Annotated in this window: 44 protein-coding genes, 1 tRNA gene and 1 pseudogene (2 of these 46 cut by a window edge); 28 read left to right on the forward strand and 18 right to left on the reverse strand. The window is 35.3% G+C overall.

Annotated features, from left to right (window positions below; genetic code table 11):
* On the forward strand, positions 1-446 hold the 3' portion of the coding sequence (locus GWR14_RS21660; RefSeq protein WP_163411238.1) for a class I SAM-dependent methyltransferase. 184 nt of this gene lie to the left of the window's left edge; the window shows 446 of its 630 coding nt (coding positions 185-630); its start codon lies beyond the left edge, outside the window; the stop codon is at positions 444-446.
* Positions 443-1,252: pseudogene (locus tag GWR14_RS21665) on the forward strand (AraC family transcriptional regulator). Before GWR14_RS21660 ends, GWR14_RS21665 begins: the two are co-directional and overlap by 4 nt.
* Positions 1,253-1,573: 321 nt before the next feature.
* Here GWR14_RS21665 and GWR14_RS21670 read toward each other — a convergent pair.
* From GWR14_RS21670 to GWR14_RS21685, 4 genes are read right to left on the reverse strand one after another with little or no spacing between them, the layout of a single operon-like run.
* The gene (locus GWR14_RS21670) at positions 1,574-2,119 is read right to left on the reverse strand and encodes a hypothetical protein (RefSeq protein WP_163411239.1); all 546 of its coding nucleotides are present in this window, start codon (positions 2,117-2,119) and stop codon (positions 1,574-1,576) included.
* Positions 2,061-3,098, reverse strand: a complete 1,038-nt coding sequence (locus GWR14_RS21675; protein WP_163411240.1) for a JAB-like toxin 1 domain-containing protein — start codon at positions 3,096-3,098, stop codon at positions 2,061-2,063. Before GWR14_RS21675 ends, GWR14_RS21670 begins: the two co-directional genes overlap by 59 nt.
* A 5-nt stretch (positions 3,099-3,103) precedes the next feature.
* Positions 3,104-4,144: a hypothetical protein gene (locus GWR14_RS21680; RefSeq protein ID WP_246236365.1), complete on the reverse strand. Its 1,041-nt coding sequence runs from the start codon at positions 4,142-4,144 to the stop codon at positions 3,104-3,106.
* 2 nt (positions 4,145-4,146) lie between these two features.
* A complete protein-coding gene (locus GWR14_RS21685; RefSeq protein WP_163411241.1) occupies positions 4,147-5,523 on the reverse strand; it encodes a hypothetical protein in 1,377 nt (458 codons plus the stop codon).
* A gap of 91 nt (positions 5,524-5,614) precedes the next feature.
* Between GWR14_RS21685 and GWR14_RS21690 the strand changes: the two genes are divergently transcribed.
* Positions 5,615-5,842 (forward strand): helix-turn-helix domain-containing protein, encoded by a 228-nt coding sequence (locus GWR14_RS21690; RefSeq protein WP_163411242.1) that lies wholly within the window; start codon positions 5,615-5,617, stop codon positions 5,840-5,842.
* Positions 5,843-6,277: 435 nt separating this feature from the next.
* Here the strand turns inward: GWR14_RS21690 and GWR14_RS21695 are convergent, their stop codons facing one another.
* Positions 6,278-6,595, reverse strand: coding sequence for a hypothetical protein (locus tag GWR14_RS21695; RefSeq protein WP_163411243.1), 318 nt, complete (start codon positions 6,593-6,595; stop codon positions 6,278-6,280).
* Positions 6,596-7,214: 619 nt separating this feature from the next.
* On the opposite strand from GWR14_RS21695, the gene GWR14_RS21700 reads away from it, so the two are divergent.
* The 4 genes from GWR14_RS21700 (at position 7,215) to GWR14_RS21715 (ending at position 14,279) form a co-directional block, all read left to right on the forward strand.
* The gene (locus tag GWR14_RS21700; RefSeq protein WP_163411244.1) at positions 7,215-10,238 is read left to right on the forward strand and encodes a SusC/RagA family TonB-linked outer membrane protein; all 3,024 of its coding nucleotides are present in this window, start codon (positions 7,215-7,217) and stop codon (positions 10,236-10,238) included.
* Between the two features lie 18 nt (positions 10,239-10,256).
* On the forward strand, positions 10,257-11,654 hold the full coding sequence (locus GWR14_RS21705; protein ID WP_163411245.1) for a RagB/SusD family nutrient uptake outer membrane protein: 1,398 nt from the start codon (positions 10,257-10,259) through the stop codon (positions 11,652-11,654).
* Positions 11,655-11,664: 10 nt separating this feature from the next.
* Positions 11,665-13,368, forward strand: coding sequence for a TolB family protein (locus GWR14_RS21710; protein ID WP_163411246.1), 1,704 nt, complete (start codon positions 11,665-11,667; stop codon positions 13,366-13,368).
* A 98-nt stretch (positions 13,369-13,466) separates the two neighbouring features.
* Complete coding sequence (locus GWR14_RS21715; protein WP_163411247.1) at positions 13,467-14,279, forward strand: alpha/beta hydrolase family protein; 813 nt, start codon at positions 13,467-13,469, stop codon at positions 14,277-14,279.
* A gap of 27 nt (positions 14,280-14,306) precedes the next feature.
* Here the strand turns inward: GWR14_RS21715 and GWR14_RS21720 are convergent, their stop codons facing one another.
* Positions 14,307-14,567 carry a DUF6520 family protein gene (locus GWR14_RS21720; protein WP_223150989.1) on the reverse strand — a complete coding sequence of 87 codons (261 nt, stop codon included), beginning with the start codon at positions 14,565-14,567 and terminating at the stop codon, positions 14,307-14,309.
* 91 nt (positions 14,568-14,658) lie between these two features.
* Complete coding sequence (locus GWR14_RS21725) at positions 14,659-16,146, reverse strand: DoxX family protein (RefSeq protein ID WP_163411249.1); 1,488 nt, start codon at positions 16,144-16,146, stop codon at positions 14,659-14,661.
* A gap of 1,369 nt (positions 16,147-17,515) precedes the next feature.
* On the opposite strand from GWR14_RS21725, the gene GWR14_RS21730 reads away from it, so the two are divergent.
* Both GWR14_RS21730 and GWR14_RS21735 read left to right on the forward strand, forming a co-directional pair.
* Positions 17,516-17,926 (forward strand): DUF3408 domain-containing protein, encoded by a 411-nt coding sequence (locus GWR14_RS21730; protein ID WP_163411250.1) that lies wholly within the window; start codon positions 17,516-17,518, stop codon positions 17,924-17,926.
* A 411-nt stretch (positions 17,927-18,337) separates the two neighbouring features.
* Positions 18,338-18,814: a hypothetical protein gene (locus GWR14_RS21735; protein ID WP_163411251.1), complete on the forward strand. Its 477-nt coding sequence runs from the start codon at positions 18,338-18,340 to the stop codon at positions 18,812-18,814.
* A 6-nt stretch (positions 18,815-18,820) separates the two neighbouring features.
* Here GWR14_RS21735 and GWR14_RS21740 read toward each other — a convergent pair whose 3' ends face one another.
* Both GWR14_RS21740 and GWR14_RS21745 read right to left on the reverse strand, forming a co-directional pair.
* The gene (locus GWR14_RS21740; protein ID WP_163411252.1) at positions 18,821-19,135 is read right to left on the reverse strand and encodes a DUF6922 domain-containing protein; all 315 of its coding nucleotides are present in this window, start codon (positions 19,133-19,135) and stop codon (positions 18,821-18,823) included.
* Between the two features lie 40 nt (positions 19,136-19,175).
* Positions 19,176-19,859, reverse strand: coding sequence for a nucleotidyl transferase AbiEii/AbiGii toxin family protein (locus tag GWR14_RS21745; RefSeq protein WP_163411253.1), 684 nt, complete (start codon positions 19,857-19,859; stop codon positions 19,176-19,178).
* Between the two features lie 212 nt (positions 19,860-20,071).
* On the opposite strand from GWR14_RS21745, the gene mobA reads away from it, so the two are divergent.
* The 4 genes from mobA to GWR14_RS21765 all read left to right on the forward strand — a co-directional run bounded on the left by mobA (position 20,072) and on the right by GWR14_RS21765 (position 23,726).
* Positions 20,072-20,509 (forward strand): conjugal transfer protein MobA, encoded by a 438-nt coding sequence (gene mobA, locus GWR14_RS21750; protein WP_163411254.1) that lies wholly within the window; start codon positions 20,072-20,074, stop codon positions 20,507-20,509.
* 18 nt (positions 20,510-20,527) lie between these two features.
* A complete protein-coding gene (gene mobB, locus GWR14_RS21755) occupies positions 20,528-21,784 on the forward strand; it encodes a conjugal transfer protein MobB (protein ID WP_163411255.1) in 1,257 nt (418 codons plus the stop codon).
* 279 nt (positions 21,785-22,063) lie between these two features.
* The gene (locus GWR14_RS21760) at positions 22,064-22,234 is read left to right on the forward strand and encodes a hypothetical protein (protein ID WP_163411256.1); all 171 of its coding nucleotides are present in this window, start codon (positions 22,064-22,066) and stop codon (positions 22,232-22,234) included.
* Positions 22,203-23,726: a recombinase family protein gene (locus tag GWR14_RS21765; RefSeq protein ID WP_163411257.1), complete on the forward strand. Its 1,524-nt coding sequence runs from the start codon at positions 22,203-22,205 to the stop codon at positions 23,724-23,726. The genes GWR14_RS21760 and GWR14_RS21765 overlap by 32 nt, the downstream gene beginning before the upstream one ends.
* Here GWR14_RS21765 and GWR14_RS21770 read toward each other — a convergent pair.
* Positions 23,717-23,791: transfer RNA gene (locus tag GWR14_RS21770), tRNA-Val, on the reverse strand. The two genes, GWR14_RS21765 and GWR14_RS21770, sit on opposite strands and share 10 nt — an antisense overlap.
* Positions 23,792-24,057: 266 nt before the next feature.
* Between GWR14_RS21770 and GWR14_RS21775 the strand changes: the two genes are divergently transcribed.
* The 6 genes from GWR14_RS21775 to pheT all read left to right on the forward strand — a co-directional run bounded on the left by GWR14_RS21775 (position 24,058) and on the right by pheT (position 35,460).
* Positions 24,058-25,848 (forward strand): ABC transporter ATP-binding protein, encoded by a 1,791-nt coding sequence (locus GWR14_RS21775; protein WP_163411258.1) that lies wholly within the window; start codon positions 24,058-24,060, stop codon positions 25,846-25,848.
* Between the two features lie 558 nt (positions 25,849-26,406).
* On the forward strand, positions 26,407-27,465 hold the full coding sequence (locus GWR14_RS21780; RefSeq protein WP_163411259.1) for an efflux RND transporter periplasmic adaptor subunit: 1,059 nt from the start codon (positions 26,407-26,409) through the stop codon (positions 27,463-27,465).
* A gap of 72 nt (positions 27,466-27,537) precedes the next feature.
* Complete coding sequence (locus GWR14_RS21785) at positions 27,538-30,636, forward strand: efflux RND transporter permease subunit (RefSeq protein ID WP_163411260.1); 3,099 nt, start codon at positions 27,538-27,540, stop codon at positions 30,634-30,636.
* A gap of 60 nt (positions 30,637-30,696) precedes the next feature.
* The gene (locus tag GWR14_RS21790) at positions 30,697-32,007 is read left to right on the forward strand and encodes a TolC family protein (RefSeq protein ID WP_163411261.1); all 1,311 of its coding nucleotides are present in this window, start codon (positions 30,697-30,699) and stop codon (positions 32,005-32,007) included.
* Positions 32,008-32,033: 26 nt separating this feature from the next.
* On the forward strand, positions 32,034-32,897 hold the full coding sequence (locus tag GWR14_RS21795; protein WP_163411262.1) for a bestrophin family protein: 864 nt from the start codon (positions 32,034-32,036) through the stop codon (positions 32,895-32,897).
* A 142-nt stretch (positions 32,898-33,039) separates the two neighbouring features.
* Complete coding sequence (gene pheT / locus GWR14_RS21800; protein ID WP_163411263.1) at positions 33,040-35,460, forward strand: phenylalanine--tRNA ligase subunit beta; 2,421 nt, start codon at positions 33,040-33,042, stop codon at positions 35,458-35,460.
* Between the two features lie 53 nt (positions 35,461-35,513).
* Here the strand turns inward: pheT and GWR14_RS21805 are convergent, their stop codons facing one another.
* Positions 35,514-36,395: a DUF808 domain-containing protein gene (locus tag GWR14_RS21805; RefSeq protein WP_163411264.1), complete on the reverse strand. Its 882-nt coding sequence runs from the start codon at positions 36,393-36,395 to the stop codon at positions 35,514-35,516.
* 556 nt (positions 36,396-36,951) lie between these two features.
* Here GWR14_RS21805 and GWR14_RS21810 point away from each other — a divergent pair.
* Positions 36,952-39,564: a T9SS type A sorting domain-containing protein gene (locus GWR14_RS21810; RefSeq protein WP_163411265.1), complete on the forward strand. Its 2,613-nt coding sequence runs from the start codon at positions 36,952-36,954 to the stop codon at positions 39,562-39,564.
* Between the two features lie 68 nt (positions 39,565-39,632).
* Here the strand turns inward: GWR14_RS21810 and clpB are convergent, their stop codons facing one another.
* On the reverse strand, positions 39,633-42,236 hold the full coding sequence (gene clpB, locus GWR14_RS21815; RefSeq protein ID WP_163411266.1) for an ATP-dependent chaperone ClpB: 2,604 nt from the start codon (positions 42,234-42,236) through the stop codon (positions 39,633-39,635).
* Between the two features lie 202 nt (positions 42,237-42,438).
* Here clpB and ytxJ point away from each other — a divergent pair, with 202 nt between their 5' ends.
* From ytxJ to GWR14_RS21855, 8 genes are all read left to right on the forward strand, one after another.
* Entirely contained in the window at positions 42,439-42,828 is a 390-nt protein-coding gene (ytxJ, locus tag GWR14_RS21820; RefSeq protein WP_163411267.1) for a bacillithiol system redox-active protein YtxJ, read from the forward strand.
* Positions 42,829-42,990: 162 nt separating this feature from the next.
* Positions 42,991-44,658 (forward strand): OstA-like protein, encoded by a 1,668-nt coding sequence (locus GWR14_RS21825; protein ID WP_163411268.1) that lies wholly within the window; start codon positions 42,991-42,993, stop codon positions 44,656-44,658.
* A 102-nt stretch (positions 44,659-44,760) separates the two neighbouring features.
* The gene (locus GWR14_RS21830) at positions 44,761-45,957 is read left to right on the forward strand and encodes an aspartate aminotransferase family protein (protein WP_163411269.1); all 1,197 of its coding nucleotides are present in this window, start codon (positions 44,761-44,763) and stop codon (positions 45,955-45,957) included.
* Between the two features lie 273 nt (positions 45,958-46,230).
* The gene (locus tag GWR14_RS21835; RefSeq protein WP_163411270.1) at positions 46,231-47,625 is read left to right on the forward strand and encodes a tetratricopeptide repeat protein; all 1,395 of its coding nucleotides are present in this window, start codon (positions 46,231-46,233) and stop codon (positions 47,623-47,625) included.
* A 2-nt stretch (positions 47,626-47,627) separates the two neighbouring features.
* The gene (locus GWR14_RS21840) at positions 47,628-48,377 is read left to right on the forward strand and encodes a shikimate dehydrogenase family protein (protein ID WP_163411271.1); all 750 of its coding nucleotides are present in this window, start codon (positions 47,628-47,630) and stop codon (positions 48,375-48,377) included.
* A gap of 208 nt (positions 48,378-48,585) precedes the next feature.
* On the forward strand, positions 48,586-49,197 hold the full coding sequence (locus GWR14_RS21845; RefSeq protein WP_246236366.1) for a lipid A phosphoethanolamine transferase: 612 nt from the start codon (positions 48,586-48,588) through the stop codon (positions 49,195-49,197).
* Positions 49,198-49,456: 259 nt separating this feature from the next.
* Positions 49,457-51,445 (forward strand): DUF349 domain-containing protein, encoded by a 1,989-nt coding sequence (locus GWR14_RS21850; protein ID WP_163411272.1) that lies wholly within the window; start codon positions 49,457-49,459, stop codon positions 51,443-51,445.
* 179 nt (positions 51,446-51,624) lie between these two features.
* Positions 51,625-52,041, forward strand: a complete 417-nt coding sequence (locus tag GWR14_RS21855; protein ID WP_163411273.1) for an OsmC family protein — start codon at positions 51,625-51,627, stop codon at positions 52,039-52,041.
* A gap of 70 nt (positions 52,042-52,111) precedes the next feature.
* Here GWR14_RS21855 and GWR14_RS21860 read toward each other — a convergent pair whose 3' ends face one another.
* The 6 genes from GWR14_RS21860 to recN form a co-directional block, all read right to left on the reverse strand.
* Positions 52,112-52,831 (reverse strand): response regulator transcription factor, encoded by a 720-nt coding sequence (locus GWR14_RS21860; RefSeq protein ID WP_163411274.1) that lies wholly within the window; start codon positions 52,829-52,831, stop codon positions 52,112-52,114.
* A 3-nt stretch (positions 52,832-52,834) separates the two neighbouring features.
* The gene (locus tag GWR14_RS21865) at positions 52,835-54,421 is read right to left on the reverse strand and encodes a sensor histidine kinase (protein ID WP_163411275.1); all 1,587 of its coding nucleotides are present in this window, start codon (positions 54,419-54,421) and stop codon (positions 52,835-52,837) included.
* 59 nt (positions 54,422-54,480) lie between these two features.
* Positions 54,481-55,077: a dephospho-CoA kinase gene (coaE, locus tag GWR14_RS21870; protein WP_163411276.1), complete on the reverse strand. Its 597-nt coding sequence runs from the start codon at positions 55,075-55,077 to the stop codon at positions 54,481-54,483.
* A 1-nt stretch (position 55,078) separates the two neighbouring features.
* The gene (locus tag GWR14_RS21875; RefSeq protein ID WP_163411277.1) at positions 55,079-56,077 is read right to left on the reverse strand and encodes a glycosyltransferase; all 999 of its coding nucleotides are present in this window, start codon (positions 56,075-56,077) and stop codon (positions 55,079-55,081) included.
* A gap of 123 nt (positions 56,078-56,200) precedes the next feature.
* Positions 56,201-57,391 (reverse strand): enoyl-ACP reductase FabV, encoded by a 1,191-nt coding sequence (gene fabV, locus GWR14_RS21880; RefSeq protein WP_163411278.1) that lies wholly within the window; start codon positions 57,389-57,391, stop codon positions 56,201-56,203.
* 105 nt (positions 57,392-57,496) lie between these two features.
* Positions 57,497-57,671 carry the 3' portion of a DNA repair protein RecN gene (gene recN / locus GWR14_RS21885; protein WP_163411279.1) on the reverse strand. It continues 1,478 nt past the right edge of the window, so 175 of the gene's 1,653 nt are visible here — the last part of the coding sequence; its start codon lies off the right edge, out of view; the stop codon is at positions 57,497-57,499.

The raw sequence follows: 57,671 nt of genomic DNA on the forward strand, positions 1-57,671 counted from the left end.
TGGATTTGGGTTACCAAGATATTTCCGTTCTTGATATTTCAGCTTCAGCTATTGAAAAAGCAAAATTGCGACTTGGTGAGAAATCATATAAGGTAAAGTGGATTGTTACTGACATAACTTTATTCAAGCCAACAGAACAATATGATTTTTGGCACGATAGGGCAGCCTTTCATTTTCTAACCTCAGAAACCGATATTTCAACTTATTTAGAGACAGCACGGCAAGCTATCAGTTCCAGTGGGATTATGGTTATTGGTACTTTTTCTGAACAAGGACCAAAAAAATGTAGTGGTATTGAAATCAAACAATATTCAGAAAACTCCATGAAAGAGCAACTGAAAAATATTTTTGAGAAAATCAATTGTATCACCATTGATCACAAAACACCTTTTGATACTATACAAAATTTTGTGTTTTGCAGTTTTAAAAAGTTAGAGCTATCATGACATCCACTGTTAAAATAAAAGACAAGAGTGGAACTTCATCTTTACTAAAAGTTGCCCCATTTCGGAAAGAAATTAGAAAAACAGAGCCACACAAGCATAACAGTTATTTTGAGATTATCTACCTATCTGAAGGAGCAGGTAGGCATGTTATTGATTATAAAGACTATGTCATACAACCGCCCTTGGTCTTTTTTGTGCGGAAAGAACAGGTGCATCATTGGGACATTACAAGCAACCCCAAAGGATATGTTCTGATTTTAAAAAAAGCGTTTGTAACCGAAAGCCTTGAGTATGAACTAAAACAACTTATCTCTAAAGCCAGTGAGCATACTGTTTTGCCACTGAGCAAACATGGAAAGATTGAAAAACTTTTTGCTTTACTGGTTGGCGAAGATAATTTTACCGTGATTGAGGGTTTACTGAAAGCTTTACTTGTACTATTATTGGAGGAACCCCCAACTTTGAAAGTTTTTGTTCCAGTATTGAATGACATTTTTTTGTCTTACAAAGACCTGCTTAGTCATAGTTCTCAATTGCAAAATAATTGTGGCTCATTATGCCCATTTGCTTAATATAAGCCCACAAAATTTGAATTTTATTTGCAGAAAAAAGCCAATCAAACGGCAAGTGTTATTTTGGCCGAGCATATCATTAGTGAGGCTAAAAGCAAATCAATTAGTGAAATTGCCTATGAACTGGGTTTTAAATATCCACAACATTTTTCTAGATTATTTAAACAAAGAGTTGGTTATACTCCAAATGAATACAGAAGTTTATTAATGCAGAAACACAAGTTTCTAAATTAGGAAACTTGCGTTTTTTGATTTTTAGTATTCATTGTAAATTTGTCCTTTAATATTTTCATATATTGCCTTTTAATCTAATATTAAGCTGGTTGTTGGTATGATACTTACACTGCTTAAGAGAATATATCGAACACCTAATACCAATTTTAATTTTTTTCAAAGTTTGTAAAGCATTGAAATCAAGAGTATTTATCGATTCTGGTTAGACTAACAATCATAAGAATGAAAAAGCAGAATAAAAATCAATGAGCCGATTAAAGCTAAAGGTAAAAGAATTTATAGAATCGATTATATTTATTAATGCTTATATGTTTAATATTGTCATTGGTTATTTAACTCTGTCAGTTTATTATTAAATATATGATATGTAATAAAATTGATATGTAGGGCAACTGGAGGATGATTTTTATCAACTTTATATGAAGTCTTTAAAACATTTTCTATTTTTATATTATTCCTCATAAATAAAAATTCATCAATATCACCAAAAAGAAATATTACTTTATCAGAATAGTTAATATACCCTTTTAATTTTTTATTACTATCGTGTTTTAAAATTTTACTATCGAGATAAGTTAAGTGAGTTGCTGAAACGGTATAATCATTTTCTTTATTTTTTTTAAAATCTAAATAAATACAATCCGATTTATTGCTAAACAATTTTTCGTGTAGCTGTAGTTTAGCTAACAACTCAAAAACAATATCATTTTTTATAATATGTGTTGAATTTAATGCTTTTAAATCCTCATATTTTAGCTCTTGTGATTTACAACTTATAAAGAAGAAAATAAATAGTAAAAGTAGTAACTTACTTTTTGATAATACCTTTGCTATTGTATGGAATATATTTTTTTGTAGTAGTTTCATATACATTAAATTTTACATTTTTTGATTTATAATATTGCTCTGTCCATCTTGCCAAAGCATCATCTCCTTTTCTATAGGTTGTTGAATTTTTATTAAAACCTGAAGGTCCAACGTATCCAGGATAACTTCCAGCAGGGTGGCTATGTGTATGAGTAATTGATGTTGCTGTACCTTGAAGTAAACTTTTATAAAGAATGTCTGCACTTCCAGCCTCTCTGGTAGTATTATGCTCTGTTGAAATAAAACTTTTGCTATTAACATCAACTTTACCCCATTCTACATTTGTATTAACGGCTAAAAATTCAAATAAATTTTTTGATTGAGAGTTATTATCTGTTTTCATAAAATCATAAGCAATACCATTTGCATCAGTCCCTTCTTTAACGTTTCCTAATACTCCTTTTTTTACTTCAACACTATCACCATTATCTACTTCACCACTATTATTAACATCTTTTTTTGCTCCTGCATCATCCACTGCAAAAAGTCTATCTACTTTTTCATCTGTCCTTTTAATTAATTCTATATTACCATCAGCATCCACACCATAATCGTCTTCTAATAATCCTGTTGGATCCTTGTAAAATATAGGATTATTAAGTCCATACCTATATGGTGTCCAATCTGGGTATTCTTCACTCAATGGATCAGGTGACATCCAGCGTCCAGCAGTATCACCAATTGGTTGTGCATCTACATTTAATGTGTCAACAACTATTCTTCCTACAATTTCCTTTTTATCAACGTGCCAACGCATCGTACCGATTGTTACAATACTATCAAGATCGTGAACCTCCAAATATTTTCCTTTGCTTAATGTTGCAACTGGTGCTTTACTTCCATATTTAATGAATGGGTTTCCTGCCTGAATATTTTTCTCTCTTCTCTCTTTTTCTTCTTTAGAAAGTTTTTCTTTTTTCTGTGCAGATATTGTTCCAATTGTGAACAAAAGAAAAATTAAAAAATAGTAGTTCCTCATAAGAATTAATTTTTGTTAAAAGTATTCATTTTTTTGTTTTCATATTTACTGCGTTCTTCTTTTAAAGAAATTAACCAGTTAAAATACATATCTTCAGGCATATTTCTATATCCGATTTCGTGTATATGTGCATATTCTTTTTCCAAGCTTTTAAATTCAGAATCACGTTTTTCTTTGTCTTGTATTTTTTCGATTTGAGTGGAATGTGTTTCGGCTCTTAAAATTAATGCAGTCGCAAAATTTGGATAAGCTTTTATTGCTGTTTCACAGCATCTCAAGATGAAAGTTCCGTCATTATTTGGGAATTTAACATTGTAATTATCTGCTAAATCAATCAAAACAAGAGCAATACTTTCTTTGTTGTTTAGTGCTTTCATATATACACCATTAGTAATTGCATCAATGTGTACAAATCCTGAAGCCATAATCCAAGCATCAATGGGGAAAATTCCGCTTGTGAGTTCTGTATTGTACCAGCCATATTTTATACTTCTATGCTTGATATAAATGTGGTTGGGTGCAAGTGCCAAATTAGCTTCAACGCCCAGTTCTTCTGCTAAAATTTTGTATAAGTAAGGTAAAGAATGACAATTACCCTTGTGTGTTTTTAGTAACTTTGAAACAAAAAGATTTTCATGAGTATTATGCCCAAAAATATCATTGAAATCATATCCAAATGGTTTATACGTATAAATTTTTCCATTAATATTTATTGGAATTGTATCGTGCATTACTTCAAAAACAGAAGCCCATTTATTTACCGTTTCTTTGTCTCTTTCAACGTAAGCTAAAAATCTGTCTTTAATCAATGATTTACTTAAATTGTTTAATAATTTGATTTGTTTATTTACTGTAAGTGTATCCAGACTACCATCTAAATAAGCATTTTCTACCGAGAAAACAGCTTTCTTGAAACTATAATTACTCTCATTCTCAATCATACTATTCAGTAATATAAAACTATCTTCAAATAGTCTTTCTTTATTTTGAGCAATGACACAAAATTTTGAAATCAATAGAAGAATTAAAAGTATATTTTTTGTCATTATTAGTTTTTAAGTTTTATGATAGTTCCTTTAAATTGTTTAGCAAGTTTTTCACTTTCTTCTTTATTCTTTGTTTCTTTTAATGAGCCCAGCCATTTTTCATAAGCATCTGCGGACATAAGCTGAAACCCCAAATCATCAACTATCTTATATTGTGCGTGCATTTGTTGTAGAATTTCAATCGATTTTGGATAGTTTAATATCTTATTTCTTCCGTCTTGGGTTTGTGTATTTATTCCCAGTTTTTTAAAAACATATTTTAACCGTGCTTCATTATAGTTTGCTTTAACTATATTAGCATTGATGCTCGTTGGATATAATTCGAGTGCTTTATTAATTACCTTATCAACAAATCCATCATACCCGAACTTGTGTAGATAACCACTCGCTAAATCAGTATAAAATTGTGAAAGCATTTGTTGCTTAGTTAAGTTCTGCATATAAATTTTATTCTGGATCGCTTCAGCAGTTATAAATCCATTGTTTAAAATAAAGGATGAAACGGTGAGCATTCCGTTTGTCAGTTCTAAGTTATACCATTTACCTTTTTCATCCTGAAACTTGATATAAGAATGATTCGGTGATAGGGATAAATATGCTTCTGCCCCAATTGCTTCAGCTAGTGTTAAGTAAAGCAGTGGCATTGAGTGGCACTGTCCACTATTGGTTTTTAGAAGTTTTGTAACAAACATTTTCGACCAGTCATTTCTACCCCAATAGTCTTCAAAATCATATTTGATTGGAAAATGTTTTTCTTTAAATCCTTTAACCTGCATAGGTTGAGTAAAGAACTCAAACAGCATAAAGTTTTTAGCTGTGTTGTTATTCATATCAAAATTTCTCTCTTTTATTTTAGCCAAAATAAAATCCGCAGATTGTTTTATGGTTTTGTCAAATTCTGCTTTATCAAGTTTATTTTCAAAGTAGGCATTTTCAATATCAAAATTAACATCTTTTATGGAGTAGCTTTCGATGTCCAGTCTTAGCATTTTTTCATAAACATTTACGTACTCCTTTGTTCCCTCAATATTTGAATGAGAAGGAAGGTCATAATTAATTTCTGAAATCAGCTCTTGAATATCAGCTTTAGCCTCGTTCATGGCGTTCTCGCGAAGCTTCTCCTGCTGTTCAACCTCATTCATTATATTTTGGTTCTGTCGCTGTTGGAAGCTTTGTTCTTCCGATGGGTAAAGTTGCGCAGGAGTTGCGTTCTTTTTATTTGAAGTTGTGCCTGGCTGTATTGTATAGTTGGGTATTTGTGAAGTGGTTGGCGTTGGCAATACCGGAAGGTTTGGAATTACAGGATTCTGTCCGTATGTAAAAACGGAAAACAGCAGGGAACCGATGCCAAATAAAAGCCTATAATTATATGCCAACATTTTTTTATTAATTTTTTGATAAAGATATTCCTTTTTCAATATAGGACAATAACTCCTATACATATTATTCTGATAGCTCCCAATTTTGCGTGTGCGAAAAACAGTAGATACAAAATACCTTTTACGATTCGGAGCTAACCTAAAATTCATTAGGGAGAGCAAGAATATTACGCAGGCTCAGGTAGCTATTGACTGCGACTGTGATGTTTCGGTTATCAGCAGGATCGAGCGTGGAGCTGTAAATACTTCGCTGTCAAATATAAAATTAATTTCTAAGGCATTGGGGATTAAGACCAAAGATTTATTCGATTTTGAGTAAGAATTTTTTTATGACTGTCACCAGTTGCAAATTAAAACTACTGTTATTTAAGTATCATTTACTTTAATATTTACGTTTAATTAACCCAACCAGAATCAAGTTCTTTTAAAGATTGCCAGGAGGCAAAATAGCAGAACAAATCTTGCCTACGGTCACTTCCTGTAACCTCAACTAAGCAATAAAAAATAATGATTAGTTAAAAATAATAGTTGATTAAAGTGTAAAACTAAATTCGTTTGGTTTTATGCAAAGTTTCACAACTTTTTCCTAAAATGTCTTTAGAATTGTATGCGTTTCAAGAGTTATAAAAAAGCACATACCTTCTATTTTTTTTCTTCTATTTAAAAGGATGTGTTTCACCGGTGGAGGGATAACTCACATTTAGGTAAGATGTTTAGGCATCTTAGTATGTTATCTACTTTTAATTACAGCCATTTAGGTAGACAGTTTTTTATATGCTTTTCTGACAAGTTGCCCTTTAGTTTCTTTATTAAACTTTAAATTTTTATCTTCTTCCTCAACCAATTTGAAGAAATCAGATAATGAAATTTCCAAAAAATCACAGATTGCAAAAAGTTTGCTACATGTTACATTATGATTACTAGTATATCTTTCTAGTCCTAAATTTTTTCCAATCTCTGCAAAATAATCATTATTCTCACTTAAAATAGCTTTATGGCGATCCTTATAAAGCTTCTTTATGACTGTAGAAATAGAGTTAGTGAGTTCTTCAATTTTTATCTGTTTTTTCATATAAACAAAATGAGCAATAAAAAAACATCTTAACAATTACACATGTGTAAATTATTTTTATATATTTGTACTATTAAATATGTTTTATTTAATGTAATTTTGCGATAACTTCATTAAAAATATTTGAAGCATTCGCTTTGAATCTCGCCTTCAAAAACTGGTACTTTTTAAATGGGAACGAGAAGATAAGTGCAAATGCTCACGTCATTTATGGCGTGGGCTCACACTTATTGTTCCCGGTATACCAGTACCATGAAGGCAATAAGCTGAGAACAACCCACGCCTCCTTTTTAGGAATTACTACCCTCACCTTAAATTCATAGCGTACTTCTCCCCTTTGTAGTTTCGTAAAAGTTATTGTCTAACCAATAAACCTTACGTGCTTATGAATTAAAAAAGATTAAAGCCTTATTTAATAATGCCTGTGCTGTCTTATTTTTCATTTTGAGTTAGTCATTATACAGTCACAGGCTATTAAAAACAGGCGGAATCAGTCGCGGTTTCAGCATGCTTCCTACTTGATACCGGACAAAAAAAAGCCCTCTACCCACTGTTTGCGACAAGTGTAGAGAACCAGAATTAAAAAAACTTTCGTTTTAATTTAACCTTATCCAATATTATGAAAAATTTTTCATTTTGCAAGGGTCGGGAGGTTCTTTGGTACACGTTTATTTCAACGTTGTACTTAACCTCTCCTGTTATCTTTGCTACTACCACCCTTAAATACTCCATCACACAACAACAGCAAACCATAACCGGAACTATTACAGATGTTGTTGGTGTATTGCCCGGAGTTACAATTACCGTAAAAGGAACAACTGTATCGACCATTTCCGACCGAACAGGTAAATATTCTATTAATGCGGTTACTACCGATATTCTTGTTTTCTCTTTTATTGGTTTTAAAACTATGGAAATTACTGTAGGCGCACAATCTTCTATAAACTTAGTAATGAATGAAGATGCGACTGCGCTTCAGGAAGTCACTATAAATGCTGGTTACTATTCCGTTAAAGACAAAGACCGAACAGGAAGTATTGGACGGATTACGTCAAAAGATATTGACAAGCAGCCCGTTAATGATGTACTTTCAGCTATGCAGGGCAAGTTAAATGGTGTTGATATCGTTTCCACCACAGGCTTGCCTGGAGGTGGCTACCAAGTGCGTATAAGAGGCCAGAGCAGTATATCCGCAGGTAATGAACCCTTGTATGTAGTTGATGGAGTGCCATTCGATTCCGGTAGCTTAGGAAGCAGGGATGTCTCTGGCGGTATACTGCCAGGAGGGAATATCAATCCTTTAAATACAATAGATCCTTCTCTGATAGCTTCTATAGAAGTACTAAAAGACGCGGATGCAACCGCAATTTACGGATCCCGTGGCGCAAATGGCGTAATATTAATCACGACCAAACGAGGGCGTGCAGGCAAAACAAAATTCTCGGTTGAAGCCTTTACCACATTAATTTCGACCACGCTCATGCTAAAGCTTTTAAATACAGACCAGTATCTTGAAATGCGACGCGAGGCTTTTGCAAATGATGGCATAACTGAGATTCCGGCCTGGGAATACGATGTCAATGGAACTTGGGATCAAAACCGATATACCGACTGGCAGAAAGAACTTGTAGGCAATACTGCCTACAACAACACAGTAAGGCTGTCAGCGACAGGGGGAAGCGAATCAACCCGCTTTATTCTTGGAGGAACCTTTATGAAAGAAACAACTGTGTTTCCCGGAGACTTTAACTATAAAAAAACAACAGCGTACGCTAATATTACCCATCATTCGCCAGACGAGAAGTTAAGCATACAATTCTCTGCCAACTATGGGCAGGATCAAAACTTCCTTCCTTCTTCAGACCTTTCCCGCATAGCACGCATACTGCCCCCAAATGCCCCTGAATTATATGACGAAAATGGGCAGCTAAACTGGGAAGGCAGCACTTGGACCAATCCGCTCGCTGCGCTAAACAGCAACTATCACAACCAAACCCACAACCTTATGGCAAATACAGTGATAAGCTATGTTGTCATGCAGGGTCTTGAACTAAAAACAAACTTAGGATACAATCGTTCAGAACTAACTGAAATACAGGTCAGCCCAAATACAATATATGATCCCGCTTTTGGACTTACGCCCGCCTCATCCAATGCTACCCGCAACCAAAACATCAGGAATTCATGGATTGTGGAACCCCAGCTTGATTATAAGCATGATTTTTCATGGGGAAGCTTAAACCTGACCTTGGGCAGTACTTTTCAGGAGAAGGAAAGCGACCAGTTGACGCTGAGTGCCAATGGCTTTGCCAACAACTACCTAATTACAAATTTTAGTGCTGCCACTACCGTGAGGTTTATAAATGAGCAGACAACGCAGTACCGTTATCAGGCAGGCTATGCACGGGTCAATTTTAATTTACGTAGTAAATACATTGTAAACTTCACCGGACGCAGGGACGGTTCCAGTCGCTTTGGGCCGGACAATCGCTTTGCAAATTTTGGAGCAATAGGTGCTGCCTGGCTTTTTTCAAAAGAAAAATTCAGTAATGCCCTGACATGGCTGCACTTTGGTAAACTCAGGGCAAGTTATGGAATCACAGGCAATGATCAAATTGGAGATTACCAATACCTCAATACCTATTCCATCACAGACGGCGGTTACAACGGAAACATTGGCCTGACACCTTCACGCCTTTTTAACCCCGGCTTTGCATGGGAAAAAAACAAGAAGGTTGAAGTTGCCCTTGAAGCAGAATTTTGGAAAGGAGCAGTTAACCTTGAGGCAGCTTATTACAACAACAGATCAAACAATCAGCTGTTAGGAATCCCTTTGCCGGGAACCACAGGTTTCAGCTCAATTAACGCGAATCTTAACGCAACAGTAGAAAATTCAGGATGGGAAATAAGAATCGGCATAAATAATATCCAAAATGACAGATTCAAATGGAACACTTCCCTTCAATTTACGGTGCCTAGAAACAGGCTTGTCGCCTTCGAAGGACTCGAAAATTCTTCATATGCCAACCAATTGGTCATTGGGCAGCCATTGTCTATTTATAAGCTGTATCAGGTCAAAGGTGTAAATACCGAAACCGGGCTATTTAATTTTAGCGATTACAACGGCGATAATGCCATTACCGTTGCAGACAGGCAATTTGTTGCAGATCTAACACCTAAATTTTATGGATCGCTAAGCAATACGCTCCAATATAAAAATTGGAGTCTTGATGCAACTTTTCAGTTTATGAAAAAAAAGGGACTCAATGAATTTTATACTACCGAGCCTCCCGGAACAATGCTTAACCAGCCTCAAACTTCTTTAGACCGATGGCAGAATCCCGGTGATAATGCATCAATGCAGATTTATACGACTGGATGGAACTTTGATGCCTATACTGCCTATTCCCAATTTACACAAAGCAGCGGTGTAATCTCAGACGCATCATTCATACGGATGAAAACTCTGGCGCTGTCATACAAGCTTCCTCTTAAAGAAAAAGGGATTGCCGGCTGTACCTTATTTGCGCAGGGACAGAACCTTTTAACCTTCACAAAATTTAAAGGCGGTGACCCTGAACAAGCACCTGGATTCCTCGCCCCGGTGAGAAGAATATCTTTTGGGGTCAGGATGGAATTATAACAGTTTAAAATTACAATTATGAAAAATACTTTAAAAAATATTGTCAAAGGTTCTACTGTAGCCTTGATGATTTTACTTATTTATCTTCCTATAGGCTGTGAGAGTTTTGTAGAGGCAGATGATCCTAAAGGCCAATTGCCGCAAGCCACTATATTTGAAAATGAAGAAACCGCAACTGCAGCGGTCACAACCCTATATGGCAGGCTTCGTGACGATGTATTGCTTACCGGAAACTTATATGGATTAAATGCGCTAATGGGTTTTTATTCCGATGAATTCGATTATTATGCCACCCCCGGCCAGCCTGTGGCAACTTTTTATAATCACAATATTATAGCTTCAAACGACATCATCAAGACAGTATGGAATGGAACATATAGCGTAATTTATATGAGCAATTCGGCACTTGAAGGCTTGGAAGCTTCTGAAAATCTTTCCGCAACCACAAAAAGCCAATTAAAAGGAGAAGCGCTATTTGTAAGGTCGCTATGCCATTTCTACCTCGTTGAGCTCTTCGGAGATGTACCCTATATCCAAACAACAGATTATACTGCTAACCAGCATGTAGCGCGGATGAGCTCAGAACAGGTGTATATAAATCTTGTGCAAGATCTTATTGAGGCGAAAACATTACTTGCTGAAGACTATGTATCTGGAGAACGTATCCGGGCTAACACATTTGCCGTTTCAGCACTACTGGCAAGGGTTTATCTGTGCATGGGTCATTGGGAGGACGCACAAAATGAGAGTTCAACAGTAATCAATGCCCCAATGTACCAGCTTGAAGCCAATCTAGCAAATGAATTTTTAAAGGAAAGCACATCGGCAATCTTCCAATTAAAGCCAAAAAATGCTGGCCAAAATACACAAGAGGCTCTCACCTTTTTATTCGTGACAGGACCACCGCCACTTATGGCCCTAAATTATGGACTGGAAGAAGCCTTCGAAACGAATGATCTAAGGAGGCAGCAATGGGTTGTAGAAATATCAGATGGCAATCAGTCATGGTATGCTCCTTATAAATACCGCCAATCAGCAAATACCGGCACATCACAGGAGTATTCAATAGTTTTAAGGCTTGCAGAACAATATTTAATTCGTGCTGAAGCGCGCGTCAATCTTGGCGATCTCAGCGGTGCGCGGGAAGACATAAATCAGATAAGGCACCGTGCAGGACTATCGGATACACAAGCCGTTTCAGTGGCTGAAATACTTCAATCCGTATTGCAAGAAAGGAGAGTTGAGCTTTTCTCAGAGTATGGACAGCGGTGGTTTGATCTCAAGCGTTTCGGACAGGCTCAGGAAGTTTTGTCCCCAATTAAGCCTAATTGGAGACCAACAGATGTTCTGCTTCCTGTTCCAGAAACTGAATTATTAATGAATCCCAACCTGGCACCTCAAAATCCAGGATACTAAACAAGGCAAAATGAAAATTTTATATTATTTAGGTATAATGCGTGGATTATACTTTCAAATGTTATTAATTGTTACGGGTTGTTGCATAATACAGCAACCTGTACTTGCGCAAGATAAAACGCTGAAAAAAAGGTATACCCGCGAACTGGATTCATTATGGAGCAAGAATGTCTATATCAACGCGCTTAGTAATGACGGACAATGGATTGCATTCGAGGAAGCATATCATAAAAAGCAAAGCACGCTCTACTTGAGAAATACACGGGGAACAACAATCCTAAAATTAGCTACGTCGGGTATTTTTAATTTTTCTAATAACAATAAATGGTTTGCTTATACAACGCCTGACAATAAGCTTAAGGTAATTGATCTAAGCAATCTTCACGAAGAAGTTTATAATGATATACAATCATTTAGTTTTTCTTACAGTGGTAATTTTATTGCTGCAAATGCTGTTAAGCCTGATATTTCGGCTTCGCTTCTTGTTATTGATCTCATACACAATAACAGCCGTAGTTTTTCTAATGCAGGCGACTGTGTTTGGCACCCAACCGCAGATCTGTTAGCTGCTCAGTTCATCGATGAAAAATCGGGTGAGTCAGTACTAATTGATGCTGTTGAGCAACAATATAAACTTATCTATAAATCTGAGAATAGTGTTTGCTCTGATTTAAAATGGACTGGATCCGGAAATATTATGACTTTTTTAGAGACTGCAGGACACCAGCATAAAATCCATATTTATGATGTTGCAAAGGAAAAGCATAAGATGCTGGATAACGATGTTCTAAATAAACATTCCTTAAATGCCGTTATAGGCAACAGGGGACTTTCCATTTCAGACGATGGAAATAATGTTTTCTTTTACAGAAAATCCAGCCGTGAGGTTCCTGATATGGAAGCAATGGAAACATGGGATACTGACGAACCTTGGATTTATCCACAAATGAAAGATTACAAGAAGAATGAACTGCCTTTCCTGCTTACAGCATGGGATGTACAGAGTGATCGGATTCTCGAAATTGCCGACAAAGAGACCCCAAGCGTACTTTTTAACCCTAATCATCCGTATTGCTTAGTTTTCAATAAATTAGTGTATGAGCCTCAATACAAACAGTTTTTAGAAGCAGATATCTATAGCATAAATAATAAGTCCGGCAAAAAACAACTGATTATAAAAAAACAAAGTATACAGCCGGAATTTGTTTCATTATCGCCTAAAGGAAACTATGTAGCCTATTTTAATGACAGTAATTGGTGGATATTTAATGTAAAGACTGGAGAATCCGAGAACGTGACCAGCAAGCTTAAAGAGGCTTTCCGGGATGTTAAAGGAAGCTGGACCAATGAGAATATACCATTTGGAAGTCCTGGCTGGTCAGAGGATGAAAACCTCATTTTGTATGACCAGTACGATATATGGCTAATGGATCCAACAGGGATGCAATACCAAAAAATTACATCTGGAAGGACCAACAAAATTAAATTCAGAATCAACAGAGACAGCAGAAGAAATGATCTAAAGTATTTAAGCCACTTCTCCAAGAACACAGGAATCAGCTTTGATCTGGATAAAGGCATTTTGCTGGATATGACAGGGGAAGACTTTAGCAGTGGTTTTGCCTTTTTTAAGAAAAAAACAGGAGTAAAAGAACTGTGTTTTGCTCCGATAAAGGTCGATGAACCTCTTAATCTCTTAACAAAAATATTTTGATATTTAAGGCCTACAGGTACAATTTGCCTCCCTCTATTCATGTTTTAGAATTAAATAATAAGCTTTCAAAAATTTTATATCAAATTAATGCTGCGCTATTGGATTACGATTTAGGCCAGGATCAGGTAGTACATTATCCTGGTCAGGATGGTGATATGCAGAGGGGAGTGCTAATTTATCCTGCAAATTTCCAAACAGGGAGAAAATACCCCATGATCGTATATATTTATGAACAAACTGCTGAATTCGTTAATTCATATAATTCGCCGACGCAATATTCCTATACTGGTTTTAACATCTTAAACTTTGTGACAAAAGATTATTTTGTTTTATTGCCTGATATCGTATACCGTCAACAGAATCCCGGTTATTCGGCATTACAATCGGTAAGGGCAGCAGTCAGCGAGGTATTAAAAAATAAATCGGTAGACAAAAATAGAATCGGGCTGATAGGTCATTCCTTTGGAGGATACGAAACAGCCTATATCACTACCCAAAGCAATATTTTTGCCGCCGCCGTAGCTGGAGCGCCGGTAACGGATTTGGTCAGTTGGTATCACGATGTCGCATGGGATTGGAAAAGAGATCAGATGTGGAGAATCGAAAGCCAGCAATATAGGATGGGGGCTTCCTTTTATGATCTAAAAGAACAGTACAATAAAAATTCTCCTTTATATAATGTTCAGCAGCTAAATACACCGCTTTTACTCTGGGCTGGCAAGGAAGACTACAATGTCAACTGGTCACAAAGTATTTACATGCATATGGCAATGAAGCGGCTTCATAAAAAGGGTAAATTATTGCTTTTCAAAAATGAGGGACATAATATAATGAACCCAGACAATCAGGAGCTTTTATCCAAAGAAATAGAAGAATGGTTTGATACTTTTTGTAAAAAGGGTATGGAATGATATATTATCATTCCATACCCTGAAAAACTACAAGCCTTGATGGAATAACATCGCAGCACAGCTTGTGCCATTGTTCACCGACCATACCTGATTGCCAAGGTAGGTACAGGGAGTGGCACTGATGTTGTTACAGTCTTTTGGAGCTGGTCTACACTGACCTGCCTGAAAAATGTAACCTGTAACAAAAGCTTCTTTCTCTGAAGCTTTACTCTCAGAGGCAAAGGCGAGACCTATTGCCATCATAAAAACCCCAACGGGTAATCCGAATTTAAAAAATTTACTTTTCATAATTCTAAAATTTTAAAGTTAACGGCCTACTTTTTTCTACAGGTGTTCGGCCTTATTCCTGAAACTACGTAGTATCTCTTAAAATATTTCATTACTTAATACGGTAAATCCATAGTTTGTCTTGTGCAAGTGCTAAGACTAAATTTTTATAGACTTTAAATTCCTGTAGTTTTACGTCACGCTGGTGGTAGAGATAAAAGCTTTTTAAATATGCTTTTTCCTTAAAATTGTATACATCAATTATGCTGGCTGAGCGCAGAACTTTCTCATCCTCGTATTTACCCAGCCTATCACTATGTACATATAATAAATCCCCATACGCTGAAGTATGTTTGTTAATCACGACAGTGTTTACTCTTAATTTGTACTGATCTTTATTTTTGTAATGGGCAACATCTAATTGTGCCCTGCCAATAGTATCAATTGTTTTACCGATAGAGAAAGAATGAAATTGCGCATCAGCCACAATATATTGGTTGCGGTAATAATATACATATACGATACTGCCTTTCTCATTATTTGTCAATACTCCATCTGTATCGAATTTTCCATCAATCTGCCGCTTAAGGATTGTATCATTTAGCCTGAGATTTAAAGAATCTGCCTGACTTGTGACCAAACCCAAAATATTTTCTCCAGTCTTGCCACTGTTTGTTGCAATAGCTATTTTGAAAGGATCTAAAACTGAAAATTGTGTAAAATATGCATTTTCTATTGAAAAAATTCTTGCATTCCAATTACTTACTGAACCTTTAAATAATACAGGAACTGTACCGTCTCCAAGAAAAAAATAAGGTGGACTGACATATATTCTTACCCTTTTATAAGGAAGGTCGGTTTTATCTATTGATATCCGATTCTCATGTACATTCCTGTTTTTTATATTTATTGACTTAACATAAAGCGGTGCTAAATAATTGCCCAAGTAAACAGTATTTTCATCTGCACCGGCAATGTAAAAGGAGTTAGATTCTAATGGATATTCGCCTACTTTTTCCAAAGCATGTGGAATATACTTCCTAATGAATGCGTTATTTCTTTTAATTTCCGTGTCCGAGAGCATAAATAGAAAAGCAACGACACCAATACTAAAAAAGAAAGTCAACATAAGAGCACTGGCGATAACAGCGGGTTTTGAAATTAGGGATACCTTTGGTATCCCACCGGCCGATATCAGGATACCCGCTGCCGCCAGGACCATGAAAACTGCATTAAAAAAGAAATGTTCCTTCCATCCCATTTTCTCCAGAATACCTCCGCAGGAACAGGGAACAGAGGAACTGTAATTTAAAATAATATAGATATATGCGGTAAACATAACCATCAAACTAAAGGCTGCAAAAAGACCAATTAATCTCCATCTTTTAAAAACAATAAGTAGTGCAATAAATAATTCAAGAATCGGTACCATCCATGCAATGTATCCGGCAAAAGCACTTAATAAAGGTGACTGTCCCAATTGCACGCGGAAGTCCTCAAAGTCAAGCAATTTACTTACAGCCGCATATACAAAAAGCAAGATATAAAGCATACAGATTATGTCGGTTATAGTGTTCTTAAGAGATATTGATGTTTTCATGTCATTGCTTTTAACGTTTACAGTGTTTTTTACAATTGGACCTAAGGCATAGCAAACCAGCCGAACATATGGGCTTTTTATTGTGTAATAATCACTGTATAAATATTTTATAGAGCAAAATTAAAACAGAACTGTCAAAGAATTGTTACCAAAAACGATCCAAAATTTGTAAAAAACGATCCATTTTGCTTTTGGCTAAATTTCATTGTAATGCAACTGAGGATTATAGTGTAAAGTTCTGTGAAATAAATAATTAACCCTTATCAATTCAGGATAATCTTATGCCAAAAACGGATTAAAAATGCCATTAGTGACTATAGTTGAATAACAAACTTTCAAATTCTAATGTTTTGCTTATGAATGCACATACAAATAGCAGAATATAAATCCGGGCAAATCTGTGAATCATAGTTGACGTGACGTATTGGCATACCAATTCACCCTATCTATACTGCTAAAAATTAGCTAATATTCACATCTTTAGTGTTTTGCAAAAGCTAAATTAAAACAATATTGTGGAAGGATTGTTAACAAAACCGAGCCAAAATTTATAAAAACCGAGCCATTTTACAGGCCTTCTAAAAAAGCTAAAACGCATAAAAAGGCTAGCAAATACAGGCCTTATGGCGAAAAACCAATAGTTTTTCCCTTGATACCTAAAAATAACCGTAGAAATATGGAGTATAAAAAACGTCGTAAACCTGAAAGGATGTTTAATATGATATCGATACTAAAAAATCAGGTGAACTTATAAGAAGGAAGCTAACACTGAAAACATTCGAAACAACTAATTAAAAAACGACTTTGGAGTTTTTTTCAAGCCCCTGCAAGGGCAAGTGGTTTTGAGCTGCGGAAAGTATTTCAAGCAGCTCAGAACACAACTTGCATTTTCTCTCGAAAATAGTATTACCGATGGTTTTTAATTGAAAGGGCTTGAAGCCCTTTTTTTTATGTTAACTGAAAAAAGCATCTGCTCCTATTACAAATTTCGGCAAGGGTATTTTGAATAATAACTTTTTACAAGCAGTCCAATGAGTGCCTAATACTGTCTTCGAGCGCCATATTTTTAGAGTCTGGCCATATTTCCTGTTATTTGTCCGAACAGAGGAACGTACAAACGGTGATACGTGGCTCCCAATGCCAAAAAAGACAAATAACAGCACACACAACAAAAAAGGCATCAACTACAACCATACAGCACCAAAGACGATTGGTTGCGCAGTAGATAAGACAGGCGTTTGACTGTATTCATTTTTATGTAGCTGAACCTCTTTCAACAGAACAGGAGCTACGGATAAAAACAGGTGCAATTATACGGTACTATTTAAAAGCAAACGGAAAATTGACAAACTATAAAGCAATAAAAATCATGAACAGCGACAATGAAAAAAAGGTGACACCGGATATCGATGAAGGAAAAATGATGGATCTGATGGTGGATGGAGTAAGAAAAGAAGGGTTTAATACCGATACCAGAAAACCTGTTGAACAGCCCGAAAAAGAAAAGTCTGCAGCAAAAGAGAAGAGCCAGGCAAAACGGAATAATCAGGCTGACTATGAAAGTATATTTTTCAAGGAAGTAAAAAGCACGGCACGCCACGGCAAATCAGTATATATCGATCCCGATCACCACAAAAAGCTCACCCGTATCGTTCAGGTTATCGGAGAGGACAATATTACCATCTATGCCTATCTCAGCAATCTGCTGGAACATCATTTCCATGAGTTCGAACAGCAGATAACGGCAAGCTTCAATGAAAAGAACAAGCCCATTTTTTAAGTTTCCTAAAAAACGCTTTTCTATAACCGTTTAAATCTTTACAGGTTTCCAAACCTCACACAATTGAGCCTGTACAAAAACCAAGAAAATAATATTTTTCCAAAGAAAACAGAAAAACGGAAAAAAGAAAAAGAAAGCAATTTTTACAGGACGGGATGCAGGCAGGCCAAAAGGAAACGGAATAAGTCCCGAAGGGTGGTTTGTGAGGAACGAGCAAAACATTATGCCGTAAGCTTTTGGACAGGCTGATCCAGCACGTCCTACCTTGGTTTTCTTTTTATTATTTCTTTGGGCAGAATATAAAGCCCTGCCACTCTAAATCAGGACATATAACGCCAATTAAGGCCTTAGAGTGCCAGAACGAGGAATAAAAAGCCATTATGATTACCTTTCGCAGTAAAAATCAAAATCATGAAAAAAGATAAACATAGAGACAAAGCGGAGAAGAAAAAGAAAAAACCGTTTATACCGCCAAAACCTGAAGAGGAAAAAAAGAAGAAAATTAAAAAAAGGGATAATAAGACAAAAACTCCATTTATACAGGTAGACAGGGGCGGAAATATTTTAACCAATTTCTTCTCGAATTTCCTCAGACAGCTTAAAAACCCGACAAATACAGGACTGGGCAGACTGTTAGACAAACTGCTGGTTATTAAAATTGAGGAAAGTCAAAAGAAGCCTGCGCAGAAGCCTGAAAAGCCTGTGGATATAATCGGTCCTGTTAAAACGGTTTTTCGTCATGTGGGCAACAGCGGGAACAATTTAAGCCCAAGTGAAAAAGAATCCCTCAGACAGCGTCAAAACCAGCCTATAAATATTCCAGTCAAGCCTGAACAAAGTAAAGATGAGGAATTAAATAAACCAAGAAAAACCCGTTTGGGAATGTAGTTATCACTAAATCCAGTGATACGGTTTGTCCTTGCGGTTCAGGTAGCAGTACATCTCTTCCTTTTCAAGTTCCGGAAAGAATTTAACAGCGCGGTCAATGGCATAATTAGGCAGGAAATAGATTTCGTCACGGACTGCCTTAATTACTTTCTCATATCCGTAGAAACGGACAAGCTCATCAATTTCCTGCTGACCGCCACGTTCTATGATACGGGCAATAACAGCCTTGTAAACTTTCTGCCAGTCAAGCTTATCTATATCTGTATCCCAAAAAAAACTGGATTCAAAATCAGGTACCGGCGTGTTATCTTTTAGCTTCATAGTAATAAATTTAATGAATTATTTTTAATTGACCAAGCTTTTAACGCTTAAATCCCCCTCCTTTGCGCTTTGTTGGAGGTGATATTTTAGGTATTGCAAATTCCTTGGCTGGATTTAGCGAAGCTTGTGTCAGTCGGTCTGATATTTTTGACCATCTGTGTTCTTTTCCTTTAATCATCTTAACGCCAAATTCTTTTATAATGCTGTCGAAAAAAGTTAATGCAACAACAGCCAAGGCAGGATCTCCCTTGTACTTTCTTTGATAAGCTTCCAAATAGTCCGTTAGTGGGTGATGGTCTAAGAGGAAGTACATATCTACAAAATCCTTGATTCTTGTGCCGTTTTGAAAGATTGCATGAAGTTTCATCGCTCCGATATCCTTTATGGATGCCAGTCTCACATTTTCGATAGTCTGTATGGGGCTTTGCCAGGCATATTTATGGGCAAGGATATCAACCTTTACATTGCCTATTTTTATCATCAGCGTATTTGTGTCCAGATTTTCAACCTTTAAAGAAGAATGCGATTTTTTTAGGTTGCCTAACATGGCCAGGACATCAAAATCCTTTGTAGTGAACAGGTCTATATCAATGCTTAACCGGTGTCCGATCTGAAGGCTCAGGGAAGTCCCGCCAACGAGATTAAAATCTTTCAGCATTTCATCTTTCATCAGCTTTTGGAGCAGTTCCCACATCTCTGCACTGACTGTTTCTTTGTACAGCATAATTTTCGTTTTCGGAAAATTAATCTCGAAAATGGAGCGTTACTCCAAAGTGTCCTCCAATGGCTTTACTTGGCCTTCATATGTCAAGTGCACTATTGAAAGCTGGACAGCATAAGACAAATACTTCCAGATTGTGCCAAATCCGTGGGACACAGCTTATAATAAGATACATTGCCTTTTAAATTCTTTAAAAGGCACAAGCAGTAATAATTATGGAAAATAACAGCAGAACCAACCCGCACAAAGGAGGCAGGCATCCTAAAAAAGACCCTGCCGTGAACCGCTATTCCATCAGCCTGAATGCGGAAGAGAATGCCCGATTCCTTTCCCTTTTTGAACAGTCCGGCATGAATGTAATGGCACACTTTATTACAGCCTGCATTTTCCAGAAGGGCATTACAACGATAAAGGGCGACAAGACGGCAATCGATTATTATGTGCGCCTGACTTCGCTATTTGGTCAGTTCAGGACTGTGGGTGTAAATTACAATCAGGTCGTAAAAATGCTGAATAGTAATTTTTCCGAAAAGAAAGCCCTGGCATACCTGTACAAGCTTGAAAAGCAGACGGCAGAACTTGCATTCCTATCGCAAAAGATAATACAGCTTACAGCGGAATTTGAAATGAATTATCTAAAAGGACTAAAATAGTCTAATTAAGATTAAAGCATGATAGCGAAAATCTCAAGAGGCAGTAGCTTATACGGCGCATTGACCTATAATTATCAAAAGGTCGAGAAACAAAATGCGCAGGTTTTGTGTACCCAGAAGATTATCGAATCGCCTGACGGAAGTTATTCTCTACAGCAATTATCACGTTCTTTTGAACTGCATCTGCTGGCCAACCGCAAAACGGAAAAACCGATACTTCATATCTCGCTCAATCCTGACCCTAAAGATACCGTAAGCGATACTGATTTTGAGAATATGGCGCAGGAATATATGAAGCAGATGGGCTACGAAAATCAGCCTTTCGTGGTATTCAAGCACACTGATATTGACCGCACCCATATACATATCGTGTCCGTCTGTGTGGACGATGAGGGCAGGAAAATATCAGACAAGTTCGAGAAAAGGCGTTCGATGGCCGTGTGCCGGACATTGGAAAAAGAATACGGTCTTAAAGTGGCTACTGAGCAAAAAGAAAACCAGCAGAGCCCCATATTCAAACCCATAAATTATAAAGAAGGCGATATTAAAAGCCAGATAGCATCTGTTGTCCGTCATCTTCCCAAATATTACCAGTTCCAGACTTTCGGGGCGTATAATGCCCTTCTTTCCCTTTTCAAGATTACTGCCGAAGAAGTCAAGGGCGAATATAACGGAATTCCAAAAAAGGGATTGGTATATTTTGCGCTAAATGACAATGGAGAAAAAGCTGGGCATCCGTTTAAGGCTTCGCTGTTTGGTAAAAGTGCGGGTTATGTACAATTGCAGTCCCACTATGATCAGAGCAGGATAAAACTAAAAGAAAGTCCTGCCAAGGGATTGGTTAAAGGCAGGATTGAATCAGTAATGCAGACTGCATCGGACGAATCTGATTTTAAGAAAAAACTATTGGAAGAGGGTATTAATCTTGTGGCTCGCCGAAATACTCAAGGACGTATTTACGGGGTCACTTTTATAGACCATAATTCTAAAACAGTATGGAACGGTTCTGAGCTGGGTAAAAACCTTTCGGGCAATGTATTTAATGACTGGTGGAATAATGACAATAAGCCTGATATTAATCCTGATATAGATTTTGGCAACAGGACAAATGCTGTAACTGGCTTTGCCGAAACAGACAAAATTAAAATGTCGGAATACGATAATAACTTCTTTGAGGGATTTGGAGGGCTTCTGCCGAGTGCGAAGGGAGAAGATTATGAGGAAGAGAATTTTGCCAACCAGATGAAAAAGAAAGCCAGACGTAGAAAAAGATAGCTGGATGCTATCAATGTTTATGTATCAGCCTTTTTGATGGGATTCACGACAGCGGAGTGATCCATCAAATTGACTGTACCGCTTTTTAACAACAAAGGCTGTCCCTTCCTATTGTCGGGACAGCCTTTGTTGTTTTATAACCTATCCCGTATTGCTTTGTAGACTAAGACCGCCAAACAGTTCCTTTGGAAGCTTGCAATTGCCCTTACGTCATCAGGTGTATTAAATTCATAGCCAATTAAAAGGATTGTTTTAACAAAAGGCAAAAGGAGGTGCAAAATGAAGAGCGAAGACACAAAACAGACTGATAATGATGAACATATCGCAAAAATTTATGATGAGATAGAACAGGAAAAAGAACAAAAATTCGTAAATTTATTAATTGAAATTATTATGTCATTAACATTGAAAGAATTATATGAAGAGGGCGATCAGATATCTAAGATTTAGCCAGTTGGGTCAAAGTAATGGCTCGATTGAAAGGCAGGAATTGTATACAGACCAATACCTGCAATATAATAATATACAGCTGGTGGATTCCTTCATCGACAGGGGTAAAAGTGCCAAGACTTTTGACCGTCCGGATTTTATAAAATTACAGGCATTCATTGCCAAGCATTATAAATCGGTGGATTACCTGCTCGTAGACCAGCTTGACCGCTTCAGCAGGGATGCAGGCGAAGCCATGAATATGGTAAAGCAATTCCAAAGAAAATACAGCATCCAGATTATCAGCGTAACCGAAGGGATAGTCTTTGATTACGATACGCCGGGCAGTTTCTTCAGGGCGGGGCTACAGCTGCTTCTTGCCGAGGAAGACAATATCAACAGGAGCATCAAAGTACGTGGCGGGCTGTACACAGCCCGCGCTAAAGAAGGCCGTTTCCTTACGAGGGAAAAGCCTTTCGGCTATAACAAGGTCGGGGAAGGGAAACAACGCCACCTTGAAGTAAATGAGGGAGAGGCGAAAATTGTTCGTACCATTTACGACATGTTCCTTCGTGATGTGCCATTATATAAAATCAAGGAAGCAGCATACGAGTCGGGTTTTGACAGGAAAGGCAACATGGCCATTGACCGCGTTCTTGCCAATCCTGTCTATGCAGGCATTGTCAGGGTTGAGCCGTTTAAAGACTTGCCAGGCGGGCTTTTTCCTGCCATACATGAAGCCATTATTGACAAGACTACATGGCAGATGGTACAAAACAAAATGAAAAAGGCTGATAAGGTTAAGGTAACCGTCGATGACGAAATACCGCTGAGGGGCGTTGTAAAATGCCACTGCGGAACGCCTTTGACAGGTGCGCCTTCACGTGGGAAATCGGGAAAATACTTCTACTACTACAAATGCAAGCATTCAAAGCATAATAATATCAGTGCAGTAAAAGCACATGACCAGTTCTTAAATGCCTGTGACCTTATGAGTGTCACTGAAAGACGGATCAAGGAAATAAGGAATAGCTGTTACGCTTCACTTGAACAGGAAGTACAGGCTAACAAGAAAAAAGCAACAGAGAAGAGACATGAACTGGAGGAAGTACAGCAACGTCTAAATGCAGTAGAAGAAAAGTGGTTTAAGGACGAGATAAACAAGGACACTTACGACAGGTGGTATTCTACCTACAGCGACCACATATTGACCCTTACGGCATCAATCGAAAGATATAGTATGAACCAAGGGAAAGCTTTCGAGATTTTGGACAGCAAGCTGGATTTATTGGGAGATATCAGGCATATCTATACAAAGGCAGATATTTTGCAGAAACGCCAGTTTGTAAACATGGTGTTCGATAGCAATTTATACTATCAGGAGGGTATCTATCGAACACCTACGATGTTGGATTTGTTATCTCATAATGCCAGTAAAATGGAGGAAAAGGGATACCTTATATATCAAAAAAAGAGGGATAATCTTTCGACTATCCCTCACAGTGGGCGATGAGGGGTTCGAACCCCCGACCCCCTCGGTGTAAACGAGGTGCTCTGAACCAGCTGAGCTAATCGCCCTATTTTATTAGGCTGCTATCATTTCGTGATTGCGAGTGCAAATATACACCTAGATTTTGTATTTGCAAGCCTTTTTGACAAAAAATATTAAATAAAATTCATAAATACTTTTATAAAGCTATTTTTCAGTCTCTTAAAAACGAAATAAAATTGGACCTTATCTTAGGATTTAGTTAAAAAACAAAATCCGGAAAGCTAATTTTAATTATTCCTTTTGTATTCACTTGCTATAGTCATACATTTGCATACCTTAATTGTATACTCAAATGGCAAGATTTCAGGAAAATGATTTACCGAAAGCTAAATTAGACGCTAACTCCCTTCAAAAAGCAATCCGAATTTTTAAATACGCTAAAAACCACAAATGGAAATTCTTCCTGGGTTTGATTTTTTTACTCTTAACCAGTGCCACTGCCCTCGCCTTTCCTAAACTAATGGGAATGTTAGTAGATTGTGTTACAAACAAAGACCTTGACAAAGCAAACGAAATTGCCATTGCATTAATGGGAATCCTCACTTTGCAGGCCATATTCTCGTTTTTCAGAATTTCTCTTTTTGTTAATTTTACGGAGAATTCATTATCAAACATTCGTTTTGCCTTGTATGAAAATCTGGTAAAACTTCCAATGTCCTTTTATGCACAAAAACGTGTCGGGGAACTGAACAGCCGAATCAGCGCTGATATCTCACAATTGCAGGATACTTTTACAACAACAATCGCTGAGTTTTTGCGTCAGTTTATTTTAATTATCGGTGGATTTGTAATTTTAGGAAGCATCAGTCCAAAATTGACTTTGATGATGCTTGCCATCGTGCCGGTTGTTGCTGTTGCTGCTGTTATCTTCGGAAGATTTATTCGCAAATACGGAAAAAAAACGCAGGACAAAGTAGCCGAAAGTCAGGTTATTGTTGAAGAAACGTTACAAGGAATCAGCAACGTAAAAGCCTTTGCCAACGAATGGTACGAAATCCAGCGTTATAAAAACAAAATCAAAGAAATTGTAAAAATCGCTATCAAAGGCGGTCAGTACAGAGGTTATTTTGCCTCCTTCATTATTTTATGCCTTTTCGGATGTGTGGTTGCTGTTGTATGGTATGGTATCACCTTAACTATAAAAGGAGAAGTTGAAGGCGTAGGAGATCTGATTTCGTTTGTACTTTATACCACCTTTATTGGTGCCTCTTTTGGAGGAATAGCCGAAATGTACGCTCAGATTCAAAAAGCGGTTGGTGCTACAGAACGTGTTTTTGAATTACTGGAAGAAGTACCGGAAGCTATCCATGCAAACCCGAAAGCTTCGGCTATAGAAAAAATAAAAGGAAACGTAGCTTTTAAAAATGTAGCCTTTAACTACCCATCAAGAAAAGAAGTTCAGGTATTGAAAGATGTCAACTTCAATGCTGATTTTGGTCAGAAGATTGCACTTGTAGGCCCGAGTGGTGCTGGTAAATCGACTATTTCTTCGTTATTATTACGTTTTTACGATATTACTTCAGGAGAAATCTTAGTGGATGGAAAAAGTATCTACGACTATGATTTAGAAAACCTTCGCGGCAATATGAGTATCGTTCCTCAGGATGTCATTTTATTTGGCGGAACTATCAGGGAAAATATCGCCTACGGAAAACCGGACGCTTCAGATGAAGAAATAATGCTGGCTGCCAAACAGGCCAACGCATTGAATTTTATAGAAGGTTTCCCTGAAAAATTCGAAACGCTGGTTGGAGAACGCGGTGTAAAATTGTCAGGAGGGCAACGCCAGAGAATTGCAATCGCAAGAGCTTTATTAAAAAATCCGAGTATTTTAATTTTGGATGAAGCAACTTCTTCGTTAGACAGTGAAAGCGAAAAACTGGTTCAGGAAGCACTGGAAGTTTTAATGGAAGGCAGAACCAGTATTATTATCGCACACCGTCTTTCAACTATTAGAAACGCTGATAAAATTTTAGTTTTAGATAACGGAAAAATTACTGAAGAAGGAACACATCAGGAATTGATAAATCTTGAAAACGGTATTTATAAAAACCTGAGCAATCTGCAGTTTAGCAATTCATAGTAAGTTTTTAAAACCAATAATTCAAATGCAATAAGACAATAATGTTTTATTGCATTTTTTTTAATCTTTGTCCGGCTGAGCGGAGTCGAAGCCCATTCGAATTATCAAGCCTTCGACTCCGCTCAGGGTGACATTTGATAAAATTGTATGGATAGCACAAAATTATTATTTAAGACGGTTCTTGATATATTTTTCGTTCCGTTTCTGCACAAAAAACACTCTAACTGACGTTTTTTAATAATCACACCTTACAGATTCTTAAAACTTACCAAAATCCCTTTTACCCCTAAAGCCCTAGCCCTGATCGTAACGGCATCCTGTTGTTGCGGGGTTCGCAACAACAGATATAGTGAAGAGCAGGATTAGCTCCTGAAAATTATTAAAAAAAATGACATTTCAATTAAACCTTTTTTCAAAACACATGTCTAAGCTTGTCAGGCTTAAAAACAGTTGTACATACAAGTGTTAAATAACCATTAAGCCCTTTTGTATTCGCATCAAAAAACTAATTTTGTACAACTACTAATTCAATACCTAAAACATATTTACCTTAATTTTATGAAAGTAAAACACCTAATTTACGCCCTTATAATTATAGTGCTCGGAGGTTTTATCACTTATCGTGTGATATCCAATAAAAAGAAAAACGAAGAATCTAAAAAATTCGGAGATAAAGACAAACCGACTGCTGTAACCGGAATTGTGGTTCAAACTTCGACTTTTGACAATAACTTGTCATTATCAGGATCTATTGAAGCCAATGAACAGGTGGAAATTCACAGTGAAATTTCGGGAATTGTGGAAGGGATTTATTTTAGCGAAGGAAGTTATGTAAACAAAGGACAGGTACTTTTTAAGGTAAATGATATTGAATTGAGAGCTCAGTTGAGACAGGCTCAGACAAAAGAAGGTCTGGCTGGCGAAAATCAGAGAAGAGCTAAATTATTGTTACAAAAAGAAGCCATAAGCCAGGAAGAATTTGATGTTGCCAATGCAGACTACGCTTCCGCGAAAGCACAGACGCAATTAATAAGCGCCCAGATTGCCAAAACTTCTGTAAAAGCCCCTTTTTCGGGAAAAATCGGTTTACGTTCTATTTCACCGGGAACCTATATTACGCCAACGCTTTTAGTAGCGAAACTGGTCAATACAGGTAAACTAAAAATTACATTCTCTATTCCGGAGAAATATGCTGCTCAGGTAACTTCGGGTTCTGTTATTGATTTTTCTGTTTCAGGATCGGATAAAATTTATAAAGCAAAAATTTACGCAATCGAACCGGAAGTAGAAGTCGCAACACGTACTTTAAAAATCCGTGCCATTGCAGAAAACAGTGACGGAAAACTTTTCCCGGGAACGTTTGCCGATGTAAAATTGCCTTTAAACATCATTAAAGATGCGATCACAGTACCTTCGGAAGCTATTGTTCCGATACAGGATGGTAAAAAAGTGTACATCGCTAATATGGGTAAAGCAAAAGAAATTAAAGTAGAAGCTGCTACCAGAACCGATGCTTCAGTTTTAATTTTATCAGGACTAAAAGCAGGCGACACTTTGATAACAAGTGGCGTAATGTCTTTAAAAGACGAAGCTCCGATAAAAGTCAAAGTAAAATAAGTCTTAAAGACTAAAGTCATAAAGTCTAAAGTTTAGAAATCTAATTTTTAGAGACTAAAATCATAAAACAAAATGAGTTTATCAACTACAAGTATAAAAAGGCCTGTTTTAACCATTGTACTGAATCTTTTAATTATTTTATTCGGTTTTATTGGTTATACTTTTCTGGGTGTTAGGGAATTTCCTTCGATTGACCCGGCGCAGGTTTCCATCAAAACCAGTTATACAGGAGCCAATTCCGACATTATTGAGTCACAAATTACCGAGCCTCTCGAAAAAGCTGTAAATGCTATTGACGGAATCCGAAATATTACATCATCAAGTAATCAGGGAAGCAGTAATATTACTATCGAATTTAACTTAGATAAGAATCTTGAAGAAGCTGCGAATGATGTTCGCGATAAAGTTTCGCAGGCAGTTCGAAATTTACCGCAGGATATTGACGCACCGCCGGTTGTATCAAAAGCAGATGCTGATAGTGAATCTATTATTTCGATGACACTTCAAAGTGATACAAGGAATTCATTAGAATTAAGTGATTATGCCGAGAATGTAATTTCGCAGCGTTTAGAAACCATTCCGGGTGTGAGCGGAGTTCAGATTTGGGGACAAAAACGTTACGCTATGCGTTTATGGATTGATCCTGTAAAATTGACTGCCTACGGTTGTACAGTAGCCGATGTTCGTACTGCCTTAAATGCCCAAAATGTTGAGTTGCCTTCAGGAAAACTGACCGGAAACAACACTGAACTTACTGTAAAAACTATTGGAAATTTATCTAAACCGGAAGAATTCAACGATATTATAATTCGTACTGACGGAGATAAAATTATACGTTTCAGTGACGTTGGAGGTGCAGAATTAGGACCAGAAAATATCGAAACCTCATTAACATCTTCCGGACTTCCAATGATTGGTTTGGCTATTGTTCCGATGCCGGGAGCCAATTATTTAGATATTTCATCCGAATTTTATAAAAAATACGAAGCGTTAAAAAAGGATTTACCTAAAGATATCAAGCTAAATATTGCACTGGATAATACACTGTTTGTAAAGAAATCGGTATTAGAAGTTGCTGAAACTTTAGGGATTTCCATCATATTAGTAATCATCATTATCTACCTGTTTTTCAGGGACTGGGCAATTGCTTTTAGACCTTTAATTGATATTCCGGTATCGTTGATTGCTACATTTTTCATTATGTGGATGCTTGGATTTTCTATCAATGTATTAACACTTTTGGCCATTGTATTGGCAACGGGACTGGTGGTTGATGACGGGATTGTGGTTACCGAAAATATCTTTAAAAAGGTTGAAGAAGGAATGTCTCCAATTGAAGCCGCTATAAAAGGTTCTAACGAAATTTTCTATGCTGTAATTTCGATATCTGTGACACTCGCAGCCGTATTTTTACCGGTAATTTTCCTGGAAGGTTTCGTAGGACGACTTTTTAGGGAATTCGGAGTTGTCATTGGCTCGGCGGTATTGATTTCTGCTTTTGTTTCATTGACTTTAACGCCAATGCTAAATGCTTATCTGATGAAAGGCGGCGAACAGAAAAAATCAAAATTCTACATGAAGACGGAGCCTTTTTTCGAAAAAATGAATAGCACTTATGCAGAAAGTCTTTCCAAATTTATGGAGCGAAAATGGATTAGCTTCCCTATTCTTATTACCTGTTTTGGAATCATTTACCTGTTTTTTACCATCCTTCCAAAAGAAACAGCACCTTTAGATGACCGTAGTTCTGTTGTAATGCGTATGACAACTCCTGAAGGTTCGTCTTATGAATATACACACCGTTTTATGCAGGAAATATCACAATTGGTGGATGACTCTATTCCTGAGAAAAAAGTAAGCTTAGTAATTACAGCAGGAGGTTCAGGAGGATCTGCAACAAATTCAGGTTTTATAAGGCTTTCGTTAAAAGATCCTGATGAAAGAGAGAAGTCACAAAAAGATATTGCTGACAAATTAACCAAATGGACCAAACAATATCCGGACGCTAAAACATCTGTAATCCAACAGCCAACTATTGCGGTTAACAGACGTGGAGGCTTGCCGATTCAATACATTGTTCAGGCACCAACTTTTGAGAAACTAAGAGAAAAAATCCCTGTTTTCATGGAAGAAGTCGGTAAAAGCGATGTATTTTCTATTAGCGATGTCAATTTAAAATTCAACAAACCTGAAATCAACGTAAGCATCGATCGTGAAAAAGCCGAAAGTTTAGGAATTTCTATAATGGATATTGCCCAGACTTTACAGCTTTCTTTAAGCGGGCAGCGTTTTGGATATTTCATTAAAAACGGAAAACAATATCAGGTTATCGGTCAGTTTGATCAAAAAGACCGTTCTAAACCACTTGATCTGACTTCGATTTTTGTAAAAAACAAAAACGGCGAATTGATTCAGATGGATAATGTTGTAAAAATTGAAGAACAGAGTAATCCTCCTCAATTGTACCATAACAACCGATATATGTCGGCAACGGTTTCTGCAGGTTTGGCACCCGGAAAAAGTATCAGTGACGGTATTGAGGAAATGGACCGAATTAAAGCAAAAGTTTTAGACCAGAGTTTTACTACTGATTTAAGTGGAGAATCACGAGATTTTGTCGAAAGTAGTTCCAATACGTCATTCGCATTCGGATTAGCATTATTATTAATTTTCCTGATCCTTGCTGCTCAGTTTGAAAGTTTTATAGACCCTTTTATTATAATTTTAACTGTACCAATGGCGGTTGCGGGAGCTTTATTCTCACTATGGCTTTTCAATCAGACCTGGAATATTTTCAGCCAGATTGGTACCGTAATGCTTATTGGACTGGTAACTAAAAATGGTATTTTAATTGTCGAATTCGCCAATCAATTACGTGAACAGGGGAAACCAAAATTAGAAGCCATTATGGAAGCTTCAGAAGCACGTCTGCGTCCTATTTTAATGACCAGTTTGGCCATTGCGTTAGGAGCTTTGCCAATTGCAATGTCACTTGGAGCAGCTTCTACGAGCAGAATCGGAATGGGAGTTGTGATTGTGGGAGGAACAATTTTCTCTTTAGCATTGACCCTTTTTGTTATTCCGGCAATTTATCTGATGTGGTCGAAAGCCCGAAAACATTATCCTGAATTTGACCATATTGACGAATACGAAAAAGAAAGTATAAAATAGCGCTGAAAATCATGAGTTTTAAACTTTAGAATTCATGATTTCCGGCAAAAGAAAACAAATATGAATAGTAGAAATTTATACAGCATTTTACTGATTCTCTTCTTCTGTATTGCAAAAACCAATGCACAGGAAGTTCTGACAATTGAAGAGGCTATGAAAATAGCTTTAGAAAATAATTTTGAAATTAAAATTGCCAAAAACAATTCAAAAATATCCGAAACCAATGTAACAATTGGAAACGCAGGTATGCTGCCAAGTCTTACCGCATCTGTTACAGACAATAATAGTATTCAGAATTCTTCTCAAACACGTCAGGATGGAACAACAACCTCTCTGGATAATGCTAAAAACAATAGTATTAATTATGGTGTAAGTCTGGGCTGGACCGTTTTTGACGGAATGAAAATGTTTGCCCGTTTAGACCAATTGAAAGAACTTCAAAAATTAGGTGATTCAGAATTAAAAAGAACCATTTTAATCAAAATCGGTCAGGTTAATTCGGCATATTTTGATTTGGTACAGCAGCAGCAGCAATTATCTGCATTGGATACTACAATTGTGATTTCTACAAAAAGACTGGAACTAGCACAGAACCGTTTCAGCATCGGAAAAGCTTCAAAATTAGAAGTTTTAAACGCTCAGGTAGATTTAAACACCGATCAGGTTACTTTATTAAGACAAAAAGAGTCTTATGCTAATGCTAAGATTTTACTGAACCAATATCTGGCACGTGATCCCAAAATTGATTTTACTGTTACCGATTTGGTTACTGTTGACAACACTTTGGTTTTAGCAGATTTAATTGATCTGGCACAAAAACAAAACCCTGCCTTAGAATCTCAGATAATTAATAAACGAATTGCCGAATTACAGCTTAAACAGGTAAAAGCAGACCGTTATCCTGTAGTAAACCTGACTTCTGGCTACAATTTTGCAGAAAGCCAGTCCAGTTTAGGATTTACAAGCCAGACTTCATCAAGAGGTTTAAATTATGGTTTTAATGCAACACTTAATATTTTTGACGGTTTCAATCAGCACCGAAATGAAAAAGTAGCAAAACTGGAAATCGAAAACTCCCAAATTGCTATTGAACAGCAAAATATGATTTTAAATACGCAATTAAGTACTGCTTTTCAAACCTATTTGACCAACCTGGAATTGATTAATCTGGAGGAAGACAATGAAGCGATTGCCAGACAAAACATGCAGATTACTTTAGATAAATTTAAAATCGGAACTATCACAACCCTTGATTTCAGAACTGCTCAGCTCAATTATGTGAATGCAAAAGTTCGTTACAGCAATGCGCAATATCAGGCAAAATTATCTGAAATCGCATTAAAAGAATTAGCAGGAAATATCAGTTTTTAATTTAATTTTGCTGAAAAATATTTTAAATGACTTCATACAATCCAAAAGACTGGTTTAGTTTTATTTTTCATTTTAGCAAAGCTGATACATTTCGAAAGTTAATTCCTGTAATGATAATTATTGGAATTTACAGTGCCGGAATCGCCTATCTGGAAATTGAATATTGGCAATTACCTGAAAGCAGTCATATTAAAAATGTTTCAGTAATGCACAGTATGCTAGGTTTTGTAATATCGTTATTACTTGCATACAGAACCAATACAGCCTATGACCGATGGTGGGAAGGCCGTAAAATGTGGGGCGGTTTAGTCAACAGCAGTCGCAATCTTGCGATAAAACTTTCTGTTATTTTAACTGAGGAAAAAGATAAAGCCTTTTTTAGAAAAATGATTCCCGGATATGCATCCATTTTAAACAAGCACTTAAAAGATGAAGAAACAGGGAAACAGCTTTTTGATGACGTTGATTTAGAAATTGATCACCATAAGCACAGACCAAATCAGATTGCTAAAATTATTTTTCAAAAAATTCAGGATCTTTACTCAACAAACAAAATTTCTGGTGAACAACTCATTACGCTGAATAATGAATTAACTTCTTTAACAGATATTTGTGGCGCCTGTGAAAGAATAAAAAACACTCCTATCCCCTATTCTTACAGTGCTTTTATCAAAAAATTTATCTTTATATACGTGCTTACACTGCCTTTTGGATATGTGTTTTCATTAGGATATTTCGTAATCCCTGTTGTGGTTTTTATTTTTTATGTATTAGCCAGTTTAGAATTAATTGCTGAAGAAATTGAAGACCCGTTTGGCGATGATGAAAACGACCTACCTATCAAAAAAATATCCGAAAACATTAAAAGACATGTTGAGGAATTGATTTAAATCTAATTTATCTCATTAAATATTTTAAATTTATTGTCATTTATAATTTTGATTAAGGAATTTTAGAAAACAAAAAAATAGTTTCAAACTCCAGCAATCAATCCTTATATTTGTACCCTTATTCAAGAATACTGAAATCAACATGAAAATATCTTACAACTGGTTAAAACAATTCATTAAAACAGACTGGACATCAGAGCAAACTTCAGAATTACTTACAGATTTAGGTCTGGAAGTTGAAGTTGTCGAAAAATACCAATCCGTAAAAGGAGGCTTAGAAGGAGTTGTTGTAGGGCAAGTCCTTACCTGCGAAAAACATCCTGATGCAGACCGGTTAAAAGTTACAACCTTAGATATTGGTTTAGAAAATCCGATTCAGGTAGTTTGCGGTGCTTCAAACGTAGCTACAGGGCAAAAAGTACCTGTTGCAACCATTGGAACAATTTTATACGATAAAGAAGGAGGAGAATTTACCATTAAAAAAGGTAAAATTCGTGGGCAGGAAAGCCACGGAATGATCTGCGCCGAAGATGAACTAGGTCTTGGAACAGGTCATGACGGCATTATGGTTTTGGATGCTGAATTAGTACCTGGGACTCCTGCTTCTGAGGTTTTTAAAATTGCTAATGACGAAGTTTTCGAAATCGGGTTAACACCAAACCGTGCTGATGCCATGAGCCATTTTGGAACTGCTCGTGACTTAAGAGCCGGAATGTTGCAGCGTGGTGTAAATGTGGAATTAATTACGCCTTCTGTAAGCAATTTCAGAGTTGATATGCGTACTTTAAAAATTGACGTAAGCGTTGAAGAACCAACCCTTGCGCCAAGATATTGTGGTGTTACTATTTCGGGTATTACTGTAGAAGAATCTCCTTTATGGCTAAAAGACCGTTTAAAAGCGATTGGATTAACTCCTAAAAATAATATTGTAGATGTTACTAATTATGTTTTACATGAATTAGGGCAGCCTTTACATGCTTTTGATGCTGCAAAAATCAATGGAAAAGTGATTGTAAAAACACTTCCGGAAGGTACAAAATTCACTACTTTGGACGATGTTGAAAGAACATTGCATGCTGAAGATTTGATGATTTGTGACGAAAAAGGACCACTTTGCATTGCGGGTGTCTTTGGCGGAAAAAAATCAGGAGTTTCGGAAGGAACTACTTCCATATTTTTAGAAAGTGCTTATTTTGATGCTGTAAGCGTTCGTAAAACAGCTAAAAGACATCAGTTAAACACCGATGCTTCTTTTAGATTTGAAAGAGGAATTGATCCAACTATTACAGAATATGCTTTGAAACGTGCTGCACTTTTAATTCAGGAAGTAGCCGGGGGGAAAATAACTTCGGATGTAATTGAAGTATACCCTAAAAAAGTAGAAGATTTTTCTGTTTTGCTAAACTTTAGCCACGTTTCTAAAATTATTGGACAGGAAATCCCAAAAGATACAATCAAGAAAATATTAGTTTCTTTAGACATCAAAGTAAACAGTGTTTCTGATTCCGGTTTAGGATTAACTATTCCTGCATATCGTGTAGATGTTCAGCGTGAAATCGATGTTATCGAAGAAATCCTGAGAGTATATGGATATAACAATATTGAGTTTTCTAAAAAATTCAATGCAACTGTTTCTAATTCGCCAAGAACTGAAGACTATAAAGTACAAAATGTAATTGCATCGCAACTAAACTCACAAGGGTTTCACGAAATGATGGCAAATTCTTTGACTACGGCTGCTTATGCAAAATTATCTGCCGACTTAAAAGAAGAGCACAATGTTACAATGCTGAATCCGTTGAGCAGTGATTTGGCAACTATGCGTCAATCCTTGTTATTCTCAGGTTTAGAAGCGATTTCATACAACATCAACAGAAGAAATTCTGATTTGAAATTATTTGAATTCGGAAAATCATATCATAAATACCTTAACGGATATGAAGAGCACAAACACCTTACTTTATTTATTACAGGAAACAGAAACAAAGAAAGCTGGACAAATCCGCAAAAAAGTACTGATTTCTTTCTACTAAAAGGATACGTAACTGCTGTTTTGAATCGTTTAGGTATTGAAAAGATTTCAAATATCCCTTCTAAATCAGACGTTTTCTCTGAAGGAACTGCAAAAGTTTACAACAATGAGGTTTTGGTTGAGATTGGAGTAGTCAAAAAATCCATTTTGAAACATTTCGGAATCAAACAAGAGGTTTATTACGCTGATTTTAACTGGGATTTGATTTTAAAAATAATCACAGGAAAAATCAAATATTCTGAAATCCCTAAATATCCTGAAGTTCGCAGGGATTTAGCCTTATTGATTGACCAAAACACAACTTATGAAAGTATTTATACACTGGCTAAACAGACAGAAAAAGCACTTTTAAAAGATGTGAATCTGTTTGACGTTTACGAAGGTAAAAATCTTCCGGAAGGCAAAAAATCGTATGCCCTGAGTTTTACGATTCAGGACAACACCAAAACGCTTACAGACAGTCAGATTGATAAAATTATGACGAAACTCCAGCAGACTTTCGAAACAGAACTCGGAGCAACTTTAAGATAATTCCATAAAAAAACACCAGCAACTGCTGGTGTTTTTCTTTTATATAATTTGTTTTATGCTTTCTTTCCAAAAATCTTTTTAAATAGATTTACCACTACCAAAACAACAAAACCTAAAACAAGTCCTGTTACAAATTCTTTTAGTATAGAAGGAAGTTTGATACCCTCCGCTAAATGATGGAAATATGGAATATAATGTACAAAAATACCTCCGGCAACCAGAATTAAAGCAATTGTACCAATAACGGTTAAACTTTTAATCACCAATGGAAGTGCTTTTACAAGTATATTACCTATAAATTTTGAAATACTTTTTTCGTTTTTACTAAACTTGATCAGCTTATAACCTGCTTCATCCATCCTAACGATAAGAGCTACGATACCATAAACACCTATTGTTGCAACCAAGGCAATTATTGATGTCACTACGATTTGCTGTACTAAAGGCTCTTCAATTACAGTACCCAATGCAATAATTACAATTTCTACGGATAATATAAAATCAGTTATGATTGCTGATTTTATTTTTCCTTTTTCCATTGCCAGAATTTCTTCTTCAGTAAAAGTTTCATTTGTTATCCCTTCTGATTCGTCATGTTTATGAGGAAATACAAATTCATAAATTTTTTCTGCTCCTTCATAGGCCAAAAATAAACCTCCCATTACAAGAATTACAATAATTGCTACAGGTAAAAAAGCACTTAATAAAAATGCAATCGGTAAAATAATTATTTTGTTAAGAAGTGAACCTTTACTTATCGCCCACAACACCGGAAGCTCTCTTGATGAAGCAAATCCCGAAGCCTTCTCGGCATTTACCGCCAAATCGTCTCCTAAAATTCCTGCTGTTTTTTTTGCTGCAACTTTACTCATTACAGCAACATCATCCATAATTGCTGCGATATCGTCTAATAGTACGAAAAAACCTGATGCCATTCTATTTTGCTTTTTTTAATGTTAGTGGTGCGAATCTACCACTTTTTGTGCTAATTTTTTTAACGAAACCGGGATTTAATTTTAACTGCACTGCCCTAATAAAAACCAAAGAATAATAAAAACGATTATAGTACCAAAGCACCCTCCCCCTAATTTTTTTGCACCATATCCTGCCAGCAATCCTCTAAATATATTGTTCATAATGTTCTAATTTATTTATAAACAAATTTCAGTATTCCAGTGACCATTTTACTTACAAAACTTTCAAAATAAATTGCAGGATTTACGGATTATCATATTAAAAATTCTACTCAGAATTTAAACAATATCATTTTTACTCTTCAGTTCAATACTGGTTAACTTTTACTAATTATTAGGTAATTAAGTACATATTCCGGAACTAAAAATACCTCTAACTTGCTTTATCAAAGAAGGTTAAAAATTAATACGGTATTTCAAAAGCTTTCCCCTCAATAAATAAAAGAGATTTGGAATACTTATTAATGTAGTACTAAAGATTTTATTTCAAAAAATTAACACCCAAAAATTTTACACAATGAAACAAAAAAAACTACTTCATTTTTTACCATTTCTATTTCTTAGCACCTTAATGCTATTTGTAGGAAAATCAAATGCTCAAGTCAATTTAGCACTGCTGAATTCAACAAAAGTTAAGACATCCCACGTTTCTCCCTGGGAAAACCTTAATGCCGTGAATGACGGTTTTGCACCAATTAGCTCAGATGACAGAACTAACCCGGTTTATGGAAACTGGGACGGAGATGCCGCTTACAATACTTATAACTGGATTGAATACGAATGGAATTTTGCACATGAAATAAATTCTGTCGGAGTTTACTGGTTTACAGATTATGGTGGTATTGGACAGCCTACGGACGCATACATTCAATATTGGGATGGGATAAATTGGATTAACGGCGGCGCTATTGGACTGGCACTAAACCAGTTCAATACTATCCAAAATTTAAACTTCAAATCCCGAAAATTAAGAATTTACATGAAAAGTGCAACTGCTACAGGTATAACTGAATTTCAGGTGTTCGGTGTTGAGACTACTGCTTGTGATGCGAGTGAATTAGCCGCCAGTGTCAAAGTAAACAATGGACAAGAAAAAAACATCAATTATGCGGTTGTTTCTTCCGGAGAAAGTGTAGAGTTTAAAGCAACTGTCCCTAATAATGAAACCGGAGCCAAAATGAAATGGACCGGTCCAAATAACTTTGAATCTTTAGATCAGAATATAACTTTATCAAATTTACAGGAAGTCAACTCAGGAACCTATACCTTTTTGTATGTTAACAGTTGTGGTACCGAAAGTTCCATCGATTTTTATCTGACTTTTAAAGGACAAGATGGCGATTTTACTTCCTGGCCTTCTTACGGTACTGCTCTTCATTACGATTTTAAAAGCGATTATCCGAATTTCCCAAAACCAACCAAAAATCTGGAGGAAGATTATCCCGGATATAATGGCTGTAATGTTGCCAAATCCAGAAATTACGGCTCATGGACTTTTGTCGCAGGCCCAAATGCAAATCCTTTAGTTACAGATACTGCTGTAGACTTAATGCTAAAACGTTTAGATGACGATTTTACTTTTCTTAGAGATAATATGGGCTGGCCTCCAGACAAATTATACAGAGAAGGCTATCGCAGTTCTGTATATTTATATGGTTCACAGTTATGTACCGATAATGCCTCAAATACAGATTTAGGAGGATGGCAAAGTGGTGTTGGAACTCCGGATGGACAAAGTTGGCCAATGGTACTTTTATCTTACTATCCGGTTGCCAGTTTTGATCCTGCTACAACTTTCCCGGATGCTAAATATCAAACCGGAGCTTGTGTACATGAAGGGATTCACGCTATATATGCATCATTACCAGGGTGTCGAAATTCCGCATGGTTTCACGAAGGCTCAAATGTTTGGCTGCAAACAGTTTTAGACATAAAAAAAACAGGAAGCGAAGACTACAGTAATGTTGATTTAGGATGGTTAAGTGCCGGTTCAGTTATAGCGCCTTTTATTCCGATTGAATGTTACAGCGGATGGCTTCAGGACGGAACTTTTGGAGGACCTTCTGCTGAAGGTGTAGCCTCCGGAGTTCAGGATGGGAACGGAAATAATTTAATATTGACCCGAAATGTTATTGGAGGTGTTCAATACAGTTCAGTTTTTCCGACTTTCTTAGGAGAAATTGTGGGTGAAAAAAGTTTACCTTGGGTTTGGAATTATTGCGAGGGCCGAGTATTGGAAGGTATTGCTAATGGTAACGGAACAGTTAATGGTATTGGAGATGCAAAAACACGTAAAATGGTTCAGGAATACAGAGCCCGATTAGCATTAGCTGATTTTGGAAAATTTGAAAAGCCAATTTTAAGCTTGTATCGAAATAATATGGGGCTTGAAGTGAAATCTGAACAACCTGCCGTGATAAATGTAGAGAAATGGAATGCCACGCCTTATGCTGTAACAACTTTAGACGAAAATGATTTTTTAGTTCCTGAAGAAAAAACGCTGCCTGGCTGGTCCGGAGCTAACTTTATTCCAATTCATGTTCAGGGAAATGAAGCTACTGTATTTTTTCAGCCTTTAGGAAAAAATATGTCTTTACAGTTATGCTATCGTACCAAAGAAGGAAAAACCATTTATTCACAGCCAGTGTACGCCGGAGACTGTACAATCTCTTTTGCGGAAGGTATGCCGGCAAATGGTGTTGTATTTGCAGTAATTTGTAATTCCGATTATATTTTTCAGGGAGAATCTACCCGTACTGCTAAATTCAATTACAAAATTAAACTGGGAGACGGAGCTATAAGTACAGCTAGTGTAAATAAAAACTGGTGGGACTGGAAAGCTACAATTTCTGATAATCTTTCCGTTGTTGATAATTCTGGTTCAGCTCCAAATTTTATTATTTATCCAAACCCAACGAATATTTCTTCTTTGATTAATATTAAATTACCAAATACTTCCTCTGATACATTTGGTTTAAAAATAACCAATATCCATGGTCAGATAATATTCGAAAAAGAAAATTACAATCCAGAAGAGCCATATTATACAGGAGGTTTATCACAAGGCGTTTATTTTGTTACTGTAGAATCTCAAAATTTCAAACAAACAAAAAAGATTATTGTAAAATAGATGTATATTAAGTTTTACATATCAAAAAAAACACCAGCCTATTTAGACTGGTGTTTTTACTTGTAAAATTATTCTTCTTTTTGCGTCTGATTTCTGAAAACCAGATTACCATCAAAAGCATCTAATAAAATAATGCTGTCTGTTGTTATGTTTCCTGCCAGAATCTCTTTTGACAATTGATTTAAAACTTCTCTCTGAACCACACGCTTTACAGGTCTTGCTCCAAAATGTGGATCATAACCTTTGTCTGCGAGATAAGCAATAGCCTCCGGAGTTGCATCCATTGTAATACCTTGCAGCGCCAGCATTTTGGTAACACTCTTTAACTGCAGACTTACAATTCTAGAAATGTTATCAACTGTAAGCGGTGTAAACATAACAATTTCGTCAATACGATTAATAAACTCAGGACGAACAGTTTGCTTTAACAATCCTAAAACTTCGTTTTTAGCTGCTTCTGTCGCTGCTTCAACGCTTCCTTTTAGGTTTTCAAATTTCTCCTGAATGATATTACTTGCCATATTTGAAGTCATAATAATAATCGTGTTTCTAAAATCAGCCAAACGGCCTTTATTATCAGTTAAACGACCTTCGTCCAGAACTTGCAACAAAATATTGAACGTATCCGGATGTGCTTTTTCGATCTCATCCAACAGTACAACAGAATATGGCTTTCTACGAACAGCTTCTGTCAACTGACCTCCTTCATCATAACCTACATATCCTGGAGGCGCACCAACCAAACGGCTCACACTGTGACGTTCTTGGTATTCACTCATATCAATACGCGTCATAGCATTTTCATCATCAAAAAGATATTCTGCCAAAGCTTTAGCTAATTCTGTTTTACCAACTCCGGTTGTTCCTAAGAATAAGAACGATCCTACAGGTTTTTTCATATCCTGCAAACCGGCACGACTTCTGCGAACGGCATCACTCACCGCTTCTATTGCCTCTTCCTGACCTACTACACGTCTATGTAATTCATCTTCAAGATGTAATAGTTTTTCTCTTTCAGTCTGAAGCATTTTTGTAACTGGAATTCCTGTCCATTTTGCTACAACTTCTGCGATATCTTCTCTGGTAACTTCTTCTTTGATTAAAGAATTTCCAGATTGAAACTCTAACAATTGTTTCTGCAATGTTTCCTGGCGTTCCTGTGCTTCTTTTATTTTTCCGTAACGAATTTCGGCTACTTTTCCGTAATCTCCTTCACGTTCTGCACGTTCTGCTTCGTACTTAAAGTCTTCGATTTCATGTTTTACAGCCTGAATTCCATCAACAATATCTTTTTCCTGTTTCCATTTTGCATAGATTTCGTTTCGCTCTTCTTTTAGGTTGGCTAATTCCATACCTAAAATTTTCAGCTTGCTTTCTTCTTTTTCACGTTTGATGGCTTCGATTTCGATTTCCAACTGCATGATTTTACGATCCAAAACGTCTAATTCTTCTGGTTTTGAATTGATTTCCATACGCAGTTTAGAAGCCGCTTCATCCATTAAGTCGATTGCTTTATCTGGCAAGAAACGATTTGTAATATAACGTTGTGAAAGTTCTACAGCCGCAATAATCGCTTCGTCTTTAATTTGAACTTTATGGTGTGTTTCGTATTTCTCTTTAATTCCACGTAAAATCGAAATGGCACTTTCTGTATCCGGCTCATCGATTAATACTTTTTGGAAACGTCTTTCAAGCGCTTTGTCTTTTTCAAAATATTTTTGATATTCATCTAAAGTCGTTGCTCCTATTGCTCTCAATTCTCCACGAGCCAAAGCTGGTTTTAGAATATTAGCCGCATCCATTGCGCCTTCTCCACCACCTGCTCCAACAAGCGTATGAATCTCATCGATGAACAAAACGATATCTCCGTCAGCAGCCGTAACTTCTTTTACAACCGATTTTAAACGTTCTTCAAATTCTCCTTTATATTTCGCTCCGGCAATCAAAGCTCCCATATCTAGCGAGAAAACGATTTTATCTTTCAGGTTTTCCGGAACGTCTCCATCTACAATTCTGTGCGCTAAACCTTCTGCAATTGCGGTTTTACCAACTCCAGGTTCTCCAATAAGCATTGGATTGTTTTTTGTTCTACGAGTCAGAATCTGTAATACACGACGAATTTCTTCGTCACGGCCAATTACAGGGTCTAATTTCCCTGTTCTTGCTAATTCGTTTAAGTTTTTAGCATATTTATTTAAAGAATTATACGTTTCTTCAGCTGAAGCTGATGTAACTCTTTCTCCTTTGCGTAATTCTTCAATAGCCGCTTTTAAACCTTTTCCGGTAACGCCCTGATCTTTTAAAATCTGAGAAACTTTGCTTTTTGAGTCGAAAATAGCCAATATTAAATGTTCAATCGAAACGTATTCGTCGTTCATTTTTTGGGCAATAATTTCAGCTTCGTTCAAAGCTTTATTTGCATCTCTTGAAAGCATAATTTCACCTCCAGAAACTTTTGGAAAACTCTGAATTGTACTGTCTAAAATTTGAAGAAACAACGGAACGTTTACATTTAATTTTTTGAGAATAAATGGCGCAACGTTTTCATCCACTTCAAAAATGGCTTTGAAAATGTGTTCATTTTCAATTTGCTGCTGGCCATTTCGTTGTGCTAACTGTTGTGACAACTGAATGGCTTCCTGCGATTTAATAGTAAATTTATTTATGTTCATATTTTTATGATTTGATGATTATTGTTTAAATATTCGATACCATTAAAGTTAAGATTTATAGAGTTCCGTTTTTAACTCAAAAAAATTAACTTTGTATTCGAATAGACAAATTATATTCCACAGTAAAAAAACAGACAAAATGACTGTATAAATCTGTTTTTAGCGTTTTTTATATGTCAAAAAGTCACAAAACAAGTCAAATATGAGTTTTTTTAATTCACTTTTCGGAAATTCAGATAATTCAGAAGCTTCAAAAAGCAAAGTAAACTGGACAGAATTAACCAACATTCTTCAATTACAGGAAGTAGAAGCAATATCAAATGAAAAACCAGTTGTAATTTTTAAACATAGCACACGATGCAGCATTAGCAGAATGGCTTTAAAACAATTTGAAAGAGAATACGATCTTGAAAATGTAGTCGACCCGTATTTTTTAGATTTAATTGCACACCGCGATATTTCAAATGAAATTGCAGAAAGATATAATGTTTACCATGAATCCCCGCAATTGATTTTAATCAAAAATGGGAAAGCAGTTTACGATGTTTCACACAGCAGTATTGATGCTGAAACACTGAAAAGCAAAGTTTAGATTTTATCTTTCAGCATTACAATTAGTATCAAAAGGCAAAGTTTTTACTCTGCCTTATTTTTTATTTATGTCTTTCAGGCGACATGATTTAGCATTATAAATAAATCATAATATCGATTAAGGTTTTAACCTTTTTCATAAATTTGACAAAAATTAAATCAATTGAAGAAACTACTCTTTTTCATATCTTTTTGTTTGTTTTTAGTAAGCGTACAAAACATTTTTGCACAAGCACCTAAAAAAATCATAGTAGAAAACTCAGACTTTTCAGATGTCAATGAAGCAGAAATTCCAGGCGCTCTTCTGCTTACAGGAAATGTAAAAATAAATCACGATGGAGTTGTTCTTACCTGTAATAAAGCTTATTATTTTCAAAAAGAAAATTACATCAAAGCTTTCGGAGACGTACAACTGGTTCAGGGAGACACATTATACTTAAACAGCAAATACGCAGAATATAATGGAAACGTTAAAAAAGCTTTTGCAACCGGAAATGCCGTTATGACCTCTCCCGATGCTACTTTACAAACCGACACTATCAATTTTGACCGAAATGTTCAGGAGGTTTTTTACAACACCAAAGGTACAATTATCAATAAAGACAATACATTAGTCAGTAAATCAGGAAGGTATTATGTAGCACAGAAAAAATTTCAGTTTTTAACCGAAGTCACGCTTACAAACCCGAAATATGTTATGAAGTCTAATCATTTAGATTATTATAGCAATTCCGGGCATTCTTATTTATTTGGTCCATCCACGATTACAAGTAAAACAAATTACATTTATACCGAAAATGGTTTTTACGACACCAAAAAAAATCTGGCGCATTTCCTCCGAAAATCGTATATAAAATATGATGACCGGCGTATCGAAGGCGATAGTTTATTCTACAACCGGAATACTGAATTTGCTTCTGCAACCAGGAACGTAAAAATTACCGACTCCATAAACAAAGGAATCGTAAAAGGGCATTATGCCGAATTATACAAACTAAAGGACTCCATGTTTGTAACCAAAAGAGCTGTTGCTATAAATTTGGTCGAAAAAGATTCCGTGTATATTCATGGTAAAAAATTAATGGTAACCGGTAAAGAAGGTGAACGAATCATCAGAGCCTTCAATAATGTTCGGTTTTACAAAGTCGATATGAGCGGAAAATGCGACTCGCTTCATTCTAACAGCAAAACGGCATTGACAAAATTAATTGGAAGCCCAATTTTATGGAATGGAGAAAGTCAGATTACCGGAACTATTATGCATTTAATTGGCGACAACGCAACCCGAAAATTAGATTCCCTCAAAGTACTCGGAAATACTTTCCTCATATCCAAAGACACTCTCAGCACCGGTTACAATCAGGTCAAGGGGCTCAATTTATTTGGAAAATTCCGCGACGGAAAACTCCATGATGTTGACGTAATAAAAAACACCGAAGTTGTTTATTATATGCGGAATGACGCCAATGAACTTATCGGAATCAATAAAAATATAAGTAGTAAAATCAATCTGATTTTAGAAAATAACGCTGTAGAAAATATCACTTTTTTCAAGAATGTCGATGGCGATATTTATCCCGAAGCCGATTTAGCCGAAAATGACCGTAAATTAAGAGGCTTTGTCTGGCGCGGAGATGAAAGAATAAAATCAAAAGACGATATTTTCCCTCCGGAAGAAAACGAACTGAATGAAAAATTAATCAAGGAAGGAAAAGTTGAAGAAGCCAAACCAAATGTTCCGATGAAAGTCAGGAAGGAAACATTAAATTACGACAAAAAGAAACCTGCAGCAAAGAATGACACAATGCCAAAATCAAAAACTAAAAAATAAATAAGTTTTCGATTTATATAATTTTCAGTTGACAAAATTAACCTAAGCCTAAAATTAAAACCTTAGTGACTTAGTACCTTTGTCACTTTGAACTCTAAAAAAATGAATCCAGATTTTATAAAATATCAGGCACAAACCTCTCCTTACCCACTCGGAATGGAGGTTTCACACGCTATTGGCTCTTATATTTACGATACCAGCGATAAAAAATATTTAGATTTTGTTGCCGGCGTTTCGGCCTGTACACTTGGACACCAGCATCCAAGAGTCAATCAGGCTATAAAAGATCAGTTAGACAAATATTCGCATGTAATGGTTTACGGAGAATATTCACAAAGTCCAGCTGTTCAGTATTGCAAATTAATAGCTTCACTCCTGCCGGAATCTTTAAACAAAACCTATTTAGTAAACTCCGGTACTGAAGCAATTGAAGGCGCTCTTAAATTAGCCAAACGCTCAACAGGCCGCAGTCAATTGATTTCCTGCCACAATGCATATCACGGAAATACTATGGGCTCCATGAGTGTTATGGGCTTCGAAGAACGCAAACAAGCTTTTCGTCCATTACTTCCGGATGTTGATTTTATTACATTCAATAACGAAGAAGATTTACAAAAAATAACAACAAGAACTGCTGCAATTTTACTTGAAACTATTCAGGGTGGTGCTGGTTTCATTGAGCCCAAAAACAACTTTCTCCAAAAAGTACGCAAACGCTGTGACGAAGTAGGCGCCATGATGATTGTAGACGAAATTCAGCCTGGCTTTGGCCGCACCGGAAAATTATTTGGCTTTCAAAACTATGATGTAGTTCCGGATATAGTTGTTATGGGAAAAGGAATGGGCGGAGGAATGCCGGTGGGTGCTTTTACGGCATCTGCTGAAAAAATGGACCTTTTAACCGAGAATCCAAAACTAGGGCATATCACAACTTTTGGAGGTCATCCTGTCATTGCGTCAGCCTGTTTAGCTACTTTGCAGGAATTAACTGAGACTAATCTGATGCAGCAAACTTTAGAAAAGGAAAAACTCTTCAGATCACTTTTGGTACATCCTTTGATAACAGAAATTAGAGGAAAAGGGTTAATGCTTGCAGCTATGACTGAAAGTGCAGAAATTACCAATGAGGTAATTTTAAACTGTCAGGAAAAAGGACTTATTTTATTCTGGTTACTTTTTGAAGGATGCGCTATCAGAATAACACCGCCGTTAACCATTTCTGAAGAAGAAATAAAAGAAGGATGCACCATAATTCTCGAAGTTATGGATAAAATTTTGAAAAAAGAACAAAAATCATAATTAGGAGCTGTTTCCAGCTATACACTATATCTTTTGTTTTTTAAAGAAAAAAACAAAAGGATGTCGTTCCTATCTGGGCTAGGCCGCTGAATTAAAAACAAAAGCAGAATAACAAACAAATAATCTTTTATATATCAGAAGATTACGATTAAAAAAAGAACACAAATTCTGCCCATATTGTTAATTAAATTGTTCAAAACAATTAATTCCCTTTCCTCACAAGATAATATGGTTGCCTAAATTTATAACAGGCTAATTTCAAAAAGACAAAGTATGCAATTAAGCAACGAAGAAGAAGATTATAACCTATCCTTATCCAAATTTGAGTCAATGTTAAAAACCAACAAAGTACTCTTTTTTGATTCTGAAGAATTCGAAGAAATCATTCTTCATTATTTAGACATAGGCAAGGCTAATTTAGCAAAAAAGGCCTTAAAACTTGCATTAGACCAACATCCAAAATCTACAGGCTTAAAATTAGTACAAGTAGAAATGTTGGTTTACGACGACAAATTAGATATCGCCGAGAAACTTTTAAATGAGTTATATGCAATCGAACCTAATAACGAGGAAATTTACATCCAGAAAGCTAATATTTGTTCCAAAAGAGACCAGCATGAAAAAGCAGTAGAATTGCTTAAAATTGCACTACAATATACAGACGATTTTGCTGATGTATACAACTTAATCGGAATGGAATATCTTTTCATGGATAACCTTGAAATGGCAAAAGACAGCTTCATCAAATGTCTTGAAGAAGACCTGGAAGATCAGTCTGCTCTCTATAACGTAGTATATTGTTTTGAATTCCTAGACCAAAATCAGGAGGCTATTGTTTATCTTAATGAATACATCAACAAAAATCCATACAGCGAAATTGCCTGGCATCAGCTTGGACGATTGCATTATGGTGTAAAAGAATACGAAAATGCAATTCGCGCTTTTGATTATGCAACCCTGATTGACGAAGAATTTTTGGGAGCATTCATGGAAAAAGCAAAAGCCTACGAGCGCCTAAAAAAATATACTCAGGCAATTGAAAGCTATAACCGTACTATTGAGTTAGACGACGCAACTTCATATGCTTTATTACGAATTGGTAAATGTTATGAAAAATTAGGAAATACAATTTTAGCACTGAAATATTACAACCAAACAGTTCACGAAGACCCACTTCTGGACAAAGGATGGATTGCTATTACTGATTTTTACATTCGCCAGAAAAACTTCCAAAAGGCATTATTTTTTGTAAATAAGGCATTGGCAATAGATAACCAGAATCGTTTGTACTGGAAACGCTATGCTATGATTAACAAACAAATGAACTTTTTTGAAGAAGCTGAATTTGGCTATCGAAAAGCAGTTGAATTTGGAGACTACGCATTGGATACCTGGTTATTCTGGGTTGATATCTTACAGTTTTTAGGAGAATTTGACAGTGCAATACAAACCCTGCTTCAGGCTTCTGAATATTTCCCGGAAGAAAACGAAATAGAATATCGTTTAGCCGGATTGTATTTTATGATTCAGGACAACACAAAAGCTAAATTTCACCTAAGCAACGGGTTACGCCTGAATTTTGACAATTACATACTGATTGAAGATTTATTTCCGGTAGTCTGGGCAAAAAAAATGGTGCGAAATTATATTGAAAAACACAGAAAATAATAATGATTGACATTTTAAGACGACGTTTTGGTTTATTAGGCCGTAATATTAGCTATTCCTTTTCTAAAGGATATTTTACCGAAAAATTTAAAGATGATGTATTTGTCGGCAACAGCTACGAAAATTTTGACATCTCAGAAATCAACTATTTTACGGAGTTAGTTAAAAACAACCCTGATTTAAACGGTTTAAACGTTACAATTCCTTATAAAGAACAAGTCATTCCTTTTCTGGATAAACTTTCAAAAAAAGCTGCTTTAATTGGCGCTGTAAACACTATCAAATTCACCAAAAAAGGAAAATTAAAAGGATATAATACCGATTATTATGGTTTTAAAAAATCCTTAAAACCATTATTAGAGTCGCATCATAAAAAAGCCCTTATTTTGGGAACCGGAGGAGCTTCAAAAGGGGTTGCTTTTGCCCTTGATGAACTTGATATTCCTTACACATTCGTTTCAAGAGAAGTAAAAGAAAACATTATTGATTATAGTCTGATTAATGCTACCACTTTTGATAATTTTCAAATCATAATCAATTGCACACCAGTTGGAACTAGCCCAAATATTGAAGCTTGTCCCAACCTGCCTTATGAGTTTTTTACCGACAAACATATTGCCTACGATTTAATTTACAATCCGGCAGAGACTCAGTTTTTAAAAAATGCTAAAGAAAGGGGTGCAATTATAAAAAACGGATATGATATGCTTATTTTTCAGGCAGAGAAAGCCTGGAAGATCTGGAACAAATAATTCCTTCATATCAACAAAAGGTTAAAGTGTTTTTTTTTTGTAAATTAGTTCACTTATTTACAAATAGTTATGAAAAATACTTTAACTTTTTTATCATTAAGTTTTATATTTCACATTACACTTCAGGCTCAGGATACTATTGTCCAAAAAAGGAACATTTACACAGAAGCGCGTTACCACTATTACCTGAAAACTATTTTACTTTTTAATGAATATTTTAGATACAGACAAAGGTTCATTTAACACTACACAACTTCGCTTTTTACATCCAATCGCCAACAAGGCATGGAACCTAAGAATTGATCTTCCATTAGTTTCTGCAAATACAAATTCAGACAATAAAACCGGAATCGGTGATATTGGCGCAGGTCTAAGCTACATCCCTTATATGAAATACAAAGATGAAGGAATCGCATTCCGCGCAAGAGTTATTTCCAACTCAGCAGTAGATCCTGCTCTCGGTTCAGGCAAATGGGTCTTTTCTCCGGCGTTTTTCTTTGGTAAATATTTTACAAAAAACATTTTATGGATCACATCTTTAGAAAACCAAATCAGTTTTGCAGGGTCAGATAACAGAAACGATATAAACTTAACCATATTCGAGAATTATTTCATGTACCTATTTGGTCCTCACTGGATTGCTGGAGATGTTGCTTTAAGATACAATGCAATCAATAAAGGTTATCCAAATAATGCATACTTAGAATTTGGTAAAAGAATAACCAAAAATGACATGGCATATATTCATCCTAGCGTTGCTTTTGGAAACCAAAAATCTTATAATTTTGGCCTTGAGGTTGGAATGCTGATTTTATTTTAATCATTCATAAAAATATATTTTGCAACACCTAATTTTCCTAAAAAACACAAAACTGTACAAAAACCTTCTTTTCAACTTAATTTTTGACTTAAATTAACTTTAAGAAATCAACAAAAAAAACCACTACAAAATTACAATTTACTTGAATAAACAAGAATTTCATAGTAAAACAACATATAAACAAACGAATTATTTTGTATTTAGAAACACCTTTACTATCTTTCGCTCTGTTTAAAATAAAAACCTTACACATTTAAAGATGTTAGAAGAAAAGAATGATAACCTGCAGGAAGCAGATGGAAAAACAGGAATCGAAATTAACGATTCTGTACAAAATGATGCAATTGAAACATCGAATTCTGAAACAGTATCAGAAAATGAAATTTCGCATAATGAAACTGTAAGTACTGAAGAAATTTTGGAAGATACCGATCATCAATCAGCATTGGATGCAATAACGAATTCTAATGCAGAAGAAAGTGAAGACGAAACGCTAAAAGAACGTCATGATATCCCTATGAAGGACTATCACACTTTTTCTCTGGATGAACTCGTTGATGAATTAAAAAAGCTTATAAACACAGACAAAATAATGTCTGTAAAAGATCATATCGAAGAAATTAAAAAATCTTTTTTACTTCAGTTTAATCATTTCATTGAAGAAAAAAAGGAAGAATTTAATGCTTCAAAACAAGACCCTAATGAAGAATTCGAGTACCATTCTCCATTAAAATCTAAATTTGATGAATATTATAATGTTTTTAGAGAAAAAAGAAATGCTCATTTTAAACATTTACAAACCAACTTAAAATCAAATTTAGAAAACAGGTTAACTATAGTTGAAGAACTAAAAGAGCTTATAAACCCTCAGGAAAACATAAAAGACATTCTTAAACATTTTAATGATTTAAGAGAAAGATGGAAAAATGCCGGGCCAATTCCGAAAGATAAATACAACCATGTCTGGAACAACTACCATTTCCATCTTGAAAATTTCTATGATTACCTGCATTTAGACCGCGAAGCCAGAGATTTAGACTTTAAGTACAATCTGGAGCAAAAACAAAAAATTATCACACGCGTTGAAGAATTGGCTAATGAGACCGATATCAGCAAAGCATTTCGTGAGCTTCAGGATTTACACAGAATCTGGAAAGAAGACATTGGACCTGTTTCAAAAGAACATCGTGATACGATTTGGAATAAATTTAGTGAGTTAACCAAAAAAATTCATGACAAAAGAGAACTTTTATTCGAAAGTCAAAGGGCTAACGAACAAAAAAATCTTGAAGCAAAGAAAGAAATAATTGCTAAAATTGAAGTTTTAGGTACTGAAAAAGTAAACTCACATCCGCAATGGCTTTTACAGATACAAAAAGTTGAAAGTCTAAGAAATGAGTTTTTTGCTGCAGGAAAAGTCCCAAATGAAGTAAACGAAGAAACCTGGGCTGCGTTTAAAAATGCTGTCAGAAACTTCAATTCTTTCAAAAATTCGTTTTACAAAGACATCAAAAAAGACCAAACCGATAATTTAAACAAAAAAATGGCTCTTGTTGCAAAAGCAAAAGAGTTACAGGAAAGTACAGACTTTAATGCTACTACTCCAATCATGAAGCAAATTCAGGAGGAATGGAAGCAAATTGGTCATGTACCTAAAAAATATTCGGATAAAATATGGAAGGAATTTAAAGATGCCTGCAATCATTATTTTGATAAGTTAAAGGAGCATAAATCTGAAGAAAACACAGAAGAAGTTGCCGCATTTGATAACAAAAAAGCATATTTAGACACTTTAAGAGCATTCGAACTTACCGGAGACCATAAAACAGATCTCGATGCGATTAAATTACACATTGAAACCTGGAAGGGATTTGGAAAAGTACCTTTTTCAAGACGTCATATAGAAGGTAAATTCAATAAAATATTAGACGCTCTTTTTGAAAAACTAAGTCTAAGCAAAAAAGACAGTGAAATGATGCGTTTTTCTAATAGAATTGATTCTTTATCAGAAAGCAACGATACTCGCAAGTTAGATAATGAAAAGATTTTCATCATGCGTAAAATCGAAGAAGTTCAAAATGAAATTTTTCAATTAGAAAATAATATTCAGTTCTTCACAAACACTAAAAATGCGAAAAAGGAAAATTCTATAGTTCTTGAAGTTCGTAAAAACATTGCCATTCACAAAGAAAGTCTGGAAGTTTGGAAAGATAAACTGAAACAATTGCGTAATTTAAGTCAGGAATAAGATTCCGTTTATAATTTTTAAAGGTGTAACGAGAGCTCTCTCATTACACCTTTTTTAATGCTTTTACTTTTCAGTAACAAATCAATAAAATAAAACTATAAAATATTGATTATATTTGAATTACACTTTGTTTCAAAAATTGCAATCAAATAATTTTATTAATTTTAATAACAACAAAAATGAAATTTACAAGAAAAGCTAATGCAAACTGGAAAGGAACCGGTATGGAAGGAACCGGAACTATAAGTACACAAAGTACAACCTTAAATAATGCCCAGTTATCCTTTAAAACAAGATTTGCCGAAGGAGTAGGAACCAATCCTGAAGAACTCATTGCTGCTGCCCATTCAGGCTGTTTTACAATGCAATTAAGTTTTCTGTTAAACGAAGAGGGATTTGTTGCCGATGATTTATCTACTGAGGCAACAGTTACTTTTGAAGATGGAAACATCACTTTAATTCATTTAGAACTTAAAGGAAAAGTACCAGCCATTACAGCAGAAAAATTTGCCGAAATTGCGACCAAAGCAAAAGAAATCTGTCCTATTTCAAAATTATTAAAAACTGAAATTACATTAGGCGTTAATTTACTTTAGAATTTAAGATTAACTTTTGTCCATAAAAAAAGCTCCGACAATTCGGAGCTTTTTTCTCATCTTAATATTTTTATTCAGATATCGCTTTACTTTTTACAACTAATCTGAATCCCTCGCCGTGGATATTTAAAATTTCTACATCTTCATCGGCTTTTAGATATTTTCTAAGTTTAGCGATGTAAACATCCATACTTCTTGAAGTAAAATAATTATCATCTCTCCAGATTTTTGTCAAGGCTAATTCTCTTGGCATTAAATCATTCTCATGTAAAATCAGCATTTTTAGCAATTCATTCTCTTTCGGAGATAATTTGATTGGTTCTTCATCTTGAAATGTTAAAAATCTCAATTTAGAATTTAAATGAAATTTACCAATATTGAATTCAAACTGAACTTGCTCTGCTTTTGTATCAGATGATTTTCTTTGAATAATAGCTTTAATTTTCATCAATAAAACTTCAGAATCAAAAGGTTTGTTCAGATAATCATCAGCACCTGCTTTATATCCTTTTAAAACATCCTCTTTCATTGATTTTGCCGTTAAAAAAATAATCGGGACTTCACTATTTTTCTCTCTGATTTCTTTTGCTAAAGTATACCCATCCTTATATGGCATCATCACATCCAAAATGCATAAATCATATACATCTTTTTTGAATTTTTCAAAACCTTCCATACCATTTTTTGCTAAAGTAACTTCAAAATCATTCAGCATCAAATAATCTTTAAGAACCGCACCAAAATTAAGGTCATCTTCTACTAAAAGTATTCTCTTATTAATATTTTCCATATTTTAATTTATTAGTGGTATTTTTATTATGAAGGTACTACCTTTTCCCTTTTCGCTTTCTACATAAACCTGACCATTATGGTCTTCTACAATTCTCTTTACATAAGCAAGACCCAAACCATGTCCTTTAACATTATGTAAATCACCAGTATGTTCCCTGTAAAATTTCTCAAACACTCTTTTTTGAGCTACTTTACTCATTCCTAAACCATTGTCTTTTATTTTCACAAGGATCATATCTTTGATATTCTCTGTAAAAACCTCTATTTCAGGAACATCAGGAGAATACTTTATGGCATTTTCCAGTATATTAACCAAAACATTTGTAAAATGCACCTCATTAACCAAACAGGTTGTTCTTGCTGCGTTATAATGTTTTACAATCGAACCCTTTTTATCTTCTAGAATCAAATTAACATGTTCTATAGCATCTTCAATAATATCGTGAATTACCGTTGGCTCTTTACTTATATCTAATTCTTTTTTCTCCAGTTTTGAAATTCGAAGAACGTTTTCAACCTGCGCATGCATCCTTTTATTTTCATCCCTAATCATTTGAAGATAACGATATACCTTCTCTTTGTCTTCTATAATTTTTGGATTTCGAATCGCATCAAGAGCCAAATTTATTGTTGCTATAGGAGTTTTAAACTCATGCGTCATATTATTAATAAAATCAGTTTTGATTTCTGATATTTGTTTTTGACGTATTAATTGATTTAAAGCACTTGTATAAGCAATTATTATAATTAGCGTAAAAACTATGGACAGTATAGTAATACTTACCAATTGTGATAACAAAAACTTCTTTTTGTGCGGAAAAGTAACTGAGAGCATATATTTACTATTCCCTTCATTATCAGCAAAAACCGGCACATTGTAAGTTGCATCTTTGTCATAATGAAACCCTTCTGATTTTATTTTTGTAGGGGCACTATTATTGTATATACCAAATTCAAATTTTGTTTTTACCTCGTGCTCCGTAAGTTCCTTTTTTAAGATACTTCTTAGCTTCTCATTTGAAATCCTTTCCTCTATAGGTAATGCCGAAGCATAATCTTTATATGAAATCTGTAACTGAGCTTTATTTAAAATATCTAAATTTCCGTCTATTTCTATTTTTTTATCCGGAATTGTGCTTTGATTTAAGACTGAATTATCAATAATATTATTATTGTTATAAATTTCAGTTAATCTTTTAGAACTAAAACTTTTAAATCCGTCTGAGCTAAACTTTTTATTAAAAAGTGCTCCATTGATATCATACTTTTCAGATGATATACTGTTTTTATAAACAATTGTTTTGTTTGTTTTGGTATTTCTCTGAACAAATAAAATTTCCAGCAGGTCTTCTTTTTGGGGTATTTTTCCTGTACTGTCTTTTATATGGTTAATTTTATCGTAAAAACTATATTCTTCCTGTTGCTCAAGTTTATCAGAAACATCACTAATTACCTGTGTTACGTGATATTTAAATTGCTCATCATTATTTTCGAACGAAGAATTGAACCAATATACCTGAACCAGAATTATCCCTATTAAGGACAAACTCATGAGCAAAACAAGTATTCTAAAAAATAATTTATTCATCGAGACAAAATTAATATTTTAACAATATACCAAATAATACATTAACCAAATATTAACATTTAAGACTGATTTTGTTTTATATTTAAAATTTTAAGAATTTTAACAACTTCTTCTTTTGATGTTTTAAGATTTTCATTGAAAATCACAAAATTACTCTTTGAAATACGCTCTTCATCTTTCCATTGCATTTTCATCCTGCTTAAAACCTGCTCTCTACTTGTTTTATCACGATTAATAACCCTTTCAATTCTTGTTTCTTCAGGCGCCGTAACTGTTATAACAATATCACAATCCTTGTATCTGCCACTTTCAAACAAAATAGCAGCTTCATAAATTACATAATCATAATTTTTATTTTTCTGAAGCCATGATTCAAAATCTTTTTTAACAGCCGGATGTATAATAGCATTTAACTGATTTAGTTTATCACTATTGTTAAAAACAATTTCGGCTAGTTTTGCTCTGTTCAGAACTTCATTTTCAAACAAAAACTCACCAAAAACTGCTTTAATTTGATCAACTATAGTTTTTGACTGCATTATTTTTCTGGCTTCATTGTCAGCAATGTAAACAGGCACTCCCATCTCTCCAAAAAAATCTGCAATGGTTGTTTTCCCGCTTCCTATCCCTCCTGTTAGACCAATAATTTTCGTCATACTATATTTTAAAAAACAAATTAGGGAAGGCTTTCTGTGGTGTTTTCTTTAAAAGAATAATTTTTATAAAAGATTCCAAAAAACCTGTTCCATAACCATAAAACTGTTTCCAGACAGCAATTACAGAAAAATACCCAATTTTAACGCTTTTATTTTGAATTGCAGATGTAAGAAAAACTATAACGAAATATACAAAATATATTTGTAATAATAAATCAAAATTAAAAATTAACAATAAAAAAGCTAATAATAAACCAAGTATAAAAAAGGTAGGAAAGAAAAACGTCAATTTATTATACTCCGGATACCAACTATTTAATATAGGTCTCGCTTTTCCAAATTTATTTACCTGTATCGAAAATTTCTCCCAATCGATTCTTCGTTTATGATAAACAAACGCATCAGGAAATAATCTCGTTTCAAAACCTAAATTCCATAATCTAATAGACAAATCCGGATCTTCTCCCGGATGAATATTCCCAAAACCATTTGACGCCTCAAAAGCTTTTTTCGAAATCCCCATATTAAAACTTCTTGGCTGAAATTTACTAATCTTCTCAGAGCCACCACGAATTCCTCCTGTAGTTAAAAAAGAAGTCATTGCAAAATTAATTGCCTTTTGAATATCCGAAAAACTATCTAAAGCTCTGTCAGGCCCACCAAAACAATCAACATACTCCCTGTCCAGCTCTTTTCTGACTTCTGTTAAATAATTAGAAGGAATTATACAATCAGAGTCAAAAATGAGAAAATAATTCCCTACCGCTTTTTGCATCCCAAAGTTTCTGGAATCTCCAGGACCTGAATTTTGTTTAAAATAATACGAAATATTAAGTTTCCCCTGATAGTTCATCACAACACTTTTACAGGGATTTGAAGAACCGTCTTCAACAAGAACAATTTCAAATGCTTCATTATAATCAGATTTTGATAAACTTTCCAAAAGTTCATCCACTTCATCCGGGCGATTATACACGGGTATAATTAAAGAAAAAACCATAGTAAAATAATGGAATTAGATGCAGATTTTATAATTTTCAAATTTTGCGCAAAGATATGTTATATTCATAAAAAAACCACCAACTTTAGGTTGATGGTTTTCATTTATAATCATTTAAATGAATTATTTGATACTTTCTACCTGAACCAATTCATTTGTTTCAGCTTTATAATCTATTCCTTCTAATTCAAAACCGAACAAATTAAGGAAATCATTTCTATAACCTACCAAATCTCCGATTTCCGGCAATGTTTCTGTAGTAGTTTCCAACCAAAGTTTAGCTACTTCTTCCTGAACATCCTCACGCATTTCCCAATCGTCAATTCTGATTCTTCCTTTATCATCTGTAAGCATTTCAGACCCGCTATACAATCTATCTTTAAACAAACGCTGAATCTGCTCAATACAGCCTTCGTGAATACCTTTTTCTTTCATTACTTTATATAAAAGAGAAATGTACAAAGGAACCACAGGAATAGCCGAACTTGATTGTGTTACCAATGCTTTATTAACAGAAACATAAGCCTTTCCTCCTATTGATTTTAAGCTATCAGCAATAGTAAAAGCTGTTGCCTCCAAATGGTCTTTTGCACGACCAATAGTTCCCTTACGGTAAACTGCTTCAGTTAATTCAGGTCCAATATATGAATACGCAATTGTTGTTGCACCATCAGCTAATAAATTTTCATTTTTTAAAGCCTCAATCCACATCGACCAGTCATCACCGCCCATTACTTCAACTGTATTAACAATATCTTCCTCATTAGCAGGAGCAATTGAAACTTCAGTTACTTTTCCTGTATGAAAATCAACAGTTTTATTAGTATATGTTTGTCCAATTGGTTTCAAAACAGAACGATGCGTAACTCCAGTTACAGGATTTGTACGTACCGGAGAAGCCAAACTGTAAATCACAAGATCTACTTGTCCTAAATCAGCTTTTATCAAATCTAAAGCCTCTCTTTTTACTTCATTTGAAAAAGCATCACCATTAATACTTTTTGCATATAACCCTGCTTTATGAGCTTCTGCCTCAAAAGCAGCTGAGTTGTACCAGCCTGGCGTAGCAGTTTTACCCTCAGCAGATGGTTTTTCAAAAAACACACCAATAGTTGCTGCATCAGATCCGAAGGCACTTGTAATTCTTGAAGCTAATCCAAAACCTGTTGAAGCACCAATAACCAATACTTTTTTAGCTCCTTCAATAGGCCCTTTTGATTTGATATATTCAATTTGATTTTTAACATTTTGCTCGCATCCTTTTGGGTGTGATGTCAAACAAATAAATCCTCTCATTCTAGGTTCTATAATCATACTGTCTTTGTTTTTCGTTAATTTCAGAATCGCCAGTTTGACAACCAATTAACTTATTTACGTTTGTTTAATTAATTTTTGAGATGACAAATATAAAGTATTTCTTTAGTTCAACAAGGCTTTAGCATGATTTAAAGCCGAATCGGACACTGTAGCTCCGGAGAGCATTTGGGCAATTTCTATAACCCTTTCATCCTGAGATAAAAGTTTTAACTCAGACTGTGTATCATCATTTGTTGTAGATTTGAATACCTTGAAATGGGAATCACCTTTTGCGGCA

Source organism: Flavobacterium ajazii (assembly GCF_010614725.1).
Taxonomy (GTDB): domain Bacteria; phylum Bacteroidota; class Bacteroidia; order Flavobacteriales; family Flavobacteriaceae; genus Flavobacterium; species Flavobacterium ajazii.

What these genes read in the sequence shown, in the direction of transcription:
- GWR14_RS21670 (WP_163411239.1), bottom strand. Translation starts at nt 2,119, where the DNA reads ATGAAACTACTACAAAAAAATATATTCCATACAATAGCAAAGGTATTA.
- GWR14_RS21675 (WP_163411240.1), bottom strand. Translation starts at nt 3,098, where the DNA reads ATGAGGAACTACTATTTTTTAATTTTTCTTTTGTTCACAATTGGAACA.
- GWR14_RS21680 (WP_246236365.1), bottom strand. Translation starts at nt 4,144, where the DNA reads ATGACAAAAAATATACTTTTAATTCTTCTATTGATTTCAAAATTTTGT.
- GWR14_RS21685 (WP_163411241.1), bottom strand. Translation starts at nt 5,523, where the DNA reads ATGTTGGCATATAATTATAGGCTTTTATTTGGCATCGGTTCCCTGCTG.
- GWR14_RS21695 (WP_163411243.1), bottom strand. Translation starts at nt 6,595, where the DNA reads ATGAAAAAACAGATAAAAATTGAAGAACTCACTAACTCTATTTCTACA.
- GWR14_RS21700 (WP_163411244.1), top strand. Translation starts at nt 7,215, where the DNA reads ATGAAAAATTTTTCATTTTGCAAGGGTCGGGAGGTTCTTTGGTACACG.
- GWR14_RS21705 (WP_163411245.1), top strand. Translation starts at nt 10,257, where the DNA reads ATGAAAAATACTTTAAAAAATATTGTCAAAGGTTCTACTGTAGCCTTG.
- GWR14_RS21710 (WP_163411246.1), top strand. Translation starts at nt 11,665, where the DNA reads ATGAAAATTTTATATTATTTAGGTATAATGCGTGGATTATACTTTCAA.
- GWR14_RS21720 (WP_223150989.1), bottom strand. Translation starts at nt 14,567, where the DNA reads ATGAAAAGTAAATTTTTTAAATTCGGATTACCCGTTGGGGTTTTTATG.
- GWR14_RS21725 (WP_163411249.1), bottom strand. Translation starts at nt 16,146, where the DNA reads ATGAAAACATCAATATCTCTTAAGAACACTATAACCGACATAATCTGT.
- GWR14_RS21730 (WP_163411250.1), top strand. Translation starts at nt 17,516, where the DNA reads ATGAACAGCGACAATGAAAAAAAGGTGACACCGGATATCGATGAAGGA.
- GWR14_RS21735 (WP_163411251.1), top strand. Translation starts at nt 18,338, where the DNA reads ATGAAAAAAGATAAACATAGAGACAAAGCGGAGAAGAAAAAGAAAAAA.
- GWR14_RS21740 (WP_163411252.1), bottom strand. Translation starts at nt 19,135, where the DNA reads ATGAAGCTAAAAGATAACACGCCGGTACCTGATTTTGAATCCAGTTTT.
- GWR14_RS21745 (WP_163411253.1), bottom strand. Translation starts at nt 19,859, where the DNA reads ATGCTGTACAAAGAAACAGTCAGTGCAGAGATGTGGGAACTGCTCCAA.
- mobA (WP_163411254.1), top strand. Translation starts at nt 20,072, where the DNA reads ATGGAAAATAACAGCAGAACCAACCCGCACAAAGGAGGCAGGCATCCT.
- mobB (WP_163411255.1), top strand. Translation starts at nt 20,528, where the DNA reads ATGATAGCGAAAATCTCAAGAGGCAGTAGCTTATACGGCGCATTGACC.
- GWR14_RS21760 (WP_163411256.1), top strand. Translation starts at nt 22,064, where the DNA reads ATGAAGAGCGAAGACACAAAACAGACTGATAATGATGAACATATCGCA.
- GWR14_RS21765 (WP_163411257.1), top strand. Translation starts at nt 22,203, where the DNA reads ATGAAGAGGGCGATCAGATATCTAAGATTTAGCCAGTTGGGTCAAAGT.
- GWR14_RS21775 (WP_163411258.1), top strand. Translation starts at nt 24,058, where the DNA reads ATGGCAAGATTTCAGGAAAATGATTTACCGAAAGCTAAATTAGACGCT.
- GWR14_RS21780 (WP_163411259.1), top strand. Translation starts at nt 26,407, where the DNA reads ATGAAAGTAAAACACCTAATTTACGCCCTTATAATTATAGTGCTCGGA.
- GWR14_RS21785 (WP_163411260.1), top strand. Translation starts at nt 27,538, where the DNA reads ATGAGTTTATCAACTACAAGTATAAAAAGGCCTGTTTTAACCATTGTA.
- GWR14_RS21790 (WP_163411261.1), top strand. Translation starts at nt 30,697, where the DNA reads ATGAATAGTAGAAATTTATACAGCATTTTACTGATTCTCTTCTTCTGT.
- GWR14_RS21795 (WP_163411262.1), top strand. Translation starts at nt 32,034, where the DNA reads ATGACTTCATACAATCCAAAAGACTGGTTTAGTTTTATTTTTCATTTT.
- pheT (WP_163411263.1), top strand. Translation starts at nt 33,040, where the DNA reads ATGAAAATATCTTACAACTGGTTAAAACAATTCATTAAAACAGACTGG.
- GWR14_RS21805 (WP_163411264.1), bottom strand. Translation starts at nt 36,395, where the DNA reads ATGGCATCAGGTTTTTTCGTACTATTAGACGATATCGCAGCAATTATG.
- GWR14_RS21810 (WP_163411265.1), top strand. Translation starts at nt 36,952, where the DNA reads ATGAAACAAAAAAAACTACTTCATTTTTTACCATTTCTATTTCTTAGC.
- clpB (WP_163411266.1), bottom strand. Translation starts at nt 42,236, where the DNA reads ATGAACATAAATAAATTTACTATTAAATCGCAGGAAGCCATTCAGTTG.
- ytxJ (WP_163411267.1), top strand. Translation starts at nt 42,439, where the DNA reads ATGAGTTTTTTTAATTCACTTTTCGGAAATTCAGATAATTCAGAAGCT.
- GWR14_RS21830 (WP_163411269.1), top strand. Translation starts at nt 44,761, where the DNA reads ATGAATCCAGATTTTATAAAATATCAGGCACAAACCTCTCCTTACCCA.
- GWR14_RS21835 (WP_163411270.1), top strand. Translation starts at nt 46,231, where the DNA reads ATGCAATTAAGCAACGAAGAAGAAGATTATAACCTATCCTTATCCAAA.
- GWR14_RS21840 (WP_163411271.1), top strand. Translation starts at nt 47,628, where the DNA reads ATGATTGACATTTTAAGACGACGTTTTGGTTTATTAGGCCGTAATATT.
- GWR14_RS21845 (WP_246236366.1), top strand. Translation starts at nt 48,586, where the DNA reads ATGAATATTTTAGATACAGACAAAGGTTCATTTAACACTACACAACTT.
- GWR14_RS21850 (WP_163411272.1), top strand. Translation starts at nt 49,457, where the DNA reads ATGTTAGAAGAAAAGAATGATAACCTGCAGGAAGCAGATGGAAAAACA.
- GWR14_RS21855 (WP_163411273.1), top strand. Translation starts at nt 51,625, where the DNA reads ATGAAATTTACAAGAAAAGCTAATGCAAACTGGAAAGGAACCGGTATG.
- GWR14_RS21860 (WP_163411274.1), bottom strand. Translation starts at nt 52,831, where the DNA reads ATGGAAAATATTAATAAGAGAATACTTTTAGTAGAAGATGACCTTAAT.
- GWR14_RS21865 (WP_163411275.1), bottom strand. Translation starts at nt 54,421, where the DNA reads ATGAATAAATTATTTTTTAGAATACTTGTTTTGCTCATGAGTTTGTCC.
- coaE (WP_163411276.1), bottom strand. Translation starts at nt 55,077, where the DNA reads ATGACGAAAATTATTGGTCTAACAGGAGGGATAGGAAGCGGGAAAACA.
- GWR14_RS21875 (WP_163411277.1), bottom strand. Translation starts at nt 56,077, where the DNA reads ATGGTTTTTTCTTTAATTATACCCGTGTATAATCGCCCGGATGAAGTG.
- fabV (WP_163411278.1), bottom strand. Translation starts at nt 57,391, where the DNA reads ATGATTATAGAACCTAGAATGAGAGGATTTATTTGTTTGACATCACAC.